Source organism: Sphingobacterium sp. xlx-96 (assembly GCF_011007365.1).
GTDB lineage: Bacteria > Bacteroidota > Bacteroidia > Sphingobacteriales > Sphingobacteriaceae > Sphingobacterium > Sphingobacterium luzhongxinii.
This window is the reverse complement of the sequence record NZ_WFKM01000010.1, coordinates 230,686-288,356: the sequence shown is the minus strand read 5'-3', so window position 1 is coordinate 288,356 and position 57,671 is coordinate 230,686. Positions and strand designations below refer to the sequence as shown.

The 57,671-nt window shown below is 38.0% G+C and carries 50 protein-coding genes and 1 pseudogene (2 of these 51 only partly in view); 39 read left to right on the top strand and 12 right to left on the bottom strand.

Going from position 1 to position 57,671, the window contains the following annotated elements; all coding sequences use genetic code 11:
* The 7 genes from G7B20_RS14010 to G7B20_RS13980 form a co-directional block, all read left to right on the top strand.
* A protein-coding gene (locus G7B20_RS14010; RefSeq protein ID WP_164112034.1) for a virulence RhuM family protein crosses the window boundary here: on the top strand, positions 1-710 show its 3' portion. Its footprint begins 295 nt before the window's first position; 710 of the gene's 1,005 nt are visible here — the last part of the coding sequence; its start codon lies beyond the left edge, outside the window; the stop codon is at positions 708-710.
* Positions 711-825: 115 nt separating this feature from the next.
* On the top strand, positions 826-1,110 hold the full coding sequence (locus G7B20_RS14005) for a hypothetical protein (protein ID WP_164112033.1): 285 nt from the start codon (positions 826-828) through the stop codon (positions 1,108-1,110).
* A gap of 367 nt (positions 1,111-1,477) precedes the next feature.
* Entirely contained in the window at positions 1,478-1,792 is a 315-nt protein-coding gene (locus tag G7B20_RS14000) for a DUF1778 domain-containing protein (protein ID WP_164112032.1), read from the top strand.
* Positions 1,761-2,270, top strand: a complete 510-nt coding sequence (locus tag G7B20_RS13995; protein WP_164112031.1) for a GNAT family N-acetyltransferase — start codon at positions 1,761-1,763, stop codon at positions 2,268-2,270. The genes G7B20_RS14000 and G7B20_RS13995 overlap by 32 nt, the downstream gene beginning before the upstream one ends.
* 491 nt (positions 2,271-2,761) lie before the next feature.
* Positions 2,762-3,142 (top strand): nuclear transport factor 2 family protein, encoded by a 381-nt coding sequence (locus G7B20_RS13990; protein WP_164112030.1) that lies wholly within the window; start codon positions 2,762-2,764, stop codon positions 3,140-3,142.
* A gap of 36 nt (positions 3,143-3,178) precedes the next feature.
* On the top strand, positions 3,179-3,640 hold the full coding sequence (locus G7B20_RS13985; RefSeq protein WP_164112029.1) for a phage tail protein: 462 nt from the start codon (positions 3,179-3,181) through the stop codon (positions 3,638-3,640).
* A 10-nt stretch (positions 3,641-3,650) separates the two neighbouring features.
* Positions 3,651-4,214 carry a YdeI/OmpD-associated family protein gene (locus tag G7B20_RS13980; RefSeq protein WP_164112028.1) on the top strand — a complete coding sequence of 188 codons (564 nt, stop codon included), beginning with the start codon at positions 3,651-3,653 and terminating at the stop codon, positions 4,212-4,214.
* A gap of 32 nt (positions 4,215-4,246) precedes the next feature.
* On the opposite strand, the gene G7B20_RS13975 is transcribed toward G7B20_RS13980, so the two are convergent.
* Entirely contained in the window at positions 4,247-5,572 is a 1,326-nt protein-coding gene (locus G7B20_RS13975; protein WP_164112027.1) for a hypothetical protein, read from the bottom strand.
* 640 nt (positions 5,573-6,212) lie between these two features.
* Between G7B20_RS13975 and G7B20_RS13970 the strand changes: the two genes are divergently transcribed.
* A complete protein-coding gene (locus G7B20_RS13970; RefSeq protein WP_164112026.1) occupies positions 6,213-6,848 on the top strand; it encodes an LA_2272 family surface repeat-containing protein in 636 nt (211 codons plus the stop codon).
* Positions 6,849-6,934: 86 nt separating this feature from the next.
* On the top strand, positions 6,935-7,486 hold the full coding sequence (locus G7B20_RS13965) for an STM3941 family protein (protein WP_164112025.1): 552 nt from the start codon (positions 6,935-6,937) through the stop codon (positions 7,484-7,486).
* A 604-nt stretch (positions 7,487-8,090) separates the two neighbouring features.
* On the opposite strand, the gene G7B20_RS13960 is transcribed toward G7B20_RS13965, so the two are convergent.
* Entirely contained in the window at positions 8,091-9,026 is a 936-nt protein-coding gene (locus G7B20_RS13960; protein WP_164112024.1) for a hypothetical protein, read from the bottom strand.
* Positions 8,998-10,053 (bottom strand): hypothetical protein, encoded by a 1,056-nt coding sequence (locus tag G7B20_RS13955; protein WP_164112023.1) that lies wholly within the window; start codon positions 10,051-10,053, stop codon positions 8,998-9,000. The genes G7B20_RS13960 and G7B20_RS13955 overlap by 29 nt, the downstream gene beginning before the upstream one ends.
* A 942-nt stretch (positions 10,054-10,995) precedes the next feature.
* Here G7B20_RS13955 and G7B20_RS13950 point away from each other — a divergent pair.
* The 4 genes from G7B20_RS13950 (at position 10,996) to G7B20_RS13935 (ending at position 13,032) form a co-directional block, all read left to right on the top strand.
* A complete protein-coding gene (locus G7B20_RS13950; protein WP_164112022.1) occupies positions 10,996-11,466 on the top strand; it encodes a hypothetical protein in 471 nt (156 codons plus the stop codon).
* A gap of 179 nt (positions 11,467-11,645) precedes the next feature.
* Complete coding sequence (locus tag G7B20_RS13945) at positions 11,646-12,446, top strand: SOS response-associated peptidase (RefSeq protein WP_164112021.1); 801 nt, start codon at positions 11,646-11,648, stop codon at positions 12,444-12,446.
* Between the two features lie 61 nt (positions 12,447-12,507).
* Complete coding sequence (locus tag G7B20_RS13940) at positions 12,508-12,717, top strand: DUF2683 family protein (RefSeq protein WP_164112020.1); 210 nt, start codon at positions 12,508-12,510, stop codon at positions 12,715-12,717.
* A 6-nt stretch (positions 12,718-12,723) separates the two neighbouring features.
* Complete coding sequence (locus tag G7B20_RS13935) at positions 12,724-13,032, top strand: type II toxin-antitoxin system RelE/ParE family toxin (protein ID WP_164112019.1); 309 nt, start codon at positions 12,724-12,726, stop codon at positions 13,030-13,032.
* 21 nt (positions 13,033-13,053) lie between these two features.
* Here G7B20_RS13935 and G7B20_RS13930 read toward each other — a convergent pair whose 3' ends face one another.
* On the bottom strand, positions 13,054-13,263 hold the full coding sequence (locus G7B20_RS13930; RefSeq protein WP_164112018.1) for a hypothetical protein: 210 nt from the start codon (positions 13,261-13,263) through the stop codon (positions 13,054-13,056).
* Between the two features lie 74 nt (positions 13,264-13,337).
* Here G7B20_RS13930 and G7B20_RS13925 point away from each other — a divergent pair, with 74 nt between their 5' ends.
* The 4 genes from G7B20_RS13925 to G7B20_RS13910 all read left to right on the top strand — a co-directional run bounded on the left by G7B20_RS13925 (position 13,338) and on the right by G7B20_RS13910 (position 17,630).
* Entirely contained in the window at positions 13,338-13,760 is a 423-nt protein-coding gene (locus G7B20_RS13925) for a LexA family protein (protein WP_164112017.1), read from the top strand.
* Positions 13,761-13,762: 2 nt separating this feature from the next.
* Positions 13,763-15,019 (top strand): Y-family DNA polymerase, encoded by a 1,257-nt coding sequence (locus G7B20_RS13920; protein ID WP_164112016.1) that lies wholly within the window; start codon positions 13,763-13,765, stop codon positions 15,017-15,019.
* Positions 15,020-15,331: 312 nt separating this feature from the next.
* Positions 15,332-17,161 (top strand): hypothetical protein, encoded by a 1,830-nt coding sequence (locus G7B20_RS13915; RefSeq protein WP_164112015.1) that lies wholly within the window; start codon positions 15,332-15,334, stop codon positions 17,159-17,161.
* Between the two features lie 283 nt (positions 17,162-17,444).
* Positions 17,445-17,630: a hypothetical protein gene (locus tag G7B20_RS13910; RefSeq protein WP_164112014.1), complete on the top strand. Its 186-nt coding sequence runs from the start codon at positions 17,445-17,447 to the stop codon at positions 17,628-17,630.
* Between the two features lie 91 nt (positions 17,631-17,721).
* Here the strand turns inward: G7B20_RS13910 and G7B20_RS13905 are convergent, their stop codons facing one another.
* From G7B20_RS13905 to G7B20_RS13895, 3 genes are all read right to left on the bottom strand, one after another.
* Positions 17,722-20,232 carry a S8 family peptidase gene (locus tag G7B20_RS13905; RefSeq protein ID WP_164112013.1) on the bottom strand — a complete coding sequence of 837 codons (2,511 nt, stop codon included), beginning with the start codon at positions 20,230-20,232 and terminating at the stop codon, positions 17,722-17,724.
* A 23-nt stretch (positions 20,233-20,255) separates the two neighbouring features.
* A complete protein-coding gene (locus tag G7B20_RS13900) occupies positions 20,256-21,236 on the bottom strand; it encodes an AAA family ATPase (protein WP_164112012.1) in 981 nt (326 codons plus the stop codon).
* Between the two features lie 277 nt (positions 21,237-21,513).
* Entirely contained in the window at positions 21,514-22,695 is a 1,182-nt protein-coding gene (locus G7B20_RS13895; RefSeq protein ID WP_164112011.1) for a PD-(D/E)XK nuclease family protein, read from the bottom strand.
* Positions 22,696-23,031: 336 nt separating this feature from the next.
* Here G7B20_RS13895 and G7B20_RS13890 point away from each other — a divergent pair, with 336 nt between their 5' ends.
* The 20 genes and pseudogenes from G7B20_RS13890 to G7B20_RS13795 all read left to right on the top strand — a co-directional run bounded on the left by G7B20_RS13890 (position 23,032) and on the right by G7B20_RS13795 (position 47,804).
* Positions 23,032-25,845 carry a DEAD/DEAH box helicase family protein gene (locus tag G7B20_RS13890; protein WP_164112010.1) on the top strand — a complete coding sequence of 938 codons (2,814 nt, stop codon included), beginning with the start codon at positions 23,032-23,034 and terminating at the stop codon, positions 25,843-25,845.
* Positions 25,845-27,377, top strand: a complete 1,533-nt coding sequence (locus G7B20_RS13885) for a restriction endonuclease subunit S (protein WP_164112009.1) — start codon at positions 25,845-25,847, stop codon at positions 27,375-27,377. Before G7B20_RS13890 ends, G7B20_RS13885 begins: the two co-directional genes overlap by 1 nt.
* Before the next feature lie 9 nt (positions 27,378-27,386).
* Positions 27,387-29,048: a DUF262 domain-containing protein gene (locus tag G7B20_RS13880; protein ID WP_164112008.1), complete on the top strand. Its 1,662-nt coding sequence runs from the start codon at positions 27,387-27,389 to the stop codon at positions 29,046-29,048.
* A 4-nt stretch (positions 29,049-29,052) separates the two neighbouring features.
* A complete protein-coding gene (locus G7B20_RS13875; protein WP_164112007.1) occupies positions 29,053-30,558 on the top strand; it encodes a class I SAM-dependent DNA methyltransferase in 1,506 nt (501 codons plus the stop codon).
* A 336-nt stretch (positions 30,559-30,894) separates the two neighbouring features.
* Positions 30,895-31,209 (top strand): hypothetical protein, encoded by a 315-nt coding sequence (locus G7B20_RS13870; RefSeq protein WP_164112006.1) that lies wholly within the window; start codon positions 30,895-30,897, stop codon positions 31,207-31,209.
* Between the two features lie 73 nt (positions 31,210-31,282).
* Entirely contained in the window at positions 31,283-32,620 is a 1,338-nt protein-coding gene (locus G7B20_RS13865) for a hypothetical protein (RefSeq protein ID WP_164112005.1), read from the top strand.
* Between the two features lie 516 nt (positions 32,621-33,136).
* On the top strand, positions 33,137-34,477 hold the full coding sequence (locus G7B20_RS13860; RefSeq protein WP_164112004.1) for a hypothetical protein: 1,341 nt from the start codon (positions 33,137-33,139) through the stop codon (positions 34,475-34,477).
* Between the two features lie 15 nt (positions 34,478-34,492).
* Complete coding sequence (locus G7B20_RS13855; protein WP_164112003.1) at positions 34,493-35,263, top strand: Cthe_2314 family HEPN domain-containing protein; 771 nt, start codon at positions 34,493-34,495, stop codon at positions 35,261-35,263.
* Between the two features lie 71 nt (positions 35,264-35,334).
* The gene (locus tag G7B20_RS13850; protein WP_164112002.1) at positions 35,335-36,213 is read left to right on the top strand and encodes a hypothetical protein; all 879 of its coding nucleotides are present in this window, start codon (positions 35,335-35,337) and stop codon (positions 36,211-36,213) included.
* A 62-nt stretch (positions 36,214-36,275) separates the two neighbouring features.
* Complete coding sequence (locus G7B20_RS13845) at positions 36,276-36,875, top strand: hypothetical protein (protein WP_164112001.1); 600 nt, start codon at positions 36,276-36,278, stop codon at positions 36,873-36,875.
* The gene (locus G7B20_RS13840) at positions 36,850-37,065 is read left to right on the top strand and encodes an RES family NAD+ phosphorylase (protein ID WP_164112000.1); all 216 of its coding nucleotides are present in this window, start codon (positions 36,850-36,852) and stop codon (positions 37,063-37,065) included. The genes G7B20_RS13845 and G7B20_RS13840 overlap by 26 nt, the downstream gene beginning before the upstream one ends.
* Positions 37,066-37,437 (top strand): hypothetical protein, encoded by a 372-nt coding sequence (locus tag G7B20_RS13835; RefSeq protein WP_164111999.1) that lies wholly within the window; start codon positions 37,066-37,068, stop codon positions 37,435-37,437.
* A 157-nt stretch (positions 37,438-37,594) separates the two neighbouring features.
* Positions 37,595-38,494 (top strand): radical SAM protein, encoded by a 900-nt coding sequence (locus G7B20_RS13830; protein ID WP_164111998.1) that lies wholly within the window; start codon positions 37,595-37,597, stop codon positions 38,492-38,494.
* Between the two features lie 5 nt (positions 38,495-38,499).
* Complete coding sequence (locus tag G7B20_RS13825; RefSeq protein WP_164111997.1) at positions 38,500-38,889, top strand: DUF6375 family protein; 390 nt, start codon at positions 38,500-38,502, stop codon at positions 38,887-38,889.
* A gap of 12 nt (positions 38,890-38,901) precedes the next feature.
* The gene (locus G7B20_RS13820; RefSeq protein WP_164111996.1) at positions 38,902-43,230 is read left to right on the top strand and encodes a hypothetical protein; all 4,329 of its coding nucleotides are present in this window, start codon (positions 38,902-38,904) and stop codon (positions 43,228-43,230) included.
* Between the two features lie 66 nt (positions 43,231-43,296).
* Positions 43,297-43,401 (top strand): annotated as a pseudogene (locus G7B20_RS19790) (sigma factor-like helix-turn-helix DNA-binding protein); the annotation flags it as partial.
* Positions 43,402-43,483: 82 nt separating this feature from the next.
* A complete protein-coding gene (locus tag G7B20_RS13810; RefSeq protein WP_205600226.1) occupies positions 43,484-45,073 on the top strand; it encodes a type I restriction enzyme endonuclease domain-containing protein in 1,590 nt (529 codons plus the stop codon).
* Between the two features lie 23 nt (positions 45,074-45,096).
* The gene (locus G7B20_RS13805) at positions 45,097-46,335 is read left to right on the top strand and encodes a putative phage abortive infection protein (protein ID WP_164111995.1); all 1,239 of its coding nucleotides are present in this window, start codon (positions 45,097-45,099) and stop codon (positions 46,333-46,335) included.
* Positions 46,335-47,537 carry an AbiH family protein gene (locus tag G7B20_RS13800; protein WP_164111994.1) on the top strand — a complete coding sequence of 401 codons (1,203 nt, stop codon included), beginning with the start codon at positions 46,335-46,337 and terminating at the stop codon, positions 47,535-47,537. Before G7B20_RS13805 ends, G7B20_RS13800 begins: the two co-directional genes overlap by 1 nt.
* 129 nt (positions 47,538-47,666) lie before the next feature.
* Positions 47,667-47,804, top strand: coding sequence for a helix-turn-helix domain-containing protein (locus G7B20_RS13795; protein ID WP_205600225.1), 138 nt, complete (start codon positions 47,667-47,669; stop codon positions 47,802-47,804).
* A 26-nt stretch (positions 47,805-47,830) separates the two neighbouring features.
* Here the strand turns inward: G7B20_RS13795 and G7B20_RS13790 are convergent, their stop codons facing one another.
* The 5 genes from G7B20_RS13790 to G7B20_RS13770 form a co-directional block, all read right to left on the bottom strand.
* Positions 47,831-48,598 (bottom strand): hypothetical protein, encoded by a 768-nt coding sequence (locus tag G7B20_RS13790; protein ID WP_164111993.1) that lies wholly within the window; start codon positions 48,596-48,598, stop codon positions 47,831-47,833.
* Between the two features lie 676 nt (positions 48,599-49,274).
* Positions 49,275-50,006: an IS21-like element helper ATPase IstB gene (gene istB / locus G7B20_RS13785; protein ID WP_164111992.1), complete on the bottom strand. Its 732-nt coding sequence runs from the start codon at positions 50,004-50,006 to the stop codon at positions 49,275-49,277.
* A gap of 29 nt (positions 50,007-50,035) precedes the next feature.
* Entirely contained in the window at positions 50,036-51,634 is a 1,599-nt protein-coding gene (gene istA / locus G7B20_RS13780) for an IS21 family transposase (RefSeq protein ID WP_205600224.1), read from the bottom strand.
* Between the two features lie 109 nt (positions 51,635-51,743).
* Positions 51,744-52,097 carry a DNA adenine methylase gene (locus G7B20_RS13775; RefSeq protein WP_164112057.1) on the bottom strand — a complete coding sequence of 118 codons (354 nt, stop codon included), beginning with the start codon at positions 52,095-52,097 and terminating at the stop codon, positions 51,744-51,746.
* A 24-nt stretch (positions 52,098-52,121) separates the two neighbouring features.
* Positions 52,122-52,625 carry a toll/interleukin-1 receptor domain-containing protein gene (locus G7B20_RS13770; protein ID WP_164111991.1) on the bottom strand — a complete coding sequence of 168 codons (504 nt, stop codon included), beginning with the start codon at positions 52,623-52,625 and terminating at the stop codon, positions 52,122-52,124.
* A 402-nt stretch (positions 52,626-53,027) separates the two neighbouring features.
* On the opposite strand from G7B20_RS13770, the gene G7B20_RS13765 reads away from it, so the two are divergent.
* Together G7B20_RS13765 and G7B20_RS13760 are read left to right on the top strand one after the other, a co-directional pair.
* Positions 53,028-54,092, top strand: coding sequence for a ComEC/Rec2 family competence protein (locus G7B20_RS13765; RefSeq protein ID WP_164111990.1), 1,065 nt, complete (start codon positions 53,028-53,030; stop codon positions 54,090-54,092).
* 2 nt (positions 54,093-54,094) lie between these two features.
* A protein-coding gene (locus G7B20_RS13760; RefSeq protein ID WP_164111989.1) for a hypothetical protein crosses the window boundary here: on the top strand, positions 54,095-57,671 show its 5' portion. 839 nt of this gene lie beyond the right edge of the window; 3,577 of the gene's 4,416 nt are visible here — the first part of the coding sequence; its start codon is at positions 54,095-54,097; the stop codon falls past the right edge of the window.

Sequence of the window (57,671 nt, the reverse complement as noted above, 5' to 3'; positions counted from 1 at the left end):
AGGGTACCAAGTTTCGCCAATGGGCAACAGCACGTCTGCGTGAGTACATTGTCAAGGGCTTTACTATGAACGATGAGCTGCTTAAGCAATCCGGAGGAGGCAACTACTTTGATGAGTTGTTGGCTCGTATCCGTGATATACGCTCCTCAGAAAAGGTCTTCTGGCGCAAAGTATTGGATATATATGCCACCAGTATTGACTACGATCCCAAGACAGAGGTATCACAACTGTTTTTCAAGACTGTGCAGAATAAGATGCACTTTGCTGCGCATGGAAATACAGCGGCAGAGGTTATTTATAAGCGTATCGATGCTGACAAGCCAAATCTGGGGTTAACGAACTTCAAAGGCGAGCAGCCAAGTAAGTTGGAGACGCAAGTAGCGAAGAACTACCTGACGGAAGAAGAACTCGACATTCTCAATCGTACCGTCACTGCTTACCTGGAATTGGCCGAGTTGCAGGCACTCAATCGCAAGCCCATGTATATGCAAGACTGGGTAACACGCCTAGATGATTTTCTGCGTATGGTAGGCAATGACGTATTGCAAGATGCGGGTACCGTCAGTCATGATCAAGCGCTAAAAAAGGCAGAGCTAGAATATGCTAAGTACAAGGAGAAAACCCAAAATGAACTGTCCAAAGTCGAGAAAGATTTTGTTGCTTTTATTGACACCACAGTCAAAAGTTTAGAGCGTAAAAAAAGGAAATAATAATGTTTAATTTGTGTTGTTCAATATAGTAGACTTTGCCTTGTTTGGCAGTTGTCGCAAATTTTGCGACAGTTGAGTTCTCTTCCAATTCCCCTTCTTTGAATACATTATTGATATGTTTACCTATAGTCTTTACATCACGGTCAAACAACAAAGCCATTTGAATATGACTACCAAATTGGGAGAGAGAAGCGATAGTAATAAGATTAGTAGAAGAGATAAGAGAAAGATTAGGGAAAGAAATAAGAGGAGCGTTAGTAGTAAGATTAGTAGAAGAATCGTAGATACCATGATGAGTAGACCCAAGTTGACCGAGCGCAATTCTAAGATAGAACGTATCACGCACAAGATCTTTGATTTTGTGAATACTTATGTGAGTGGATTTGCAGGGAGAGGGTAGAGATCATATATAATTGCATTTAAATTAATGTGTACGTATAATAATCGTACAAAAAAATTTATTGTACGATTATTATACGTACATTTGTATTACTGATTCGAATATCATACACTAATAGTTAGTAGATATCGTGAAGAATAAAAGAAGACCCAAGGTAATATAAGGCATATTTACTAGAATGTAATTGCATGAAATTTAAAGAAGTCCAGAAGTCACAAAGTATTGTAAAGAATAAACGAAAATAAAAAAAACAAAAAAATAACTTTCTTTCCTTGAGAGTAACTCAAATTAAACCTGATTATATAGCTTCTATGGCTATGTAGAATTTGAATAAACGAAATGATAAATTAATATAATAAAAGATAATATGGCAACATTAGTTAACGATAGGATAGATGTTCGAATCAGCAAAGAACATAAGGACTTAATTAAATACGCCTCTGAATTGAGTGGATTTAAAAGTGTTTCAGAGTTTATTGTCAATGTTGTGAGTCGGGAGTCCAAGAAAATAATTCAGGAGGATTCGAAAATATTAAAATCACTAGAAGACAAAAAGATTTTTGTAAATGCTATTTTAAATCCAGCTGAGCCAAATGAATATTTAAAATCAAGCCTTGAAAGTTATAGCAAATTTGTAAATAGTAAGGAGCATGATTTCAGTAAATTTAGAAAAGGATCATAATAAAAAAGACTTTGATTGCGGAGTCGTTAGTTTAGATAATTATATAAAACCAACTGCTAAGAAAGATATAAGTAGTGATTTAGCAGCTTGCTTTGTTATAATTGAAAATAACAATGTTATTGGGTATTATACGTTATCCTGTGCTGGAGTGGATATAGAAGAAGTTCCTGATGATTTAAAAGCAAGCCTCAAGTGCAATTATGCTAATTTACCTGTAATTTTAGTAGGTAGATTAGCAATCGATAAAAATTATCAAGGGAAAGGACTTGGTAAAATATTATTTAATGATTGCTTAAAAAGAGTTCTTGAAACGTCCAGTATTATTGGTGCTTTTGCTGTATGTGTTGACCCAATTGACAATAACGCCAAAGAATTTTATCAAAAATTTGGCTTTATACCTTTAAACGACTCACATAGAATGATATTGCCTATAAAAACCATTAGAAAAGGTTTTGAAACTATAAAACCCAGTCCGTAAGGCACTGGGTTTTCTTTTAAAGGCGCTCTCAAGAAAAAAAGCCGTGGCTTATTCAACGGCCAAGGCTTCGATGATCCGACAGTATTACGAAGTTTTATATTGGAGTAGCCCTAAGGGAAATAGCACTACGGTTTCCCGTACAAAGGTTATTTGATATTTGTACGGTCTTCCTAAAATTGTCTATAACAGTTGCGTCAGCGAAAGCTAATATACAAAATCTAGTGCCAATCCGCCTTTATAAAGCACCCACAAACGTAGCATCCAACTGCAAAAATGAAACCTTGACCGCATAGTTTTATATTTCAAGTTTCTATTTCGCAAAAAACCAATTATATTGACTTTTTTCCTAAATTTAACTCATAGGAATTTGTTTTGGTTCACCTCAGAGCTGAATTTAAGCTTTCAGCCCTAAAGTCCCCGCCTTCAGCAATATTCAAACTGTTAGCGGTCATTGTGACGAAATAACTGTCAAAAACTAAACTTATGACAACATGAACGAAGGAAGACAAAAAATAATTCAGAACTATATTGAAGGTTACAATGAATTCGATATCGAAAAAATGATCTGTGATTTTGACGACAATATCATTTTTAAAAATGTTCAGAATGGCAAAGTGAATATGGTATTGAATGGAATAAATGAGTTTAAGCAACAAGCCGAACAAGCGAAATCATTTTTCGATAATAGACGACAACAAATCACTTTCTTAAAACACAACAATGGCACCACGGAAATAGAAGTAGATTATTCTGCGACTTTAGCAATGGACTTTCCAAATGGATTGAAAAAAGGCGATAAATTAGAGCTAAAAGGAAAATCTGTTTTTGTGTTCTTTGGCGACAAGATTATTCAACTAACTGATGAATATTGAGTGGAACTATTCAATATTAATGTATAAAATATAACTATGAGCTATTTAGTAGATTTTAAAAATGTTAACGAGAAAGGATTAGAAACATCGCCATTTGCAGCTGCACTTGCTGGTTTGCGAGCCAATGAAGCCCGATATTTTCAAAACAAATACAAAGCAGAATTTGTAACCACTCCAGTTTCAGATAGCAAAGAAACTTTGGATTGGGTCACAAAAATTCTAAAGGAAGAACGCAATATTGTCATTGCATCAAAACCATTAGAAACCGCGTCACTACTTGTAGAAGGAATTAAATGGGTGTTTGTTTTTTATGAAAGCGGTCTTTCCATTAATGTACTATATACCTTGGACAACCCAAAGAAAAGAGCCGTAGGTTTCAAACTTTCCGAAGGTATGGAAGTGCCGGAAGAACTGAACAAATTTAAATTTGCCCGGCAGAAATCAAAATTGGCAGGAACAATAAGAGGTTCATTTTTTGTGATTAAAAAAGAATATTAAAGGCATTTCGATGGCAGAAGCAATAATCAAATCTTTTAAATCCCAAGAAGCCTGGCGACATTGGTTAGATAAAAATCAAGATAATCAGGAAGGCATCTGGCTACAAGTATTCAAAGTTAACTCCGGAATTGAATCCATAAAAATCACAGAAGCTTTGGACGAAGCACTTTGCTTTGGTTGGATTGACGGACAGCGAAAAAGCTATGATGAACAATCGTATCTGCAGAAATACACACCAAGACGAGCACAGAGCATTTGGTCAAAACGCAATATTGGTATAGTGGAAAAACTCATTGCAGACGGAAAGATGATGCCAAGAGGGTATGTAGAGATTGAAAAGGCTAAAACTGATGGTCGATGGGCAAGAGCCTACGACTCACATACTACCATGCAGGATGCCGAAGACCTGTTGCAAGAATTAGCAAAGGATAAAGAAGCAGAAACATTTTATCAATCCCTTAGCAAGACCAATAAATTTGCTATCAATTTTAGATTACAAACCGCTAAGAAGCCTGAAACAAGAGCCAAAAGACTGAGGGAAATTTTGACAAACCTTCAATTGAAAAAAAAGTGACAGAATGCTAAGCCAGAGCTTAGCTGACAGCTCTACTCTTTTACCGCAAATTGAATTAGATATTCTTTCTCTTTTAGAGGATATCCATCTTCAGACTGGAACGCCCTATCGGTAACGACAAATTCGTACGCCTTATCTTTTTGTATATTCAATTCAAGCCACAGCGTCTTTCTATCTTCGCTAAAACCAATGATCTTTTCCAGAGGAAAGTACGCTCTGCCTTTTTCGGAAAACTTTATCGAAGTGCCATTTTTCATTGGTTTAGAAAAGACAATACCTATCTTTTTTGTTGTAGAGGCTATCACCTTATCCTCCCCAATAGAAGTTACACTCTCGATAGTAGGACAGTATGATTTGAATTTAATAAGCTCCTTAGCATAGTCTAGAGGCTCATCAAATACATTGGACTTATTCAGAAAGCTGAAAACAGCTTCATCATCAGCATAGTCCAGCTCAATAATATCTTTGATAGCCTGCGATTTGTTTTGGCTATTTTCATAGTACTTCTTTGATATCACATAACCCATAAAATAGCCCAGATCTTTGATTGTTGATACATTATAGTTATAAAACCAATTGTCCAGATTCGGATTGAGCAAATCCTTTCTCAGCAGGTCAAATGAGCTCTTGTAGTTAGCATAGCCATATTTAATATAGTTAAGAGTCAACGGTTTTTTAATTACTAATTCGGCTATAAAGTCACAGGAGCCTTCTCTTATTGCCTGCTTCAGCACATAGTTACTACCCTGTTTCTTTTGCTGGGTGTGTATGTATTCATGGATAGCTACAAATTCTAATCCATTGGACTGAGCCGACTTATAGAAGTCTTTTTTATCTTGAGATTTAAATTCACTTGTATTTACCGAAGAGTCTCCCAATGCCAGCTCAAGCCCAATAACCAGATCTTTGCCAATAGGTCTGCCTCCAGCGTTCCCCAATCCAATACACAGATATAGATTCGATGGCTGTAGTTCCGGATATAGAGATTTCAATGTCTTCACATGGTCGTGAATATTTAGATTTTCCCTTTCTAAGTTTTCCGTTTTCACCCGCAGTGAGTTCCAGAATTTAGGATAGCTAAGCATAGATCTGACAAAGGTCGAGTCGATATAATTCACGATCTGACAGAGCTGTTTCAGTCCATCTGATCCTGGATTCAGGTATACCGTGTTAATAACGTCCAATTGCGCCTCGTATGAATCGGCTTTATGTACTCGGTCGTATGCCTCCCAAAAATTGGCAACATCCTTCGTATGAATGGTCTGTGCCATTGCATTGCTAGAAGCAGCTAGGAGCAAAATGAAAAGCGTATTAATCGTTACCGTAATATAATTCAGGAATTGAGCAGATCTATTCATAATGAAATACAGATTTTGTGTAAAGGTACAGCAAAGTTAAAGTTTGGAGGATATATTAATAGTTGATATATGCACGTTTTCTGATCGATATGCAATAATAACCTTGTTCTAGTAATTGCCAATGTGTTTTTAGGCTAATAGACTTAAATGTTCGGTGTAGTAGGTTATTTCATCGGTAAAAAATGAAACAGCCAATTCTGCTCGATTTCCACGCTTTTATTAAAAATCTTCGCGCCGCGGAGTTATAATTGGTTAGAGATGGCCCTTGCATCCGCGAAGGCTATCTTGTATGATATTAATTCTTGGAGCACCCACCACTGTCAGAATAATCATTATGAATCCATGCTTAATTATAAGAATTGTATAGACAAGAGCTGAAAACTCCCACCAGCAGCACGGGGAGGGTATCATAGCTGATAATATACTTTTATCTTCAAGTTGAGGTATCAGGCATTCACAGGTTTAAGTGATTGCACAAGAGCTACAACTTGCAAGCGGTAGCTCGAAAACAGGGCCCAGATTATCGAAACGGCATAACGTTATCGTTGAAATAACGAATTGATTAGATGTATAATAAGTTTTCAGTTCGACAAGACACATACAATGACTACCTTTATTGAATGGGCTATTTTGTGATATTATGAACAAGTTATTATTATCAGCTTTATTGACTTTTTTTACATGTTTCTCGTTATCATTTTCTCAAGAAAGTATAACTGTCAAAAAAAGAGCCATTGGCACTTTCCATACTTCAAATGTTGAGTACAATGGGATTTCATTTGGATTTGCGTCTACCATGGCTGATAGTCGAAACGTTAAAACGAATGGCATTAGACTTGAAGTACCGGGAATTGGAATCATTTCATTTATGGGCAATGGTTTCCCCAATGCTACCGAGCCTTTTGATCTAAGCGATTTCAAATACAGTGAAGTGATCAATGGTGTGAATATATCTACAGGTTCTTGGTGTGATTGTAATTATAACGGATGGACCATTGCCGCGGTGGGGCAGTACGGTAAACTGGGAAAGGGACTGTCATTGGCTGGAGGATGGAATATAATTGACAAGCAAACTGGAGTACAGCTTTCAATCATTGCAAATAGCTCGTATTACATGTCTGGTGTGCAGATTTCAGCTTTTAATTTTATACATAGTGGCAACGGGTTACAGATTGGACTGCTAAATAGAAGTAGAAATTTCAAGGGGATGCAATTAGGATTATGGAACGTCAATCAGAAAAGGTCGCTACCAATCATTAACTGGAACTTTGATTAATAATGTATGCATCTTTAGCAATGGATAGAAACACTGCGCTGTTCTCAACTTGAGAGTAAAAGGTTATTTTGGTTTAATAAAATGATATGAAAATAAGTTTATCGAAGAAGAAGATAGTTTTATCTCTTTTGACAACATTTATTATATGTTTCCTGGGGACGTTTATGTTGCTACATTCGGAGGAAGTATCCAGTTTTTATAAAAGTCCTCTATTAGCTATGGTCATTGGCGCATTCCTTCTTGTCTTTTCTTTTGTCTCGACGGTTGCGTTAATTCAATTTTTATTCAAAGGTGAAGGAGTTTCAATAGATAGCAACAGTTTATTTGACGATTCTAGTTTAGTTAGTGTAGGATTGATTGAATGGGACGATATTACCAGTATTAGAACAGCCAAAATTAACACTACACGTTTTTTATTAATTGATGTAAAAAATCCTGAAGAATATTTGTCCCGCTTTGGGAAGTTAAAATCTTGGTGGTTAAAGGTTAATGCTGGCCCTTTTGGTACGCCAATATCAATATCAGCTGTTTTGTTAGAGTGTAGTTTTGATGAACTGGAAAACAGGGTAAGAGAAGCTTACGAGAAGAATAAGAAAATGTCAGATATGAGAGAATGTAACTCAGGTAATACCGTATAGTTTAGACACACAAATTAGGGGAGGAGTTAAGGGATGCGAGAGGATCGTTCTCTATAATTCACAAAGTTAATTTGTATCCTATTGTATTATAGTGATATAAGTGTTATATTTATATATTCATAATTTAAGATTTCCGCGCCAGCGGATTATACTTGGTTAGAGATAGCCCTTGCAGTCAGCGAGGGCTATCTTGTATAATGTTTATTTATTTTCTGGATGTATTCATTCGCGAATCAATACTGCTCCATGTTTAACTATCAGAATTGCATACAAGCTATAAGCTCGCGCCAGCAGGGGATATAATATAATGATAGCCGTTCCGGATTTGGAGCGGTTTTTTTGTATTTAAGGTGCCTCAAATACCACCTCACCAAGATGGATCGTTTATTAGCCAAATGGATTCACAATGTTGCCTATCGAAATAAGATGCGCGAAGCAGCCTATTACAACAAAAGAAATGATATCAAAGAGTGAGATTCTGCCATACAGTCGAAACGATTATATGTCATTTTTTTATTTTGACTGATCCTCTACGTATTGCGTAGAAAATCAGTCAATCCGTTACGCATTGCGTAACGGATCTCAGCTGGACGTTTGCCTTATACTAATCCGCTTTAAGCATGTCAGCAATCATCACTTTTTCATCGATAACATTCCTATTGAAAACGTCCGTTTTAATTCCAAATTCATTTTTGTAATGGTAGAAGTAAAAATCATACGAGCCACCTACAATGAGGTCTGTGGGGTTATAGACAAAGCGATCTATTCCTCTTTCATAGGCAAAATACACTTTATGATGGTCACCAAGCGCCCTGGCCTTAATTTGTCCCCAATCTGTAAAAGTCCAGAATTGATAATAGTTCTGGTCATTTATTACCAGCTTCCTCGACAAGAACTCGCGACGATCTCTAATTCTGTCAAAATTGCTATCATCGGGAGGCATCCCTACCGGAAAGGTTCTATTCGGATACGTATTATGATATAGCTGTTTAACACTTGTTATTGTATTTATATTTTGCTCAATATTGATCGTATTATAAGGTTGATTAAAGATATCAGATCTATTTTGAATCGCATAAAACTGTAACAAACAATTGCTGGAGACATAGTATCGGCCTTCACGCTGTACCACGATCTTATAATCATTCCAATATTTAGTCTTTGTGCCATATTGTAGGTCAAATCTTTGATAAAGAGATTGTTCGCTTAATCTCCACAGTTTTCCAATTGAAATAATACTGTCTTTCACACTCTCCAGGTTAATTTCATTCCAACCATTATCATTCCCTGCACCAGGTAAAGCTGAAAAGAGCACGAGTGTCTTTTCAGGATTGGATCTGTTGATCAAATCCTCCAGTAAGATATTGAACACATCCACCTTTTTATCAATACCATACAGATCCATTGTACTTAGTTCGTAGGTCTTCGTACGATACTTATCTGTGTTAGTTTCCAGCAGAAAATATTTTTGAGAAAACACCAGCTGTGCTGAGATTAACAGCAGCACAATACTAATTGCATTTTTTTCCTTTTGTCCCATTTCTATAAGATTGATTTATTAATAGTTCTGAGTTTGTCATGTTTGTCACAATACCCGTTTTCGACAAGATTACCGCATCCGCATGAGGTATATCTGGGTTAAAGGAGACAATGGCGTCTGCCAAGTGATTTATAAACGAAGGAAATCCATTATGATGAAAGTAATACTTTGGTATTTGACCGTTATCAATCCTAGATAAATTTGGATATTTAACTGTGAATTCTGTCGAACTTAACCTCTTTTCTTCTAGATTTAGATACGAGTGCAACGCCTCATGATACATGGTTACCAATATGTATTCTTTCGAAGAGTTTAATAAAATATCGGTGTTCAATGTTATTGTTGAGTTGTACATATTGTTAGAATTCGGATTATATAAACCGTCGATATCGGAAGCCAATTGCTTTGCTCTAAAAGTAATATTAAAATCATCATTTCCGACAAATTGGTTTTTAATTAAATTAGCTATGTTGTTTTTTAGATTTGGCAGCTGATTTAATAAGTCTTGTGCACATGGATAGTTACTCAAACTATCTATAAGATCTGTACAACTCTCTATGCCCGTCGTGCCACCAATACATTTGCCACATGGGCCTATATATGCTCGTCCGTTTAATAAGCCTGCACAATCATATGTCCCTGGGTCCGGATCGCCACCACCGGCACCGCCACCACCCGAGTCGTCTTCATATTGTTCTTCTGATACAACGGGAGGACCGTCTTCATTCCAGTGACATTGATATTCATATCGATCAGAACATTCATCAGGAGCGCTGCCACCGTTTACATCTCCGACACAGGTGCGTCCCACCTTAGTCCAGTTACAGTTTATAGAGCTGGCTATTATCCCCCTTTCTCTCAAGCTAGCGCGTATTTCAATCTGACGCAGATTGATTATGCCATATCTGGCGACCTTACCATTTAAATAGGTGTTATACTTTACGTTTCCTAAAAAATAGTTTTCTACAAATAACGTTCCTGTAAATTTACCCTTCGATCCATCGGTGTCTCCAATAAAAGTATGCATTTCGTACGAATATTTATCCTTTTCATTCTTAGATCCGATCAAATAAACTTTGTGATTTAAAGTGTTTCCTCCAGTTTCCGAATTGATTCCCCTTTTGCCAATTGTAGAGTAATCGGAACAATTATGGTGTCCCGAATCAACTTTGCGTGGTGCCAATGGATAATCCGTGTAAGAGACTGTCTGTAATTATATTGCCTTTTATCAAATGACTGATAAAAATGTATACTGTCTTCTTGAAACTGGTTGCGGACTTGAGAGATTAAATCTGCTGATTCAGAAAAATTGCTTATATCATCATATCTTTTACATGAAGCGAAAACAAAGAATATGGATAACAATACGTAAAATATTTTGGATTTCATAACGTTGGTTTAAAGCGTTTTTAACCTTTTACTCTTTCAAACTCTTGATAAAAGTAATGTTCGGGCTTTACATTCTGATACAGGAAACCGTAATGTTATCTGGTTTAGACATACAAATTAGGGGAGGAGTGAAGGTATGCCGGAGGATCGGCGTCTATAATTCACAAAGTTGATTTGTATCCTGTTGTATTATAGTGGTATAAATGTTATATTTATGTATTCATAAAAAAAGCTCCGCGCCAGCGGTTTATAATTGGTTTTAAAAAAAGGCAGCCCTTGCGTCCTAGCGAGGGCTATTTTGTGTTGAGCGTATTTTATTCATATTAGCCATGTTCTCTGGCTATTGGAAATTGCATCTTTCCAAAGAGATGCAAGCGAATATGTTACACCACCAAAAGTTCTAGGTAAATCTACCTAACATAAATTCCTATCATCTTTAGATAGCTTCAAAGCAAATGCTGAACCGGCCAGTTTGATTCGTGCAATTTGGAATCCCCAGGTAGCAAACTTATTTTTAAGGAGCTTAGCTCTTTATCGGCATCATAACTGCTACACCAACTATTTTCCGTATCTTCAATCTATGTACATTCCCTTCGAGCAGGTCACCGTCAAGCTATTCCACGAGCTCGTAGCACGAGGGTACAAGCACTATGTGCTACAGCGTTTCAGTTGGCCATCCGTGGCCAAGGGGACAGGTTTCCTGCTGTCGGCTTACGAGAATTTGGAGGATGCCGATAGACATGCCGCACAGCTCGATGCCAAGGAGGGCAAGGCCTTACATTTGCCTGACGGAGCAGTCAAGATTGCCGACTTGCTCGAGGTTAATTCCGGCTATCGGTTATTTCTCAATAAGTTCAAGGACGAAAACTGGAATACACGCATGCTCAAGTGGTACGAAAAGAATATCATCAACTACCTGCGGATTAAAACCCGCTTCCGTAGCAAAGATCCCATCGATATCCTTTTCACACTCGAATCGGGGAGGGTATGGGCGACCATCAGCTCTGGCGACAAAAAACTAAAAGTCCCCGCCATCGATCTTATCCAATAAATTCTTATCTCCCAACCAAAAATCACTATATTAGTGATGAGCTAAGTACGTTCATTTGTAGCTAGGTAACTCGATAACAAGTTAACTTGATAACAAGATAACAACATCACTAGATAACAAGATAACAACATCACTAGATAACTCGTTCACTTGATCACTAGATAACTAAATAAAAAAACATGTGCTGGGACATATCACTCCATACCGACATTGAGCTCGTCAAGCGATCCTATCCACAGATCCGCGACGAGCGCAAGAAGATCGATTACGACTACAGCTATTTCGAAAATGTACAGGCCATCACCTTTCCCCGATATCCCATTATCTACAAAGATAAAGAGGGGACAGGTCTAGCCCTCGCCGAGATGGAGTGGGGCGTACTGCCTACCTATATCCAAGACCCCAAGTTGCAGACCGACCGCCGGCGCAATATGATCAATATACGCAGCGAGCGAATCCTCGACGACAAGAAGTCCTACTGGTACCGCCTGCGCAAACAGCGCTGCCTTATCCCCGTATCCGGCACCTACGAACACCGCGCTATACAAGGCTGGAAAAAGAAAGTACCCTATTACATAGGCGAGCAGGGGCGTGATCTCTTTTATATCCCTGGGCTGTACCAATGGCACGAGGTCGTAGACGAAGACGGTGTTATCGAAAAGGTAGGCAGCTTCGGTATGCTGACACGCGCTGCCAACGATGTTATGGCCCATATCCATAACGACGGGCCCAACAAGCATCGCATGCCCCTATTCCTACCCGAAGATCTAGAAGAGCACTGGCTAGAAGATATCGAAGACGACGACATGCAACCCATTTTCCATTACGAGATACCCACTGCACAGCTCCTGTACCACCCCGTTTATACATTGCGGGGCTATCCCGCGCGGCCCGACGGCAAGCACCGTTACGAAGCCTACGACTGGCCAGGACTACCCGTATTAGGCAATGATATCCCCGATGACAAGAGCCTGTTTTAAAAGAGGTACATATTACCAGAAAAAAAAAGCGTATATTAGTACTAAGTAAGTATAAAGAAAGATGACAACGTTAACCATTCATATAGAAAACAAAAAATCTGAGAAAGCAATAAAGGCAGTCTTAGACGCCCTGGGCGTGGTATATGAAGAGCAAGGTAATAGCGAAGAATATCCACAGCACGTCGTGGATGGCGTAAACATGGCCAAGGAAGAGATGCAGGCAGGCAAAGTAAAAGCGTACAATGGCCTTCAAGCTATACTCGGCAAATAGGTGCCTGTGTCGTTAACAGTCCAATATACCGATACCTTCGAATACACACTCAAAGTCCTTGTTGATTTTCTAGACGAGCATTGGGGTTCCAAAGTTTCCAATCGATTCCTTCTTGAAGCCGAAGATGTCATAAAATCCATAGCAGCATTCCCTACAATGTACAAAGTATCCTCTTTTGATGCTAGCGTTAGGGTAGCTCCAATAAAAAAGTTAAGTTCATTATTCTATGCAGTATCCGATTCAAATATTACGCTCCTTTATATAGTCGATTCAAGACAAGAGCCATTTTGGATCAATCACCACAGTCATACATAGCGGTAGGCAGTACAGGCAGTACTACATCACGATAATCAACCGATACTCCAAAAAATCACTATCCCAGTTATCGATAGCATCGCTGATGGATAGCAATTCATCCTCAGCCAGCGGCGTATCAGACACTCTATTCGGTACTTTTCGCAAAGGCACAAAAGCTTTCTTTCCAAATGAGCGAAGCAGATATCGGTATCCCTTGTCCTCCAGGTATTTCAGTGTGTTCAGGTCCATACTATTCGATTTAGTCCTGTAACAAATCAAACTTTCATTTGTTTTTATGCTAATAATATTAGTAAAATTGTACTATGAACATCTCGATATACCAAGTAGCACCCAGCAGCGATAGGTTGATCCCCTATATCGCCAGCGGCATCAGTGCAGGCTTTCCCAGCCCTGCGCTCGATTACGAAGACCTACGTATCGATCTGAACAAGGAGCTGATCAAACATCCGCTGTCCACCTTCTTTGGCCGTGTGCGGGGCAATTCCATGCGCGACGCCGGTATCGATGATGGCGACATCATGGTCATCGACAAGAGCCTAGGCCCCAGCGATGGCATGATCGCCGTCTGCTACCTCGATGGCGAGTTTACGGCCAAGCGCATCCGCATACAGCAGGGGCAGGTACAGCTCGTACCCGCCAATCCCGATTACCCCGTTATTACCGTTACCGCCGACAATGACTTTGTCGTGTGGGGCATCGTCACGTACATCATCAAGCCCGTATAGCCATGTACGCCCTCATCGACTGCAATAACTTTTACGCCTCCTGCGAGCGCGTCTTCCGGCCCGACCTGAATGGCAAGCCGATTGTCGTACTCAGCAACAATGATGGTTGTGTCATCGCCCGGAGCAATGAAGCCAAGGCCTGTGGCATCCCCATGGGCGCACCCGCCTTTCAGTACCAGGAGCTCTTCAAGCAGCACGGCATACAGGTCTTCTCGGCCAATTTCCCGCTGTATGGCGATATGAGCCAGCGCGTCATGAGCATTCTGGGGCAGTACTGCATCGAGCAGGAGATCTACAGCATAGACGAGTGCTTTATGAAGCTCGATGGCTACGATTATATCGACCTCAAAAGTCACGGCGAGCAGATGCGCGAAGAGGTGTACCGCTGCACCGGTATCCCCATCTCGGTAGGTATAGCACCCACCAAGGCACTGGCCAAGGTAGCCAACCGTATCGCCAAGAAATACCCCAAGGAGTCCAAGGGATGTCATGTTATGCGCACACAACAGCAGATCGACAAAGCACTGAGATGGCTCGATGTCGAAGATGTATGGGGCATAGGGCGCAAGCATGCCGTTAGGCTGTTCCAGCTCGGTATAGATACCGCCTACGACTTCGTACATATGGACCCCAAGTGGGTACAAAAGCATATGTCCATCGTAGGGCTGCGGTTGCAGCGCGACCTATCGGGCGTACCCACCTTAGATCTGGAGGAGACCGCTGCCAAGCAGAATATCGCCACCACCCGTAGTTTCGATAATAATCTGAGTGCGTACGAGCCCATCCGCGAGCGCGTAGTCACCTTTGCCGCCTCCTGCTCGGAGAAGCTGCGCAAGCAGCATAGCCGTTGCAGCTCCATAACCGTATTTCTCCAGACCAATAGACACCGCCAAGACCAGCAGCAGTACAATCCCAGCATCACGGTCGACCTGCCCTTTGCGAGCAATTCTGCCATCGATCTAGGGCGCTATGCCACCATTGCACTCAGGCGTATCTACCGCGAAGGCTATGGGTACAAAAAGGCAGGCGTTATTGTACAGGACTTAAGTCCCGAAGCTTCCGAACAGGCTACGTTATTTAATCATCGGGACACACGCCATGATGCGTTGATGCAAGCTTTTGACAAGATCAACCGGCAGTATGGGCAGAACAGCGTACGGCTGGGAGCACAGGGCCAGCGCATGTGGCGTATGAAGCAGGAGCGGCTGTCACCTCGGTATTCGACCGATATCAAAGATATTATCCATATACAGCTTTAGTAGACAAGCTCCACTACGGTGTTTTGTACAATATTTATCTATAAATATTGTGTTTTTATACAATATTGTTTGGTTTGTTGATATATTTCAAATATCTTGGATGAGAATTAATTATGCATATAAAAGAGAACTTTACCAAAGGGCTAAGGGTTTATTGTGGCCAAGAGACTTGATTCGATTAGCTAAAGTTTTAAACGTGAAAATGTATTGATTTTATTAAAAAAGATAAAATATATTATATTTAAATTAATCAATTAAACTAATACGTCAATCAATTAAACATATTAGTATATAACCTAAAAACATCAACTTATGAGAGTCATTTTACTATTTTTAATATTACCTTTTTATTGCTTTGGTCAGGAACGTTCAACTGGGTTGAATGTGCAACCAACATACTCTGATGTGCTCTATTTAATGGATTTAGTAGATAATGTCGGGAAAAGCAAAGGTTTAAAAAGAGACGGATATCAAAAGTCAATTATTCAAATTTTAGAAAAGTACAGAATTGATATTAATAAGGAAACAATAAATGATCCCTTTTTGGGTGAAATTATATCTGCTGCAAAAACAAAAGTTGAAGAAACTATAGTTGATGGTACATTTCAGAAAGATGATAACTCAAATAATACAAAGGCGATTGCTCAAAAAACTCAATCAATTTCACCATCAATTGGTTGGGAAGCGGCAACAATTAACGGTTTATCCAATTTTATGGCAAAAAGATTTAAGCAAGAAACGATCTACTATGGGCTTAATCAAATTTTTGACCAAATCAGTGAGCGAAAAAAAAAGATATTTGAAGCATTGCTTCCAGTAAGTTATAATGAAATTGTGCAATTAAGAAATAATGGAAGCTATTATAGTGCTGATCTTATTTTTTTAAAGAAGGTAATTGAAGGTGATCTTCAAAAACTTGATGAAAGGATTGCTACTAATGCAAGTATCATATTTCCAAAATTACCTACAGAAGGTTTAGATGCCTTAAAAATAGCCGGACAAGTCCACTCCAATTTAAAACATAATGTGTCGTTTCCCGACATATTTAGGAAGTTAAATTCCGAAAGTTATAATTTAGATGAGTTTAGTGACGCAATGGCTATAAACTATTTAATTTCTGAAGCACTTAGAGATACTTTAGGTAGCAATAATACGTGGGTAGACATCACGTTTCTTATGGGGAATCCATTAAGTAATAAAAAATCTAGATATTTTTATGGATTATTGAAGGAGCAGTTAAGGGATTTTGTGAATGGAGGTACTTTAAATATACAAGTTGCCAAAATTGAAAAGTTAGTATCAATTTATAGTGATTTTAGGGCGATAGATAAATTTTTAAAAAGCTATAATTTTCAGTTAAACAAGGAACAGAGTTTACAATTGCTAGGGTTGATTAATTCATCATTATTAAATTATTTAAAGCAGGCAAAGAGCTTAAATTTGTTTAGTATAGACTCGGGATATTTGGAGTTAATTAATACTTATTATGATGTAGTTTACCCTTTGCAAAATGGAGAATATCAAAAGGGAATAGTAATAGTTCTTCAAAAGTTTAAAGATTACTTACCTGAAGAGTCTGATAATATATATAGAAGAAATATAATCTTCGCTCTTCAGTTAGCTGAAACAAAAGATGCTACCGATATGGAAGCTTTATTAGAATCATATGCTTTACCAATAGGAGGAAGTTCTATCAAACGAAAAAGCAAGCTTAATGTCAGTCTGAATGGATATGTAGGCTTTACAGGAGGTAAGGAAACTGCCTTAGGGTCTAAAAACCAAACAAAAAATAATATCGGCTTAGCTGCCCCAATGGGTGTCTCAGTAACTTTTGGAGGAAATTGGACTGCATTTGCAAGTATTATAGATTTAGGATCTATTGTTAATGTAAGACTTCAAAATGATACGACGTCTTTTACGAATCTAAAGTTTGAACAATTCTTTACTCCTGGGATAGGCTTGTATTACAATTTATCTAAAAGTCCCTTTACTTTTGGAATGCATTACAATTATGTGCCAAATCTCAGAACGATTAAAGTAGACAATGGCCAAGCATCTATAACCGAAACTCAGGTATCTGTGAATAGATTAAACTTATCGTTATTAGTTGATATCCCATTTTTTACACTGTTTAATAAATAATTATCCTAGTTAAGTGAATTTTATCCTGTCCTGTGTTGAAATAGAGCTATTTATCGGGAAAGGTAAAATAATGTGCAACAAAAACCGAATTCCGGGTATAATATCTCTAGACAGATATTTATAATTATTATGAAGCAATTACTTTACATGCATAATGCATAGATGTAACCTTTGCTATGAATCTGAGGACGCCAAACTATAGAAACTTAATACGTTTTTTAAATGAAGATACTTACCAAGTATATCTGTAATAGGACATTCATGTGGCCTATCTGATCGGACTATGTTTAAGGAGGTTTTTGAGCATCATAATTGTAAATCTATCAAGATTTTCCATTATCAACGGCCAGACGTATCTACAGATTTCCATGAAAAGGTCGTTGATATCGGACGGCATTTTAGTAACAAAGGAATGATGCGTCAGTTAATTGTAGAATTCAACGATAAAAACGCACTTTCACAGAATTAGCAAAGACAAATTAAGTAGTTATTTGCATTAAGGGTTGAAAAGATGCCCTTAATGCAAATAACTACTTAGCAAGTAAATAGCCATTATGCATTCAGTTCACTTCAACTGGTATAGCTATCTTAACATCGATTTGCTGTTTTACAGGTGTGTAAATATCAATATCTACATCAGGTGATTCAATAGAGATGATTAGACTATATCGTATTGTGTTGTCATAGCGTTCTAACTTTTTCCTTGTCTTCCACCAACCTGAGGTAGGATATACAGCAATCCTGTTTCGAGTAGCAAGATCCGCCGCAGTACCTTCCCAGCTATCTTTATGAATAGATCCTTTATTACGTATATGTTCTCCCAGCTGCCATTCTTTTTCGCCTCCCTCTTTTTCATAGTCTTCCTCTCTCATCTGGGCGCTGATCCGTCCAGCAAAGGCAGCAGGTGACTCACCGGTTCCTATCATTTTAAACCTCAAACCGAGCGACATATAATTATTAGCTTTTGCATACCTCTTGTTTCCTGGGTTAGGTTCTATAAAATAGGATAATGTAACTGTAAGTTTGACGGGGGTATTCATTAGCTCGCCAAGGGCATCTACAGGCCAAGGCAGGTTATACAAATGAAATTCATTGGTTTTTACTTTAGAGTCCTCTAGTTTGTATGGAGTGAAAGATGCCTCACTTACAAGTGTCAGCGAGTCTGAGGCAGACTTCATTGCACGATCCAGATTAGGTACACCATAGCCAACTGTTTTTAGCAGTAAAACCTTTTCTTCAGCAGAAAGTGTTTTGATGTCTCTATGCTCAAGCATAGCAGCTGTCCAACTGGCAGAATGTACCATTAGGGCTCTTATTGTCTCCGCCCAAAGATCAGGATACACCACATAGAGTTGTGCCGCAAATCGACTAGCTAGAGCGGTAGCTGCGCTCGTATCGCCAAATGAAGTAAACCATTTATTTAGGTCAGCGCCTTTACTCGTAGACAGTAGCATCAGCGAGTCTGGGTATATCAGGTTATCATATTGTAGTCCCATATTGCCACCTTCCATTACAATGTCAGGCTTATTTGGCCAATCGTTTTCCCAAGAGTGCGCAGTACAGCTTCCTGGACTCAGCGTCCCTTTTTTTGCAAGCGAATAGGCATCAGGAAAGACTATAGTGTCTATAGTATCCATATCTGTATATGCGCCTACTGTTAATGCGTTAAAAGCCTGTGCAGGTTCATTTATACTCTCTTCCCGATTACTTAGTGGATAGTTTACCCTTGCTTCATCGTCTAGGTTTCCTGCCGACACACATATCAATGGAGCATAGTAAAGATAATCTGTCCCGTTATAACAATATTGGTCCAAAGCCGCAGACCACGAAGTAGGTGAGCCAAGATGGGCTGCTTCATGAGATGTAACTGCCATACAGACTACTCTTTTATGATCAAAATTAATAGTTATAGCTCTATCCATAGCTTCCTGTGTGACTACACCATAGTTTAATGGATCATGTGGCTTTGCAGGACTTATTAATTTAACACTTTCTAGATGATGGAATACCTCGATATTATGCGGGCTAGCCAGAGCATCTGTAAGATTTCCGTACAGAATCAACCCGGCCATAGGTGTACCATGACCATTTCTTCCTCCGGTATCTGCTGTGCCAGCTTCAGGAATAATTGTATCCAGATGATGTTCGGGAATGAGATTTTCCAATAGGGGATGGGCTCTATTTACACCCGAGTCGAGTAAACAAACTGATATTTTGCTTTCATTACTTTTATTTCGAGTACGAGCAATTAGATCATCCACCCAGTCCGCCTGTTCTATTTTGTTTAGTTCCGTGAAAAAATCACTCGTATCCTTTGGTTTTCTAAGCTCAGCCAGTTTATTACAATATAGAACTGATGAAGAGAGCATCTCGGCTGTTCCTTTTATAAGGCCCACACTATGTTCAGGGAATCTAATCCATTTATCCCCAATTTCTATACCGTAGGGTGCACATATAGCATTTAAATAATCCGATTCATTACCGATATCCTTATTGTCTATCCATATTTCCCACCACACCATTTGATCTGGCTCAGGAAAAGGATATTGGGACTCTTGCCAAAAGCTCTTTAAGGTCGCAGCTTTGATATCCCCAATATTGGAAAAAAGTGTGTTAAATTGGGGCGTACGAACAGCTTTGCCTTTGCTCTGTGGCGTATATTCATTCAGGAATTTGTCTATCTTATTCAAAAAATCCTCGATACCATCTTTGGAGACAAAGAGCCCTACTTGATACACCGTTTCCGCAGGAAGGATATCCTCTTGTAATACTTCCTGTTTACGGACATATGCAATACGATAGATTTCTTTTACACCATCAAATTTGTCAATATCAATCTCAAAGTTTATTGCCGATGTGAGCTCGATATAGACAAAATCCTGTTCAGCTTTTCCGCTTTTAAAATCATCAATAGCCTCATTAAAGCGAACTTTTACAAAGTTTCCTTGTTCTTCTCTATTAATAGTACTTCGAGCCATTACATTTGGTCCACCTTTGCTATTAGATGTATAGGGACTGGCATCGTAAAACCGACCATCTAGGAATAGATGATCCAGTGTATTTTCGGTCATAATTAAGTTTAAGAATTAGCCCTTTAATAAGGATTCTTCCTAGCCTCTACATAATTGAGCAACTTTTCTTCAGATACAGAGCCTACTCCATAAACCAAATAATCTTTGATCACATCCGTTACTACACGATGTATATCAGCAAAACTCAATCCGATAGCATGTTGCGCTATCTTTTGTATGTCAATTGTATAAGGTAGGTTAACCCCAGTTAATTCTAATTCAAATAATTGGCTTATTTCCTCTTCAGTAGGGAGAGGAAATTGGATAATATCATCAAAACGCCTGAATAGCGCTTTATCCAACATTTCCGGAAGATTCGTTGCAGCGATGATCAGGCTTCGAGAGTTATCCTTTTCAATCTCCAGCAAAAAGCTATTCAACACTCGTTTTATTTCGCCTACTTCATTGCCCGCATTTCGAGATGTACCGATACTATCAAATTCATCGAAGAGATACACCGCACGAAAATCATGCATAGCCTCAAATACCAAGCGAAGTTTAGCAATAGATTCACCCATGTACCGGCTTATCAAGCCGTCTAGGCGAATGATGAATAGCGGCAAGCCCAGTTCGCTAGCGAGTACATGTGCACTCATAGTCTTTCCGCAACCAGGGGCTCCAGTAAATAGCATCTTTTTACGAGCCTTAAGGCCATGACTCTCCAGTAGGTCGATCTTGCGTTGCTCATCCAGTACACGTTGTAACGCGTTGAGTACATCCTCCGACAAAACCATGTCTTTTAACTTTACTTCTGGACGTACAAGCTCTAATAAATCATTTAGTTCCTTTTGAGCCGTATTGACAGGTAGCTGTTTGATCAGTACAGTATCCTTGCTCTTTGTAAGCTTGGCTTTATCGATTAGCTTCTTTAATTCTTCAGCCAATTGGTTGTGTCCTTGGCGGGCTTCAGCAGCGGCTATCTGCATAGCTGTGGCATAGAATCGACTTTCATCGCCTTCTCCAAATGAACGTATCAAGCTCTTTATTTGTTCTGCTACTGCCATTGTCAAATGTTACGTGCTACTAAAAAGCACTATTTTTGTTATTTGCAAACCTACATAAATTCGCCTTTATCTTCAATATAATTGCGTCATAATATAAAAGCGAATTTTGTAGCTCTCCTCAGCCGATTAATTTTTTTATAGAGGAAATATACGAAATAGTTGAGTTCTATTAAACTCATTTAAGTTTACTTAATAAATTTAAGCAAATTGAAATCAATATACAAGAGTACAGTATACTAATTTCAATTTGCCTAATTCTCCGTCGCCTTCCGGTATATTAACACCTTTTGTCTATTACAGGTTTAAAATCTTTTTTTAGTTTATTGTAATTTTCTAAAGTAAAGCTTACTATTTCCGAAATGACTTTTTCCCTATGCTCAATGTCAATCATAAGGAAAGTATTTTCTTTGCTAAATTCATTTAATTTCACATCCACACCTTTGATGTTATCCCATTGTGAAGTACTCATATTACCTAAAGTAAGGCCTTTGGAATCACTTACGATCTGCATCGAGTTACCGTTCAGAACAAAACTAAGGATTAGCATATGCGTAGATTTTCCTTTACTATGTGCTACTTTGGTGATACTTTCCGGATCTGGTCTATATCCTACATTACAGTTTTCCAGTTGCTCCAAAGCATAGGCCAATTCGTTAAAAAAGTCATCTATCGTATGCCACTTTACATGATTGAATATCGGAGCCATATCTCTTGTGAAAAACTTGTCACTATTTTCTAGGTCCCAAGCAATATCAATCTTATCCGAAATTATAGCTTTATTCTTTAAAACCTGAGGAACCTCACTCGTCAGTTTTATCACCAGTTGTCGATATTGTCGGATGTCAGCACTTAATTTAGGAGAGGTACTACCAATCATTGCAGCACACTGCTCCAACCAATTACTGATATCATCTATATAAGAGATCTTTTTTGGTTTCATTGGGAGCATTCCGGTACTCTTATCTGTAGGAGAATGACCAGCTAGCGTCAAGTACGCTACTTGAATAACATTTAGTTTGAGGCCAGTCTCTTTATCATTCTTGTTAATGCCTGTAGCTACCGTATTATAATATCTTTCCAGTTGCCCTTTATAACCCTTTTTTAAAATTGACTGCTTTACAAGATCTTCTTCATCCTCGTTATGATTACTGTCACCGGCATAAATCTTGTTTTCGACGATGATAGCATCACTATCATTATGGATTAATATATCGATATACTCAAACTCTTTTCTTACCTCATAGTTGGTATAGTCAAATTCTATATTCAAGACCTGCTCCAAAAATAGTTTGAAAAACATGTCACCTACATTGTGAGACTCCTTCGGGTCTAGCAAAAACGCAAGAAATCTAGAATGTAGACGTGTTTCATCATCTTCTCTATGTAGAACAGAAAAAATATTGTACTCCTTTGTTTGCTTTATCAGTTGTTGTTCAAAATAGGATTTAAGATCATTCATCGGCTATAAATTATAATGTTTATTTGATTGGGAGCAAAGATAGTATAGTTATTCGTACTAGCGCCAATCATCAGTATTGTATTTTTATACAATATTATTTGATTCATTATTAGATTTCAAGTATCTTGGAGGAGACTTGAATGGGCATAGTACAAACCAGACAGGCCAAATAATTTACAGTAAATAATTATGGAAATATCAGTAGAATATATTCAGAAAGTAGCTCTTTGGACTGGCGATATCCTCTGCTTCAAAACCACGAGGAATGCCGCTTTTCCTGTTTGTTAAAAGCATTTAATAATTACTATATTTACTCGAAAAATTACCTAAGTATAAATGCTTAACCAAAACCCAGAACAAATAGCTCGAGATCGTATCGATGAAATGTTACGTCAAGCGGGATGGGCAGTACAGTCAAAAGATAAAATCAACTTCAATGCTGCAAAAGGCGTTGCGGTTCGTGAATATACCACCTCTGTAGGTCCTGCAGATTATGTACTTTTTGTCAATCAAAAACCTGTAGGAATTATAGAAGCCAAAAAAGAATATGACGGACATCGTTTAACCGTAGCTGAAGAGCAATCCAAAGGATATGCAGAAGCACAATTAAAATTCTTTAAATCTGCCGAAGCCATTCCTTTTGTGTATGAAAGTACGGGAACCATCACCCGCTTTACCGATTATCGTGACCCAAGCGCACGTTCTCGTGAGGTGTTTCATTTTCATAAACCCGAAACCTTATTCGAGTGGGTAAAGAAAGATAAATCCTTACGTGGTCGTCTACATGATATTCCAGTATTAGATAAAACGGGTTTACGCCCTGCTCAGATTATGGCAATTAATAATCTAGAGAAATCCTTCAAGCGAGCAAAACCTAAAGCCTTAATTCAAATGGCTACGGGAGCTGGTAAAACATTTACAGCTGCGACGTTTATTTATCGTTTGCTGAAATTTGCTAAAGCAAAGCGTATTCTCTTTTTAGTGGATACCAAAAATTTGGGCGAACAAGCCGAGCAAGAATTCATGGCATTTCAGCCGAATGACGATAACCGCAAGTTTACTGAACTCTATAATGTTCAACGGTTAAGCTCCAGTTATATAACTTCAGATAGTCAAGTATGTATTTCTACCATTCAGCGTATGTATTCTATTCTACGCGGGGAGGAAATGGATGAAAATGCCGATATAGAAAATCCCAACGAACAATCCTCTTGGTTACAACAAAAGTTGGCCAAGAAAGAAGCTATTCCTGTGGAATACAACGATCAAGTTCCGATAGAACAATTCGATTTTATTATAATAGACGAATGTCACCGTTCCATTTACAATCTTTGGAAACAGGTATTGGATTATTTTGATGCTTTCTTGATAGGTCTAACAGCTACCCCAGACAAACGTACTTTCGGTTTCTTCAATGAAAATGTGGTGAGTCAATACACCTACGAAGAATCGGTATTGGATGGCGTGAATGTACCGTATGAGGTATATAGCATCGAAACAGAAATTTCTCAACAAGGTGGATTGATTGAATCGGGTTGGTTTGTAGATCGTCGGGATAAACTCTCTCGTGCCAAACGTTGGCAACAAGAAGACGAGGATACCGAATACAAACGCAACGACTTAGATAAGGCCGTGGTGAATGTATCGCAAATTCGTACTATCATCAAAGAATACAAACGTGTTTTGGAGCAGGTGATTTATCCAGACCGTTGGAATGCCGACCGTACAGATTACGAAGTGCCTAAAACCTTGATATTTGCCAAAACAGATTCTCACGCAGACGATATCATCCATATTGTCCGTGAAGAGTTTTGCGAAGGCAACGAGTTCTGTAAAAAAGTAACCTACAAAATTGATGAAGACCCCAAATCGGTGCTGAATCGTTTTCGAAACGATTACAATCCACGTATAGCCGTTACCGTAGATATGATTGCTACAGGGACCGATGTAAAGCCATTAGAGGTTTTATTGTTTATGCGCGATGTAAAAAGTATCAATTACTTCGAGCAGATGAAAGGGCGTGGTACACGTACCATCAATGCCGATAAATTGCAATTGGTGAGTAAACAAGCGCGTGTCAAAAATCATTTTGTGATTATTGATGCCGTAGGAGCAACGAAATCTAAGAAAACCGATAGCCGCCCGCTAGAGCGTAAACCTACGGTTGCTTTGAAAGAATTATTAGGTGCTGTAACGATGGGGGTAGCCGAGGAAGATGTGTTTCTTTCCCTAGCCAACCGTTTAATTCGTTTGGATAAACAAATCAGCGAAAAAGAAGAAGCCAGGTTAATGGAGTTATCTGGAGGAAAAAGCTTAAAACAAATCACCAAAGAATTGATTACGGCTTTTGATCCCGATGCGATAGAAGCCGCTGCGCAACACATCATACTTCAAACACCTATTGAAGAGAGGTCACCTTTGTTGGTAGATAAAGCTCATGAACAAGCACAAGAAAACTTAATTCGTCAGGCTTCTTTGAGCTTCAATGGTGAATTGAATGAATACATCGACAATGTACGCAAGCAACACGAACAAATCATCGATCATATCAATATCGACACGGTATTAAATTCTGAATGGGATACAACAACCATTGATAAAGCAAATGCTTTAGTACAAGATTTTGAAGAATACTTGCGTGCCAACAAAAGCGAAATCAAGGCCTTATCGATTTTCTTTGATCAACCGTATCGTAGAAAGGAAATCACCTTTAAAATGATTAAGGATTTGATGGAGAAGATACGTTTAGAAAAGCCGATATTTGCACCTTTGCATATCTGGGAAGCCTATAAAAATATAGGAAAAACCCATAGCGATGCGCCCAAAGATGAGCTGACTGCTTTAGTATCACTGATCCGTGCTGTATGTGGTATAGATAGCGTACTAAAGGCCTTCGACAAGACGGTGGACGATAACTTTAAGCAATGGATATTCGCTCAAAATGCAGGACAGCACAACCGTTTTACAGCCGAGCAAATGGATTGGCTCCGTATGATTAAAGAGCATATCGTGAATTCGTACCATCTGGAAATAGACGATTTGGATTACAACCCCTTTGATGTACACGGTGGACGTGGCAAAATGTACCAACTCTTTGGCGACGACATGCAAAACATTATTAACGAATTAAATGAAGCTTTAGCAGCATAATGAGAGAAGATTGGGTAGAATGTACTTTTGAGGATATTACTTCAAATCTAAAGAGAGGACCTTTTGGTGGTGATTTGAAAAAAGAAATGTTTGTTGAATCAGGCTACAAAGTATATGAACAACAACATGCAATAAATAATGATTTTTCTATTGGGAGATATTACATTAATGAAGAACATTTTAATAATTTAAAGGCATGCGAAGCTTTATCAGGAGATTACATAGTTAGTTGTTCTGGAACTTTAGGTAAAATAGCTCGTATTCCTCAAAATTCTCCAAGAGGTATAATTAATCAAGCATTACTTAGAATTAGAATTGAAGAAAAATTGATTAATCATAATTATTTTATTAATTTTTTTAAATCAAGTCATTTCCAACAGAAAATCTTGAGTGATACAAGAGGTTCGGGTATGCAAAATATGGCAGGAATAAAGGAAATAAAGCCTATTAAATTATTCCTCCCACCACTTCCCGAACAACGTGCCATTGTCAAAAAGATAGAAGCCTTGTTTTCTAGTTTGGACGCGGGTATTGCCGACCTTAAAAAAGCACTCAACCAACTCAAAATCTACCGCCAAGCCGTTTTGAAAAAAGCCTTTGAGGGGGAGTTGACGAAAGTTTGGAGAGAAAATAAAACAGATTTACCAACTGGGGAGGAGTTGTTAGCTCAAATAGAAGAACAACGACAAGCATTCTATGAAAAACGAATAAAAGATTGGAAAGAAGCTGTTGCTATTTGGGAAAAGAAAGGAAAGAAACCTACAAAACCTAAACCTCTTGCTAATTTTCAAATGGACACTCCTCATATTGTTAATAATAGACTTAATATTAAAATAGGAAATGTTTATTCGGTTTTTATAGGTTCAACTCCAAGCAGAGGTATTAAGGAATATTGGGAAAATGGTGATGTTAAATGGATATCAAGTGGTGAAGTAGCGTTTAATAAAATTTATGATACTAAAGAAAAGATAACACAAAAGGGATTACTTAATACTTCTACATCTTTACATCCTGAAGGTACAATTGTTTTAGCAATGATTGGCGAAGGTAAAACTAGAGGTCAGGCAGCAATACTAAAATCAGCAGCTTGTCATAATCAAAACACAGCAGCAATTAGAATGCTTGATAATCATACTGTACCTGAATATTTATATTACTTTTTTGTTTACAACTATGAGAATAGTAGAAGAATAGGCTCTGGTAATAATCAAAAAGCATTAAACCAGGAAGTTATAAATAATTTAGTTATACCTTTTTGTTCATGCGAAGAACAAGCCCAAATCGTCAAAGAGATCGAATCTCGTTTATCGGTTTGTGATGCCGTAGAGCAGCAAATAAAAGATAGCTTAACCCAAGCAGAAGCTTTACGCCAAAGTATTTTAAAGAAAGCATTTGAAGGAAAGTTGTTATCAGAAGCAGAAATTCGAGCTTCTCAACAAGAAGCCGATTACGAGCCAGCTTCGGTACTGTTGGAGAAAATTAAAGCAGAGAAAGAAGCCAATAAACCAAGTAAGAAAACGAAAAAGAAGTAGTAACCATTTATGGAAAGTAAAGATATATTTAAACCCGATAATAAAAGCATACAACAGATATTTAGAGATACAGATGCTTTTTATAATATGCCTATTTATCAACGTCCTTATTCTTGGGATAAAGAACGTGTAGAGCAATTATGGTATGATATAGTAGAAGCGTATAATAATCACACTAATGATACTTCTCAAGATAGCAACTACTTTTTAGGATCGGTAGTGGTAGTAAAAAAAGATAATGGTTACGAAGTAGTAGATGGTCAACAGCGTTTAACCACATTAACTATTTTATTTTGTACACTACGTGATTTAGGTTTAGAGTTATTACCTAAATATAAAGCATTAATTAATGCTTGTATCAAAGATGACATCGAGGATAAAGACCGTTTAATATTAACTACACATCTTAACAACCAAGCAAATTTTGAAGAAACGGTTATAAATGGCATTAACTTTTCTGCATTAAAAAAGGATATTACTAACAATAGATTTCTTCAAAATACATTTTACTTTAAAGAGTTAATTCAAAATTCTCAAAATCCATCAGACGAATATTATATTGAAAACTTCAATTCTTTTATTGAATACTTTTTCAATAATGTTACGCTCATACGTATTGTTTGTTTTGACGAAGGTTTTGCTATTAAATTGTTTTCAGTTTTAAATGATAGAGGGTTAGATTTAACTCCTGCTGATATCATTAAGGCACATTTGCTGCAAAATTTAGATGAAACCAAGCGAGTTAGTTTTGTAGAAGTATGGAAACGTATTGAGACTACTGCGGAGCTTTCGGGCGAGTCTGTACAAAGTATATTTAGTCTTTATTTATATTATCTAAAAGCAGAAAACCCACGCAGAGCATTACAAGATGAGTTAAAAGAACAATTCAAAGGGAAAAATACTCAACAAATAATTTTAGATATAGAAAAGTATGCTAAAGTTTTATTGGAGATTAATAACGATACAAAAGACAAAAACATTTCGCTTTTACGCTATCTAAATCACAGTATATATTGGAAAACGATATTGGCAACAGCATTGCATACAAATTATTTGTATACCGATGAGTTGAAATCGGTAATTAGAAAATATTACTATCAAAGTTGGATAGCCGGAGGTACATTAAATAGAATTAAGCAAACATCTTTCAATATTATCAAAGCAATTAAAAGAAATGAACCTGTTGATGTAATTATTGATTTGATAAAAGAAAATATAAGTAAGTATGAATCCTACGAAGTATTCCTTGATAATGAAAGCTTATATTTTAATAATTGGCACAAGCCACTTTTGTTAGCAGTAGAATATTTTGAACAGGACGATAGAGAGTTTATTCCAATTACTAGAGAATTACATACAGAACATATTCTACCAAAAGAGTGGAATCGTGAAGACTTAAAGTGGAAAGATACTTTTACAGAAGATAAAGCAATTCGTCTATTAAACTCATTAGGCAATCTAACAATATTATCAGGTACTAAAAACATTCAAGCTAGTAACCGTAATTTTTCTGATAAACAAGAAATTTACAATGGTAAAGGTATAGATGGAAAAACTTCGTTTGAAATTACGAAAAGAGTGCTTGAAGAAAACACAATTTGGGACGAAAACACCATAAATAGCAGAGCTGAATGGCTAAAAGCTAGAATTAAAACTATTTTCACAATTTAATACAATGACAGAGTCAGCGATTATATCAAAAATATGGAACCTTGCCAACGTCATGCGTGATGATGGTGTAGGATATGGAGATTATTTGGAACAAATTACCTATTTGTTGTTCCTAAAGATGGTGGATGAATTAAATAAGCCTCCATACAGTAAAAACATACAATTACCTCGCATCAAAGACATCGAAGGAAATGAAATTCCTAATGGTGATTTATGCGATTGGGAGAGTTTACGTGCTAAAAATGGAGCAGAATTAGAAAGTTTCTATTCGCAATTATTACGTACACTTTCTTCAGAGAGAGGGATGTTAGGGCAAATCTATGCAAAGAGCCAAAACAAAATCCAAGATCCTGCCAAGTTATTGCGTGTCCTTAATTTAATTGATCAAGAAGATTGGTCATCAATGGGATCAGATATAAAAGGTAAAATCTATGAAGGTTTATTAGAGAAAAACGCTGAAGATACCAAGTCTGGAGCAGGGCAATACTTTACACCACGTGCTTTAATTAATATTATGGTACAATGTGTACGCCCCAAACCCATGAAAACCATTATTGATCCAGCGTGTGGTTCTGGTGGTTTCTTCTTGGCCGCTTATGATTATCTAAGTAAACAAGCATTAGACCGTGATGAAAAGAAATTCTTAAAAGAGAAAACTTTTCATGGTAACGAAATTGTAGCCAGCACACGTCGAATGTGTCTAATGAATTTGTACCTACACGGTATCGGTGAGATTGATGGTGAGCCATTAGTTAAATCATCTGATGCTTTGATATCATCTGAATCAAATACGTATGATTATGTCCTAGCTAATCCGCCCTTTGGTAAAAAAAGTTCATATACCGTTACCAACGAAGATGGTGAAGTAGAGCGTGATGATATGAGCTACAATCGTCAAGACTTCTGGGAAACGACTTCCAATAAACAGTTGAATTTCTTACAGCACATCAAAACCTTATTAAAAATTAATGGAGAAGCAGCAGTAGTTTTACCCGATAATGTTTTGTTTGAAGGTGGAGCAGGTGAAGAAATACGCAAACGTTTATTAGAAACAACGGAGCTTCATACTATTTTACGCTTACCTACAGGAATTTTCTATGCTAATGGGGTAAAAGCAAATGTATTATTTTTTACGAATAAAGCAGCATCGAAAGAATCGCAAACAAAAGAGGTTTGGATTTACGATTATCGTACCAACGTACACCATACCTTAAAGAAAAAGCCATTAAGCGAAGTCGATTTACAAGATTTTGTGAAATGCTACAATTCAGAAAATATTTACAACCGTACACAAACTTGGTCAGAAGAAAATCCTGATGGTCGTTGGCGAAAATACTCGTACAACGATATCATTGCCAGAGATAAAACTTCATTAGATGTTTTCTGGATAAAAGATCAATCATTAACTGATTTAGACAATCTCCCGGAACCTGATATTTTGGCTCAAGAAATTGTAGATAATATAGAGTCTGCTTTAGGTAGCTTCAGAGAGATTATGAAAGAATTATAATAATTATTTAATGTTAATTAAATAAACAATAAGGGAGGCTAAGAAGCCTCCCTTATTGTTATTTTGTTTTTCTGAAAGTCCAAGGTTCTTGAATGTTCGGGATTGACAAGAAATTGTTGTTTTTAGTTTTAGTCTGCTATTAAAATGAAGATTAGATTGCGTTAACCATACCAGATAAACCTATTAGTGGTAAACAATCGCCTCATCTCATCCATTAGTTTTTTAGCCAATGGACACTACGGTTTCCCGTACAAAAGTTATCTATCAGTCTTGTATTTTTATACAATATTATTTGATTCATTATTAGATTTCAAGTATCTTGTAGGAGACTTAAATATGGATATGGAAGCAGTACAAGCCGAACCGTTTATTATTAACCAGGATTCTTTGGAGCAGCAGTTCAAAGAGCACCTTGCAGACATTGACAATCACCGTATCTTATTCTCTGGGCTATCTGAGCAGTGCAAGACTACATTCCTTGATAAGGTATTCAAAGATGAAGTAGAGCAATATCACACCATAAAACTTTACCCCGTCAATTATTCTGTATCTTCCAATGAGGATGTATTTCAATTGATCAAGTTTGATATATTGACGCAGCTTATTGGTAAGCACAAAATTTCAAAGAATATTATAATGATCAATGGATAGAATTTGACACAAAGTTACAAAAGAGATTTTTATTAATTCATTGTAGGTGTTGTTTTTTGAATTGGATTGAAAAATGGAGAATAATATATTGAATGTTATTTCTGAGATATCATCTCAGCTAGCAACAGAAAAATCTTACAATATTCAAAGCACTTGTGTCAGATATAGCATTTGTAATGGAGAGGATTTTTCGGGAGGAAGCAGTAGCAAAGAGAAATATCTTTTCTCTGTGCTTAGAGGAAAAGATGATAAATTTATACTGGACCTAGCAGAGAAAGTTATTGTTGATTATGACTCTGATGGAGTTGCTTTGAGCCTGAATAATTATTTCGAGGGTAAGTATTTTAAGATATCTATCCTGACACGTCAAAAGCTACTAAGTGAACTGTTCAAGATAGATAATCTTAATGGCCGTTTGACTGTAGTTGAGTTTATGAAGCATTGTAATCTACGGTATAGTGCTCCTGTAAACTTTGATGATATTATGAACGCTGCGTTTTTAGGAGACGTATCTTTTAATAAAAAGACTAAAGACCCTGAATTACCTGATCTTCTAAAAGAATTAAAGTTACATGAAAAAAGAGATCAAGCTTTTTTTGCATTTCTAGAGGGAATTGTACATCCTTATGCAAGAGAAAATACTGATTCAAACTACCTCATAAAGTTGATTAATGAACATCTTCAAGAGGACGGGTATGTTTTTTTACCAACTGATCGAATCTCAAATGAAATAGTATATAAGGTTTTTAAGAAAGGTGGAGTTGATAATGTCGTAAAGAATCTAATTTTTGCATCTAATGGATTTAAGCCAGATATCGTACTCGATGATGCTTTAAGTAACGTAATTAAAATAGTTAAGAACGAAGAGTCATGTTTAATTTATGAACGCGAAATTAGGTCACAGGGATTAACTTTTGTAGAGATGGTTGATTGGTATGCCGCTAAATTAGAAACAGAACCAAGTTTAGAAACCGCTAAATCTTTAAAATCAAGATTATCATCTTCATTAGCGTCACCTCCGGAAAAAGTACTTTTTGAGACATACTTTAAGGAGTTATCACCAATTTATAATAAAAAACTACCGGCTTTAATCCCACAAATTTATCTGCATTATGACCCTTATTCAGTAAAGAGGTTTGGTTTTCAATATTTATTAAGACAGCGAATGGATTTTCTTCTTTTGCTTCCAAATAATTGTAGGATTGTCATTGAAGTAGACGGGAAACAGCATTATTCCGATGGTGATATTGCTTCTCCATTAAGATATGCAGAAATGGTTTCACTGGATAGAGACCTCAAGCTCATGGGGTATGAAGTATATCGATTTGGAGGATACGAACTTGTTGAAAGTAATAGAGAGATGATAAAGAATTTCTTTATATCATTATTTGAAAAGCATGGTATTTCTTAATATTTAATAGAAATGAAAATAAATTTAAATAACATTGGTCCAGCTGACTTAATAGCAGCATATGCGGCATTAATGTCAACTATTCTGGCAATTCGCGAGATTGCTAGGACAAGAATGAGATTTAGCATATCATATTATCAAACAGGCGAAGCAGATGTCGATAATGTAATTGTTTTGTACAACGATTCATCAAAGAGTGTTACGATCGAGGGCTACGAGATATTAACCAGTAGTCGTAAAACAATTTTCAGACTCAATCGTAGATCAATTCATTTAGGTAATGAGGGCGACCTAGTACTATTTACTATATTACCATTTGAAACAAGAAAGATACCTATTACTGATCAGTACAAGTTTGTTTTAAGGAGAAAAGAAAGACTTTACATTAAATTGTGGTGCATGGGAAGAAAAAGGCCCATAACTAAACTTGTATATTCTTAAAAGCAATGGGATCAGCGATCTTGCCTTATATTGTTTTTTCTTTTTGTTAAATTCAATGTTAAGCTAAAATATAAAGTGAAAGAAACCAATTTAAGCAGCTTAGAAGCAAAGCAGTACCCTGAAAGACTAAAACACCCTATCATAATCGAGGATGGCACTTATCTAATCTATGAGGGTCAGATACGACTGCATTGCGAGCATAACGAAGTTTTATTGCATGGAAAGGTGGAGTATAAGTTAGTACGATACCCACGCGTATTTGTAAGCGGTAGATTAATTTCGGCATCGGATCCATTCCGTATAAATAATTTTGTTTATAAAATTATTATACAAGATAGAGATTGTGGTAGTTTGACTATTAATAACTCAACTATAAGCTCTGATCCAGAAAAATCAATTGTCCAAGGTGTATCACGAGATTTTTTTTGGCAAATAGAAGATGTCGAACCTGATTACTTATTGTTTGCAATTCCAAACTTACGAGAATTATCTGGAGGGAAATTGCTCAAAGATATAAATGGAACTACTACAAGGAGATCTATGGACAGATTTTTGATTTCCAAAGCAAATCCATTTCTCGTGATGGACAAAGTAGAAGATTTTAAGCAACGGCATAGTCAATTGAAAATTGACGGACAATATGATGTCCTGTATACTGGGAGGTTTGATTTTAATCAGAGGTTGTCTTACACAGAGTTTAAGTACATTATACCTGTCTTTTTGAGTTTTATTAATGGGAGGAAGGCTAGTACGATAATGAATGCAGGTATGGTAGATGGGCGACCCGTGTTCATAGATTTCTCAGAAGAGACAGTTGAACCGTATCTATATGTCAGCTCATGGAGTTTAATCCACTTTCCTGTCTTTGAAGACTTATGGTGTAAATTTAATGAACTTTGGAAAGACGAACTGGATCGCGACTTTTTAATAACTGTGATACATTGGTATGTAGAGGCAAATTCTAATTCAGGGAAATTAGAAGGTGCTATAATTCTTATGCAAACTGCTTTAGAATTAATATTCAATTGGCTCATCGTAGAACGTCTTAATCTAGTTGATAAGAAATCGGCAAGGGGGTTGAGTGCTGAAAGAAAGATAACATATATCCTAGAACAAATAAATGTTTCCATAAATATTCCTGAATCCTATAATGAGTTAATCTTGTACCTAGAGTCTGACAATGGGCCAAAGGCTATAACCGAAATCCGAAATGCACTTGTGCATGGCGATGTAAACAAGAGAAAGAAAATGCTTAAAGTATCTAGTAAGATTACGTTCCAAATACTTCATTTGGGAATCTGGTATATTGAGTTATCAATTCTTTTCATACTAGATTATAAAGAATCATATAATAATCGTACAAGCGTAAATAAATGGACTGACTCTGGTGAAAGAGTTCCTTGGGTAGAGCAATAAATAATAATATAGAATATGATATTAAGAATGAGCAGTTACTCCTATCCTACGAAAGAGGAGTGGAGTAAGTTTGCAGATGAAGCGTCTATTGATAATAATTTTGGCTTTCCATGGGTGTCGGAATTAAGGTTGCTCATGAATAGAGAAAAGACTATTGCTGAAGTTAATCAAATACAAAATCTGCATGAGTGGGATTGTCTCCTCAATAAGAAAACTTGGAACCTCAGACAGTCGTTTATCAATGCCATGGTGAATTTCCATAGAGGGATCGCTTTAACTCCTAAAGATTACAAAAGTGAGAGTAAGATGATTAATCTTCTGCAATACGAACTTTATAGCGAGATGACATTTTATTATTTAATATCTACCCGTGATTTAGTGCTACAGATTATAAATCTGGCCTGGAAATTATCTCTAGCGGAAAGCAATAAAACAAAACTGCACAAAAGAGATCTTGTGGTCACTTTGGAGAATGTAAAAACAGGATTGCAAAGAGGCGATTTTTTGAATGTTCACAAGATTGTTGTCGATATGGAATCGGGAATGAAAGAAGCGAATACTATACGCAACTCCATGACGCATTCCTTTTCAATGTTAGATGCAGATGGAAGAAGCAGCGTTTCTGAGGATGGAAGGACATATGGTGCAGGTAAAGGACATAAGACCAGTTTTGAAGAACAGGTTAGAATAATGCGTAACTCTTTAAATACTATGTGTGCTTTTATGCGGTCATTAAAATCGGAACTTATACATAAAGGCTTTGTCCTAGATTCAATGGAGAACTAAGAAATAAGCATAATTTATATATACAAAGTGTAATATAGATCAACCATACCCTAATTCAAATATTAACATCTATGAAAAAGCAGAAAGGACCTGTAACTGGAAATTGTAAACTGTTTGGAACATTCGGTGAGTTAAAACATAGTCATATTGTTCCTAAGTTTGTTTTGGATTATTTTAAAGCTACCGGATCGAGATATCTACGTGCTTTCAATGAGCCAAACCAAAGACGACAAGACGGTGCAAAAAAATATTATTTATCTCAAGAAGCTGAACAATTGTTTAGCATTAAAGAGAAATGGTTTGCTGAGAATATTTTCAAACCTTTTATGGTTGAGAAGCGAGATACACTACAGTATGATCAAACCTTGTACTATTTTTCAATTTCGGTACTCTGGCGTGTTTTGTTAGAACAACTAGATGTACCTGAAATAAAAAATAACCGACTTTTAAAGATTCTAGAAGAGGTCGAACTAGATTGGAGAAATTATTTAATAGATCATACATATGCGCCTAAGTTTTCTGATTTGAATCTATTTCTGAGTGATAGAATACGTCATCATGACACAGGTGTAGAAGGTTTAGAGTATTATTTTACCAGGACAATCGATGCAACAGTATTTTCAGACGATAATGGTGATTATGTAATTGTCTATTGTAAGTTTCTACGTTTTGTTTTTTGGTCAATAATTAAGAGCCCCAAACCGAATATCAATTCTGATTTTATTATCAGGCCTATTGAATCTTCAATATCTTTTCCACAAGGTATCACTGATACCTATTTTATACAGACTCTTGTGGAAAGAGCTAGGGCAATATCTAAACTACCGAAGGCTAATGACTCACAACAGGATAAAATTATGAAAGAGATTATTAATAACCCTGATTCCTTATTTCAATCTGATGCTGGTCAAGCTATTTTTAATGATCTAAAGTTGAATGGAAAAGAATAGATATTTATTAAATATCTAACAATAATTTAAAACTATTGATTTTAATACAATACAAGAATATTATGTTATCAATTTGTGAGAAATGCTTAGTTGAAGATAAGCTTATAGAATATGTGAGAAATAATGGGATGATTTTAAATCATTGTGAAACATGTGGTGCTGTCAATGTGTATGCAATTGATCTTTACAATGATGTTGTTTTTATGCAGGCTGTTCGGTCTCTTACTAGATTGAATTATAATGAATGGGATTATAATACACACTGGGGAGGAGTAAATCCCTCACAATTAATTTGGAATGATAGACCGTTCTTTTCGAACAATTTTTATAAAAATGATGATACAGCTGACGAAATCATAGAATTTATATTTTACGAAGCGTACTATGAGCCTGAAAAAGGAGTTTCTTTGTTTTATGGTTATGGTCCTGATGGACTTCCTGCTGGTTTTTACTGGTCTATTAAAAATAGCCATAACGGTCGTTTATCAAAATTAAAAGCAAGTATTTCCACCAAAAACTACCTCACCGCATTATCAATTATTCAAGAGGTCGTGGAAAATGCAATTGCTAACCTTACAGTAGAAGTTACAGACTTATTTTTACATAGAGCTCGAATAGGATTCGCTGAGCAGGGCTATGATGGGCTTATTGGAAGTCGGTGAGCGAATAAAGTATACGCCTTACACTTCTTCGGAGATATCTTCTCCACCAAGTTATTTAGCTCGAAAGGGACGTATGAATCGCGAAGGGTTTTCATTTCTCTACCTAGCAGAGGATATAGAAACTGCTATTAATGAAATTAGACCGAATCCAGGTGATATAATTTCAGTTGGAGGATTTAGACAAAACTAAATGTTGAAAATTTTAGATTTCACAAGTGTAGACATATCTAAATACTGGTTCAACGACAAGCTTTTAGATGATTATTTTGAGATTTATAGTTTAGGAGAATTTGTTTCAGAACCTTGTGGTTCCGATGGAGATCATATATATATATTTACTCAACTTATGGCAGAAGAATTGCTACGAAATGGGTATGGTGGAATAAAATATAAAAGTTCTTTCACTGGAAAGTCTAATTACACGATCTTTTCTCCAGGCGATTTTGTTTTTGAAGAGGGCTCTTCGGTTGTTGTGGAGATCAATAAAGTTGTTGTTAGATATGAAGAAAGAGAGATTCTGAATTCTGAAAATAAGAGGTTGTTGAGTTCTTCGAAAGTGTAAAATAAACAAAATTGTTCATGAACTCAATTGCCAAAACTTGGCCTATAAAGCCATCGGTTCCTCCATTTGTTCAAAGTCCATCTTTGTTAGCAATCCAATTTTATTTTATCCTACTTTTTTTATAAATTACAAGCTCTAATTTATAATTAATACTTAAATGAAAATCCGATATGATGAAAATGGCGTTCACTTGTTCAATAGGAAATCCGGTGCGAATATCCTGATCGACGAGCTGAATGTTCCTAGCGACAGCTGGTCGAGAGCACCTAGGCATGTTTCATTTGCGCTTACCAATGTCTGTGATTTGAAATGTGCCTATTGCTATGCGCCCAAGGACAGGTCGGAACTCAGGATGGAAGACCTCAAAAACTGGATTACAGAGATTGATCGTGGCGGATCACTTGGCGTTGGATTCGGAGGTGGTGAACCCACACTGTATCCAAAATTTGCAGAGCTTTGTCAATTTACAAATGCCAATACCGATCTTGCTGTTTCTTTTACCACCCATGGTCACCGGATTACTGCTACTATGGCAGAACAGCTGAAAGGAAATGTACACTTCATCCGCGTAAGTGTAGATGGGCTAGGTGAAACCTACGAAAGGCTCCGCGGACGATCATTTGCAGGTCTTCTTTCACAGATGGAGCTGATCGGATCGATTGCACCATTTGGAGTGAACTATGTCCTAAACTGTGATACTTTACCGGAACTTTCGGAAGCGATCAGCTACTGGGAACAGTTTGGCGCTACAGAATTTTTGATTTTGCCGGAAATAGATTTTACTGGTTCTATTTCAACAAACTTACTCGGAAATCTGAGGACATTTCTTTCTACATACTCGGGCAAGCTGCCATTGAGGATCAACGAGAATTGTTCAGAGGATATGCCGGTCGCTCAACCATTCCATGACAGCGATCCATTGCAGGCTTATGCATTTGTCGATGCAAGGGGAAGGCTAAGGGGAACCAGTTACCGTCACGATGGAATAGACATTTGCGGAAAGAGCCTAATAGAGAACCTGGAAAAAATGAGAAACTATTTGGCACAACTAATTTAAATGACATGAAAATTTGGAATTCATATGGCTCGGAACATTCGGCCAATCTGGTAATGATCGGCAGTTTCAGGACCAAAGCGGAGGCTGAAGATGCGAATAATGCGATAGAACAGATCAAGGAATATCTGAGCGATTCACAGGAAAGCTATGAGGACGGAACTCGGTTTTCAAAACCACTACGCGAGCTATTAATGACCCTTAAGGTCTACACGCTGGCACCAAGGGAGATTGATCAGTTCAACTATGATGCAAGGGCTGAGCTCAAAGATGACCGGATTGTAATTACCACGGAAGAGTCGGATTTCTCTGCTTTTCTTAAAATATTGATAGAATTCAATGCAAAGGTAGAAGTGTATTCAGCGCATACTTACACAGGAACTGGAGAAGGACGTTAAAGAGGATGAACTATGGTTAATTGGTCTGTTTTTGAAACGCTACCAGGTGATGCAACTTATAATTTTGAGATGCTCTGCCGTTCTCTTGTATGGTTGAATTATGGGCGTTTTGGAAGTTTCAGGGCGCTATTGAACCAGCCCGGAATTGAATTTGAACTTAAGCTGCATACCGACTGCAAGCTTGGGGGTGCAGGTTGCCATTATGGTTGGCAGTGTAAATGGTACGATCTTCTGAGCGGTAAGAGCATCGGCAAGACGCGTCGCTCGCAGATCAAGGATGCATTGGAGAAAACTCTAAATGCTACACCAGATCTGACCGATTGGGTGCTCTGGACCAGACGTCCTTTGACCAAGTCAGACCAGATCTGGTTTTACGGGCTTAGCGAAAAAGTAAGGCTTCACTTATGGACCAGTCATGAAGCCGAGACGCTGCTGAACCTGGAAGGGGAACAGCTCAAACGGACCTATTTTGGAGACCTTATCCTCACGCCACAACAACTGCATTTGCAGCATGAGCAGTCTGTCGCACCGATCAAAAAGCGTTGGTTTCCACAAGTACATCAGGAGGTAGATGCCGAGCGCTATCTTCAGCGCATGTTAGGAAGCCCTACGGCGTGGGAAGAGTTACGGAGACTGGCGGAAGCTTTGCGGGAAAATTATGATGAGATCCAGCTGCGCCTTGACACTGTACCAGAGAAACTGAAGGAGTTGACCTTTGAGTTTCAATCTTGTGTACTCTCGTTTGCCGATCAGCTTGACACTGTATATAACCAGCTTAGTGATGGCAATTTTTTGCACCTTCATCAAGGCATATCATCAGGATTGGAAGAGCAGATTAAACAGGTTGACAGTTTCCCCAGAAAGGCACGTGGAGCCAGAATTCAGATCGGACTCATTGCAACAGATGCACTGGCGGACCTTCACGAATCCATCCAGGCTCTGGAAAAGGTGATGGATTTTTTAAATACGAGACTTGTCGGTGTAGTAGCAGATGCAGGGGGGGGGAAAACGCAGCTATCTGCGGAGTTGACTGCGTCTACTGACAATAGACCGGCAGGCATTCTGTTGTTGGGGCGGTATCTGGTTCACGGAAGTTCGCTCGATAACCTGGCAGCAAAGGTTGTAATCAACGGTACGCCTGTTCCAAGTATGCAAGCGCTATTAGCAGCGGTAAACGCAGCAGCCGAGCGAGCCAAGTGTATCTTGCCTATCGTAATCGATGGACTGAACGAGGCTGAGGATCCAAGGGAATGGAAATTATTATTGAGTTCCCTAGAACCGGTATTAAAGATTTATCCGAGCGTACTGCTGATCTGTACACTTAGGTCCGGTGAACAAAAAAGAAGCGGAAGAAAGGATGACCACAGGTACTATTATGATATGGATGACCCCAAGCCGAAACCTTTTGTCGATTTGTCCCTTCCCGATGGAACTTTCACTGTGGAAATACCAGACTTCGGTGACGATGTGAGTGATGCCATGGCGAGGTATTTTGAATATTTCAAGATCGATGCACAATCTGGACTTGTCTATGAAAACCTGTTGAGCCATCCACTAACTCTAAGGATATTCTGTGAGGTCACCAATCCCACTAGGGAAAAGAAGGTCGGGATGGAGGCAGTACCACGTTCATTAGCTGCCCTTTTCGAACGATACATCGAGCAGGCCGCAGGCCGCATCGAAGAGCTGGCCCCAAGACACTGCCGGTACCTTCAGGCGGACATCATCAATCAACTCGATGCGTTCGGAAGACTGATGTGGATCTCAAAGGCTAGGGCTGTCAGCGAAAAGCAGTTCAGAATCGAAATTGGAGATGAGCGGAACATATGGACCAATAGTGCGGTCCACTTTATGGAGCAGGAGGGATTGTTACTGCGTATGACCGGCAAAGTTCCTGGTCAGTTAGAGATTATTCCTACCTATGATCTACTCGGCGGGTTCCTCATAGCTAAATACATCATATCAATCAATGGCAGAGATACGATTGGAGATTGGCTGAATGGTGCAGTTGTACAAACGGCTCTTGGCCTGGACTATTCCACACAACATCCGCTCAGGGAAGACATCATCAGGTTCCTTGTTGCATTAGCTCCACAGTATCATCGCATACAACTCTGGCAGGTCGCGGCTCCTTCACTTCGTGCGGAAGCTTTGGAACAGACCGTGTTACTGGAGCCAAAGCATCTTGACAAAGCCACCCTTGAAGCGATCTCCGAAGCGATCAAGGCATCTCCAACCCACCGGAATAATTATCTTGGAAACCTGATGGGGGTTTACGATGCTGAAAAGCATCCGCTAAATGCTATGTTTGTTGATGCTGTACTCTTAGAATTACCTTGCGCCAAGCGCGACCTTATTTGGTCAGAGTGGTTGCGCAGAAACGAGAAAGGTTTTCAGGAGGACCTGAATGAAGCCATTGATAAATGGTCGAAGGACCTAGGAAAAAGAGATAATGCCGATCAGCTACGTGCAAACTGGATGATGTGGATGTTGACAAGCACAAGTCATAAGCTGAGGCATCTCGCTACCCTTGCGCTGTACTGGTATGGAAGGGGTGCAGTGGAACGCCTTTTTGAAATGACCATTCGGTCGCTGGCTATCGATGATCCTTATGTACCCGAACGTATGCTGGCTGCGAGCTACGGGGCTTCAATGGCTCTTTTCGTAAATCCCGACGAAGAAGGTACTTTTCAGGAGGTACTGTCGGTATTTGCTAGGCAATTGCACGGGAATTTTTTTGCCGAAGAGGCATCGGATGTGACCTCGCACGTGATGATTCTGGATTATGCGCGCGGGATAATTGAACTTTCCGGGCGATCTGCGACACCTGTCTTCAGTGAGCAGGAACTATCGGAAATCCACCGTATACATCCCCTAACTGTCAAACCAAAAGTAAAAAGGATTACGAGCAAGCAGAGCTCGGCAGGAGATTGGCCGCTTGGAATGGATTTTGAGAACTATGTTCTGGGAAACCTTGCAGAAGGCAGGCATACCTATGATTTTAAGCACAAGGGCTATCAGAAAATCAGGTCTCAGGTCTGGTGGAGGATCTGTGATCTGGGCTGGTCGATTAAGGATTTTGGAAAGACGGACCAGATAATCGAAAACAGTCGTAATGGTTATGACCGGCATGACGGCAACAAGATGGAGAAGGTAGACCGCTATGGCAAAAAGTACTCCTGGATTGCATATTTTGAACAAATGGGCTTGAGAGAAAGGCCAAAGGGCGAAGAACTGACGGAATTTTATCAGGACCGAAGGGAATTTGATGCCGATATTGATCCGAGTTTTCCTGATATTTTGCCTTCGGCGAGGATTGTTGACCTAGACATTCTTGGAACCGACGATATCCCGCTTCAAGATTGGGTCAGAAATGGAAAAATTCCTGATCTTAGTGTTTTCTTGAGACAGGACGAACTCGAAGCCGGTCAGGGCCCCTGGGTACTATTGGACGGTTATATCGGACAGCAGGATGAGCACCGCGGGAGGGGCATGTTCGGTTTTATCAGGGCATTTTTTGTGTCGAGGGAACAGGAATCCGAACTTATAAAAGCGCTGCAGAAGCAGCGTCTGGGTGGACGATGGTTGCCTGAAAAGGCCGAGTGCAGATGGATTTTTGCTGGCGAGGTCCCTTGGAGCAGTAATTTTGATGTCAAAGGTAGACAGACACTCAGCTTCGTGGTTTCTGAAAAAACGGTCGAAGTTGAAGAGCTACAAGAGAAATTCTATTTAGATGGTAGTGTATACGAACTTTCATTTTTTGACAGTTTGAAATTAACTGGCATCAACTTTCCGAAAAGCCATGGAAAAGGCAGGGAACTCAGCGATGAGGAATTTGAACGTGTGGAAGTGCGAAAGGAGCCAGTGATGGTCAAAAAAGTTATACAGGAGTTCCTGAAGATCTCCGTGCTGGAGCCGGTTTGCGATCTGAGTACTCCCGGAAAGACCCTGCATGACAACTTCACAGGGGGCATCACGTTAGTTAAGGAGCTATCGGATCTATTAGCGCTGAAGACCATACCCCAAAGCAGAGACCTCATGAATGCGTCTGGCGAAAGGGTTACTTTTCAGAATTCCTACCAGAAAAAATCCTACAAGAACAGCGAACGACTTTTCTTTCTGAAAAAAGATCTGCTGGATTCACTACTCGAGAAATTGGGGATGTCTCTGGTATGGGCAGTTTGGGGGGAAAGGGAACTTTCACTAGGACAGATCGAACATTGGGACAGGAAGAATCCGGATGGTGATTTGTCCTATGCCGATTTCCAGCAGGTCCATGTGTATTCAGCTGGGGAAATGAATAATCGAAATATTTCAGAAGATACTAAAAAAACAACCTAGACTATGGCAAAATTCGAATTATAGATTTTTTTAAATGATTTTTAAAAGACCAAGCTTGAACAGTTCAGCCAGCAGGAGATTGCCGAACGCCTGAATATTTCGGTAAGCACCGTTGAAAAGCACATCACAAAAGCATTGAGCGTTGTGAAAACCGAATTTGCTGCTCGCTAGTGCCAGATTGCTGCAGGAGTGATGGTACTGAAGTTCAAAAAAAACTCCAGCAACAAAAATACCAGCAAAACAAATTATCGCAATGAAGATCAAATCACTCAAGGAACTGAGTAAAGAACAAGAAAAAATATATAATGGTTTATGCCAGATTGGTGAACTGATCGGTGGGAAAAATCGATTACAGAATATTGTATCTGATATCTTAGCCCATTTTACGCAACGTCAGGAAGTTTCTCAAGGTAAGGGGATGATCGTCTCCATGAGTCGACGAATTGCAGCAGAATTGTATAATGCCATTATAGATCTCAAGCCCGAATGGCATTCGGATGATCTGAAGAAAGGGAAGATCAAAGTGATTATGACTTCTGCATCCTCGGACGGACCTGCGATGACCAAGTTTCATACGACCAAAGACCAACGTCGGATGTTGGCCGAACGTATGAAAGATCCGAATGATGAATTGGAGTTGGTTATTGTGCGTGATATGTGGTTGACAGGATTTGACGCACCAAGTATGCATACCTTGTATATCGATAAGCCGATGAAAGGACACAATCTGATGCAAGCTATTGCTCGCGTAAACCGTGTCTATAAGGATAAGCCAGGAGGCCTTATTGTCGACTATTTAGGTATTGCCGCAGACTTAAAGAAAGCACTGTCCTTTTATTCCGATGCCGGCGGTAAAGGAGATCCTGCTGTAGCTCAAGAGCAAGCGGTGTCATTGATGCTCGAGAAAATCGAAGTACTATCTGCCATGTACCACGGCTTCCCTTATGAAGACTATTTCGACGCAGACACCTCTACCAAACTATCTTTGATCCTAGGTGCCGAGGATCATATATTAGGTTTGGATGATGGTAAGAAACGCTACATCGATGAGGTAACTGCTTTATCACAGGCATTCGCTATCGCAATACCGCATGACCAAGCTATGGATGTCAAAGAGGAGGTGGCCTTTTTCCAAGCGGTCAAAGCACGATTGGCCAAGTTTGATTCTACAGGAACAGGCAGGACAGATGAGGAGTTGGAGACGACCATTCGACAGGTAATCGATCAGGCACTTATTTCGGATCAGGTCATTGACGTTTTTGATGCTGCTGGAATTAAGAAGCCAGATATTTCGATCTTGTCTGACGAGTTCTTAATGGAACTCAAAGATATGCAACACAAAAATGTCGCATTAGAGGTTTTGAAGAAACTACTGAACGACGAGATCAAAGCCCGAACGAAAACCAACCTAGTCCAAAGTAAAAAATTACTAGAGATGCTGGAGCTATCCATCAATCGCTATCATAATAAAATCCTGACTGCTGCGGAGGTAATCGATGAGTTGATCAAACTAAGTAAGGACATCGTAGAGATGGACAATGAGCCCAAGAAAATGGGATTGAGCGATTACGAGTATGCGTTTTATACCGCAGTGGCTAGTAATGATAGTGCTAAGGAGCTGATAGAGCAGGACAAGTTGAGGGAGCTAGCAGTAGCACTGACTGAAACTATAAAAAATAACACATCGATAGACTGGACGATCAAGGAGAGTGTACGTGCTAAACTAAAAGTAGCTGTAAAGCGTCTTTTGAGGAAATATGGTTATCCGCCTGATATGCAGCTATTGGCTACGGAAACGGTGCTGAAGCAAGCAGAGCTTTTGGCTAAGGAGTTGACAAAATAGGTTTTATTTACTAATATATTTATATGAATTATGACCTTGTACTAGGTGGGTTATTAGGAATTGCTACTACTTATATTTCGTTTTTTTGTTATAAAACACCTACAAAAAACCGCGAAAGTGATTTATTGATTAGAACATTAGTAATAATTTGTATTCTTACAGTATTATTTTCTTTTATAGCACCATTTGTATTTACTCAGGAAGATAAATTAGGCCTATTTAATTTTTCAGATAAAACTGGCTTTGTTGGTGATACAATAGGGGGTATAATGAACCCATTTATCGCATTAGCAGCGGTAGTTATGACTGGTCTAGCATTTTATGCGCAATATCAAGCTAATAAACAAGTTCAGGACCAATTTAAGTTACAACAGTTTGAATCACATCTTTTTAAGATGGTTGACAATTATAATAATACTATTAACCATTTTAAAATGAAGAGCCGTGAATCAAAAGAGGAATTTGTAGGAAAAGACTATTTCTTTAGTTTACATCAAGAGTTTAAATCTGCATATGATGATATTGGTTGTTTTATGAAGGCTTATTTGAAGAAAACTGGCGATAAATTTCGATATCAGGAACTTGTTGATGTAAAATATTTAGATTCTATAAAAAATTACACAAAGGATGTAGACAAACTAATTCATTTAGAAATAGCTTATGTTGTGGTGTTTTTTGGCGTTTCACAAAGTGGGCGTGATTCAATTCAAATATTATTAAAGGATAAATACAATCAGGAATTTATAAACGAATTAACAAACTGCTTAAGCTATAAATTGCAAGGATTTTCAAAAAATGATGATGGTAAATCCTTTTGGGCTGATAAAAAATTTCAATTAGAGCTAACTGATTGTTCGAACCCAAATAAATCAGATGAAATTAAGTATCATAATGGTCATCAGAGTAAACTCGGGCATTACTATCGTCAAAATTATATGCTTATAAAGTTTATAGATGATTTCAATGATAGAAATATTGACTATGATAAGAAATGGGAATATTCTAAATTGTTAAGGTCATTGTATAGTAATCATGAGCAAATCATGATGTATTTAAATAGCATATCAATATTCGGAAGAGATTGGGAATTATCACAAAAGGATAAGAATAAACAATGGATAACTAAATATGATTTGATTAAAAATATACCAAGAAGTTATAGGGAAAAATACTGTATTAATGATTTTTATCCCAATGTGGACTATGAATATGAGAAGGAAACTTCAGAAAGGATTAATTTAAATCAAAATGTCTATCGCTAATGAACAGATTAATCCTAATCGGCAATGGATTCGATTTAGCACATGGCTTGAGGACTACCTACAAAGATTTTATATTTTGGTATTTAGACCAATGTTTTAACGGGGCTGGTTTATATGATAATGGTCATTTTTTTGAAGATGATTTTATTCGGATAAGGGTTCTTGAACATTATAGGTTGATGGATTTGGGGAGAAAATGTGGTGAAATGGGATTAAGTAGATATTTGTATGAAAAAGGAATTTTAAAATCTTACTTAGATTTTAATCATACTCAAGAGTATGGTTCTCCGACTAATATTGAAAAATTTCGTGAAATATCTGAAATATCACCTCATCAAGTGGAATTTAAATCTATTTTTTTAAAACAGCTAGTTGTAAATTGTATTGATTGTGGGTGGGTGGATATTGAACAGGAGTACTTTGATACACTGAAAAAATATAACCATGCTGACAACTCACGTGATGTAGACTATGTACGCTTATTGAATAAAGCTTTTGATTTTTTAAAACAGAAATTAGCAGAATACTTAACACTTGAAGAGCAAAGACATGTACCAGTTCCAAATGAGGATGTATTGGACATATTCAGATCTCCTTTCCTTATTTCCGACTTTGATACTGTAATAGATGCCGATTTATTAATCAATGAGCAACTTATGGATATATCACAAAATGGAGAGTACGATTATACAACACACATTCTCAATTTCAATTACACCAATACATTGGATTTGTACCTTAATGTGATGGACGAACGGAGTTTTTCCGAAATTGAACTAAACCATATCCACGGACAACTAAATAATCCTGACAATCCTATTATTTTTGGTTTTGGGGATGAGCATGACAAAGAATACATGCAGTTTGAAGAACAACGCATGAATGAACTATTCGATCATATCAAATCCTATCAATATTTGAGGACGCCAAACTATAGAAACTTAATACGGTTTCTAAATGAGGATACCTATCAAGTATATGTGATAGGGCATTCTTGTGGCTTATCTGATCGGACAATGTTTAAGGAGGTATTTGACCATCATAATTGTAAGTCTATCAAGATTTTCCATTATCAGCGGCCAGATGGATCGACAGATTTTCATGAAAAAATAGTCAATATTGGTCGACATTTTAGTAACAAAGGAATGATGCGTAAGTTAATAGTAGAGTTTAACGATAAAAATGCGCTTCCGCAGAGCTAAGCAATATTGAGTAAGTCCCGAATCACCTGTTAAGTTTATTGCGCTGGAGCATGCTGACCCCTTGCGAGTAGTTTTTGTTACTTAGTGATCAAACAATTTGGATCACTGATGGCTGGAAAACCAAAACGAATGAGTCAGATAAAACAATTAATCAGATTGTACCAGAGCGGTAACGGTATAAAAACAATCGCCCGCATTCTGGGAATGAGTAAGAATACGGGGAGGTCCTACCTTAAAAAGATGGCCGAGGGCGTTTTAATACGCTAATTAACAAGATCCATTTGAATAGACTTTTAAGGTGTATAATAGTTCATCGATATTGGGGCTATGATCATTTTATTGTCGTCATTTAGTTGTCCCATCATTTTACTAAAAGTTGCCGTTAGCTTAACGTAGTTTTCAATATTGTACTCTCCAGTGGGCTGTGTTCCGTTTGCTAAATCTTCACCCTGCATAGGGAATCCAAGAGAGATTAACGCATAGGATGCAGCTATATTTCCAAGTTCGACATTAGCCGCTATAGTACTAAGTTTATCTAGGTTAACTTTAGATTTGATAGATTTAATATGAATTAAACACCTAAGTCCTATACCATACTTTTCATTCTTGCCGTCACAAGGAAATGATCCATAACGAGCGAACTCGTGTACTATTAAAAGCTCCTTCTTTCCAATTTCCCCGCCAAATCCAAACGCTTTGGCACCTGCGCTATTGTTTTTATTAAATTTGAAATATTTCAGCATAGTACCGTCACGTAGTTGATTGATTTGTTTAGGGCTGGGGCATTTCTCTTCTTTTAAAGGAGTGTTTTCAATAAGTTCATTAACGTCACCCTTTAGGATTTTGGTTTTTGTCATAGAGAGTTTATCAACCATACTACTAGGTAGAGTGTCGCCCACAGACTCAATAAAGAGGCTTTTAAAATCCGATGATCCAACTTGTGATAGGTCAGTATCCATCTCATTAGGAGCGGATGTAGTGCTATCTATAATATCACTTTCATTAGATGAACTAGTTTCTGAACTACTTTCATTTTGATTGTTATGGCACCCTAAAATCATACAGGATACTAAAAATAATAAATTTAGTCTTTTCATATTGATTAGTTCTTTGATTACTATTTAATAATACAATATTTTATGGTAATTGTTTTTAGTTTAATTTATTGTATTTTTAGCGCAATTGTTAGTTATGGTTTTTTAAATCATAATTTATAAATTTAATAGTCCTTTCCTAGGGTTAAAGCGTACGCTGGAAAATATAATGTCAATAAACCTAAAAACCTAAAGGATCTTTATCCTCAGAACTTCAAAAATCAGCCGAACTGTAGTTCATAGGGCGGATACAAAGATATACATCCCTTACTCATTGTTAAAAAACTAAAATGAAAAACTATTTAAATCTATAAGGTCACTAAAATTTCGGAGTATTTTCCTCTGTTAAGAGGATCACTAGCAATTACACTGTTTCTAGATAAGGAATCAATTTTTCCAAATTCGAGATACAGATCTCGCACGGATTGGTGATCGGCATTAGAAAGAATTATATGTGCACCTCTATCACTAGCTCGTTTAATAGCTTTACTTAGACGAACTTGGTCGGCCCAGGTAAACATTTGTTCATTGTACTTTGAATATTCCGACAAAAGTACACCACGGATTCCGGACGAAAGTACACCAGATTTAGTGACCAATAACCCGAGCTATTTTACAACTGGATTGTATTAACTTTTCAAACTTAATTATTTTTTTTCTTTCTCAAAGACTTACCCTGTAGCGGGAGTCTGTGTGCGGAAGCTGTCAATCTGTCCATTATCGCGTCCGCAAGTGTTGGCTCATCAATAAAGTTGTACCATGCTTCAATCGGTAACTGAGAAGTTATCACAACGGAACTGTTTCCATATCTGTCTTCCAGTATATCAAGCAGTGCGAGCCTAGTGTCGGCGTCTATAGATTTTAACCCGAAGTCATCCAGTATCAACAGTTTTTGGTTTGCAATACCCTTTATCCATTTCAGGTAGGTTCCATCAAGCCTGGTCTGTACAACAGTATCCATAAAGCGGTTCATACTGAAATATAAAGTTCTAAAGCCCAGCAGACAGGCAGATCGTCCCAGCGCGCATGCCAGGAAGCTCTTGCCCGATCCTGTTGCTCCTGTGATAAGAACATTTTCTCCTCGATGTATAAAAGAGCCGTCTGAAAGTCGAAGTACCTGTTCTCGTGTGATCCCCCTTTCTGCATTGCAGATGATCTCTTCCGGAAGAGCGTTATACCTGAGCCGGCTGGCTTTGAGATATTTCTGGGTTCTGGTATGGTCTCGGTATTCGAGTTCTGCCTGTACCAGAGATCCCAATAGTTCATGGACATCCTGGGTTTCGTGTACCGGTAAGGCGGCGACTGCTTCATAGCGGCGGGCCATGCCAGTCAGGCGCATTGATCTGAGCTGTTCGATAGTTTGATCTGTGTTCATTTCTGTTTTTGGTTTATGTGTCTGTTTTTTTATTTGTATTCATCGGCACCCCGGATGTTCCGGTGCAGCGGAATGGTATAACCGACAGTGGGCCGGTCATCTTTTTCCAGCATATCCATTTTGTTGTCCAGGATATTTTTTATGGCCATATAATTAAAGCGGTGACCTTTCAGTCCCCTTTGACAGGCGGCTTCTATCCGGTCAGGGTAAAGCGAGGCCAAGCGGAGTAACCCCAGACAGGCCTGATAGGACTGGTCTATGATCAGCTTGCTGTCCATCACCTTTTGAAAGTATTCTCGGGTGGCAACGCCGTATTTATCAGCCCTTGAAAGATAGTCATCAGGGTTCCAGGCCAGGCGGTCACGCAAATGGCGGTGATGTGGTGGTTCATGATTTCTGTCGGTCGTATAACCGTGTTTTTTATAGCTGCGCCTGTGAAGGGCTACACGGGTGCTTCCGATGTAGATTTCAACGGTATCAGTACAATAAATGATATTTACCGTGCTTCCGATATGTTTGGAAGGTACACTGTAGAAGTGCCAATCCTCTCCAAGTACCACATGATAATCACGCTGCACCTTTGCACGTGTATAGTGTTTCATTATGAAAGAACTTTCCGGCAACGGATTTAAGATCGGTTTTTCACTACTCTCAAAAAGCTCTGTTCTGCTGAAAGTCTTGCGCTGGAAGTTTTTCTGATGGTGTGCCCCAAGCTGTAGTCGTATAGCCAGGTTAAGTTCGTTCAGACTGGTAAACACCTCATTTCTAAGTGGTGCGTATATCCGTTGATAGGTTATTTTTACAGCACCTTCCACTGATGCTTTATCCCGTGGCTTTGCAGGACGTGTGGCAAGAAGGGCTATGTTGTTGTGATTGGACCATTGCTCCAGCATATCGGTGAACTTTGGTTCGTAACGGTTGCTGCGTACGACCCATTGTTTCATATTATCCGATTTTGCCGATAAGGGTACACCTCCAAAATAGTCAAGGGCATTGTTAAGCGCCCGCAATACCTGTGGTAGAGATGCATTAATGAGTGCTTCCACATAACTATAGCCACTGAAAGGCAATACGGCGACCAGAACGGGACAAGCTATCAGTTCACCACTGTCTGTATCCACATAATGCAGCATATCACCAGCAAAGTCTACTTGCAGCAGCCTGCCCGGATCATGTTCAAAACGCATGGTGGCTCCCTGTTTGCGGATATGTTCCTGAAGAAGCTCGCAGAATCTCGAATAACCAAAGCCACCGGGATATTCATTGATATATTCCTGCCATAAAAGCTGACGCGTAACACCTACCCGCCGGAGTTCAGAAAGCAGATAGGAAAACTGTGATTCGAGATGTATCCGACGGGGATCTTTTTCTATTGATTCCGTTTTGCCCGCATTAAGGTAAGCCGCCAGCTCGGCATCAGCAAACAGGAGAAGTTCCGCAATACTTAGTCCGCTATCTGCAAAGCGTTGTAAATAACTCGCAATGGTACGTCTATTGATACCGGTCTCCCTTTCGATGGAACGCTGGGAAAAGCCGCGTTCCAAAAACAGCAATATCTGTCTTATCTTCTGCATATTTAGAGGTCTGTTTGCCATATCGTTAGGTCTAATACAGGCCCAACTTAGCAATCTTTTTTTCTTAAATATCCAGTGGAGTAGTTTGCTACGGAATTATTGGTGCACTTTGTGTCGGAATGGCAGTCTTTCTAAAACAGTTTAAAAGACCGTCAACTTATAATTAGGCTGCTGAAAATTTACACCAAAGTGGTGTGTTTTGCAGCGGAATCACTGGTGTACTTTGCAGCGGAATGGTGGTGTAGTATGGTGCGGAATATGCATACTTAACAAAGCCATTATTGTTGTGCTTTACCGTGTAAGGAGGATCTATGTAAACAAGATCTCCATCTACCGCGCGGTCAATTATACTCTCAAAATCAGAGTTAACAATTTCTGCGTTTTCCAAAGCTTTAGCAGTTCTTTCAAAATTATCAGTATCTAGGATAACTTTGTCTTTAGAGCCAATTGGTACATTGAACTGCCCTTTTAAATTAACTCGGTACAAACCATTAAAGCAGGTACGGTTTAAATAAATCTTGCAGCTAAATCAGCTTCATTTTCAAACTCTTTTAAGAAAGCTTGGTGTAACTAACACTAAACCAATTTTTGATTTTGCTAAACCTTTGTCAATTTCACGAAGAAAAGAGGCTCCTAATGGAATATCTTTTTCGCTGAACCAAACGCTAACTCCATTAGCAACAAGTAAATCGTGTAATTGTAAAGCAGATGCTTTTCTGTCATCCCATGCGTGACAAAGAAATATATCTCTTAAATCTGGTCTTTCAGCGCGTTGTTCAACAACTTTTCTTACTGGTGTTAATGCATTTATTTCTGCGGGTGTATAATAAATTGAAGAGCCTGATTTTGAACATTTTGCTTTTTGAGTTCTTCCTTTTGCGGAACTGTAGTTTCCATATGAACCAGTATTTCTATTTGAAGAATACGAATCATATGATGGATAGGAATAACTCGACCTATAACTATTTCTACTACTACATGCAGGACAGTTGGCTGCGCCACTTGCTGTTCGGTGCCCATTTCTTGGGGCTGTACATTGTGCCATTAAATTTATAAATTAAGGTTAGTATTTTTAATTAAACGTTCTTTATGTAAATAATCACCGCTAACTAATTTTTTAACGCAACTAATCGCTCCAAACATCATCACCTCCGTATTGCGTAAGAAAAGCTTTATCAAGATAATAACTTTCTGTTGAATAACAATAATTATCTTGATTGCCAGAATAAGTTTTCTATGAGAAGGTAGGTTATGGAAAATCGTAATGCCATCCAATTTGGAAGTTTTCATTAAGGCATACAATATTATTTGATTCATTATTAGATTTCAAGTATCTTGGAGGAGACTTAAATATGGATGCAGTAAAGACCGAACCCGTTATTAATAGCCAGGATTTTTTTGGCAGAAGTCTAAATATCATTTACCAGCTACTAAAAAATAATTGAATGTGAGTACTAAAATTAAAATACTGCCTGTCAAATGTGGTGATGCTTTTGTATTAACCCATAAAGATTTAAAGGGAAAGTTTCGAAATATTATTATTGATGGTGGATTTATGAAATCATATCCGAAAGTCAAAAAGCAGGTTGAAATTATAAAAAAAAATAAACAACAGATTGACCTATGGATCCTGACTCATCTGGATGCAGATCATATCAATGGCGCCGTACAATATCTGAGGGAGGAACAGACCGGCGATAATGGAAGGCTGATAGGACGTTTCTGGTTCAATTTTTTCGATACCTTTAAACTGAATGATGATTCTCCATTTTTAAGCTTCGGTAAAGGCTTCGACCTAAGGAAATACCTGCAAAAATTTAAAATCAAGGGAAGACAAGACATTATCAATATACTTAAGCCGATAAAGTTTGGAGATGCTGAACTGACAATCCTATCTCCTGATCAAACAACCTTTGATGAACTGAAGCAGAAGTGGAAAATTGAATTTAAGAGGTATATCGGAGGTGATCCACCTGAGTATGTTTCTGATCCATCCGTTAAAGATGCACAAACAATAGAAAAATTAGCCGCAATCAAAGATGCTAGAGAGGATAGAGGTGAACATGGTTTGATCAACAGAAGCAGTATCGCCTTTCTTTATGAAGAAGATGATAAGCGTTTACTTATGCTGGGAGATTCTTATCCGAGTGTTGTGCTAGAGGCAATTAGGGGGGGATATTCAAAGGAAAAGCCTCTAAAAGTAAAATATATGAAGCTATCACATCATGGAAGTAGAAAGAATTACCATACGGATTTACTTAATGTTGTACAGTGCAGGAGATTCATTATTTCTTCTAACGGAGATAACCAATATAGTATTCCTGATAAAGAGGTATTGGCTAAAATTCTGATGCACCCGAATCGTGATAAGAAGAAGAAGATCATTTTTTATTTCAGTCACGACGATTTGCGCTTTAGAAATCTATTTGCGGTAGATAAATATGCGGAGACCCGGTTCAATTTTGAATGTAAATTCCCTAAAAGTAATAAAGTTCTTAAAATCAAGTTGTAATAATGGAGTCTAACGAAATTTTAAATTTGGTAACTGTTCGGATTAAGGTTAAAGATAAAGGAACCGGTTCAGGTATTTTATATAAGCCCAGCGATTCTGATTTCCTATATATCTTTACTGCCAAACATTGCATTTATGGGCAAGATTTTGATAGTGCCGCGAAGCCCAAACATATTAAAATTGATAAGATTAAAGCCGCAAAGAAAGGAGAATATTATAAATTACAGAAAGCCGACCGAATAATTGGCGATGATAACGACGATATTGTTGCGTTGGTTATTGATTGGAAAAGATTCCCCGGTTACAATGAGATTCCGGAAATTAAGCTTGCAGGATTGCACAAAGATGGTACAGATGTATGGTTCAAAGGTTATCCTACATTAACTGGAGGAGAAAAACAAAAGTCGGTTAAGGGAACTTTAAATACGATGGATATGGAAGGGGCTAAATTTGAAGTTGCAACAGGAGAAGCTTTTCTTAAATACTATAAAAAGAACAGAGTACAAGGACTTTGCAAAGGGTTTTCAGGTAGTGGGATATGTGTTGTGGTTGATGAAGTTCTTTATTTTCAGGGGGTTATTAGTCGATTTGATAAAGCCATCGGCTTTGAATGTATCTCATTATCTACATTTATTGAGTCAAAAATATCAGAACTCAGGCTTGTCGACATTGATATTGAAAACCATCTATCTGACACTCATTTTAGAAAAAGACTAGACCAATCACTGAAAGAACTGAAACCCCGTTACCACGAGATTAATTTTCCCTTACCGATAGAAGATAATATTCGTCAGATTGACGCTGGAAAAGAATATAAAGAAATGGTTATTGCAAAGATTAACCAGTTAATGAAAAGAATAAATAATTCCTTCACTAATCTTATTGGTAGAAAAAATGATTTTATTATAAACTATGGTAATGTCAGATTGGACACGCAATCAAGTGCTGATCAGACTTTTGATCAGGCTGGTCAAAATCTATTAGAAACTGTATCCATTTTCAACGGTTTGTTGAATTATATTCATAATGATTTTGAAAATATTGAACATTGGAACGGAGCAAGAAATAAGTGTAATTATTTATTGAATTTATGCGATGATTTTATCGTTGCATTACGTGCACGGAGTGATCTTGACGCGAAGGAGACGGATAAAAAAGTTCAAGTGAAGGCGATACATGACTATCAAAAGAATTTGGTACAGATCATTAGCCAATTGAATTTACTCCGTAAATATTTAAGCGAGCAACTTTTTATAGGTAAGAAATATATACTGATAAAAGGCGAGGCAGGTAGCGGTAAGTCTCAAATGCTCGGATTTATGGCTAAGCAACGTATGGATGACCTGGCACCGACAATTCTCATTTTAGGGCAAAGCCTAAATGGTGAGCAGAACATCTGGGGACAGATCTGCCGATATTTTTGTCAGCACTCTATTGATGAGCAGTATTTTATGGAGATTTTGGACAGAAAAGGTCAAATGGCCGGTAGGCCTGTTTTGATTTTTATTGATGCGATCAATGAAGGCAAAGGGATCAAGCTTTGGAGTCGTGAATTTAATGAATTTATAGCGATCTTGGATTCCTACAAATATATAAAAGTCGTTCTGAGCTACAGAAATTCGTATGAAAAAGCCCTATTCAAGAATATAAAGGTTGATGAGGAGTCTGTCATAGAGCATCAAGGATTTAAAGGTATGGAGCGGGAGGCTGTGAAGTTTTTCTTTGAAAATGAAAAAATGACAGCTCCTATCGTGCCTTACTATAGCATGCAATTCAGTAATCCCTTATTTCTAAGGCTTTTTACCTTACTTTATAAAAGTAGTCGCGGAAAGATTGACGTAAACAGTTGGGTAGGGACCATCACGGTTTATAATCACTTTTTCGAACACATCAACGAAATATTGGGTCATACTGACAGATTTAATTATGAGTCTTACAAATTAGATATTGTCAATCTAGCCATCAAAAAATTTGTTAAGAAACAATGGAAGAAGCAAGCAATCTACTTAAGGTACCGAACGGCATTTAAGCTGGTAGAAAAAGCTGTAAGTTACTATACAAATGGCAAAGGTTTCTTTGCCGAGTTAATCAGCCATGGTTTATTTTATGAGAACCGATATGTTACTGGACATGGCGAAGATGAACTGGGTGTCGATTTCGCATACCAGAAATTGGGCGAGTATATAAAGGTTCAGTTTTTGTTGAGTTCTCTTACTTGGCAGACAGCTCCATCAGCAATCACACCAACTGGGAAATTATTTTTCCTTCATAAGGATTCTTACTCCGATCAGGATTTTACCGGCCTCATTGAGGCAACTGCTATTATGGTCCCATTTTATTTTGGTAAAGAAATCTTCGAACTTTCAGGGGATCTTATTGAGAGGGACAATATTGTTCGTGCATTTATTTCATCTCTGAAGGACCGATCATCGTCTACAATTACCGACGAGACTCGTGATTATCTGAATATAATTTTAAAAGATAACCCAAAGGTGCTTAGGGAATTTTGGTCAGAAATTTTACAGCTTAGTTTCCAACCAGCCAACGCACTAAATACCGACTTTATACATAACTTCCTAATAGAGATGTCTTTGTCGAAGCGCGATGCCATCTGGACAGTTTTTATAAATAATAATTATGAAGAAAGTGGCTCAGCTGTATTGTTGATTATTAAATGGGCACTGGACTACAAGAAAAATGGTATTACTGACCCAAAAGCCATTCAGGCAATTGGAAAGACTTTATTCTGGTTCCTGGGAAGCACTAACCGGAAATTACGAGATTATGCAACCAAGGTGGCAGTTTTCCTTTTTACAGAAAATATTGCTTTACTAAAATCTGTCATGGTCGATTTTGAGAAAGTGAACGATCCTTATATAACTCAGCGAATCTATGCCATTGCCTTCGGTGCTGTCGTTAGAAATAGCGATAGAGAAATCCTTACAGTGCTCGCAAATTATATTCATAAGAAAGTATTTCTTGAGCAAGGGATCAAACCGGATATTTTGATTCGTGATTATGCACGTTTAGCCGTAGAATATTGCCGATATCTGGGACTTGACATAACGCTACCAGAACTGGTAGGGCCTCCTTATAAGAGTGAAAAGCTACCGGATGCGCCAGCAGATGAACAGATAACTAGGTATACCCAAGTCTTAAAGACTAGCGGAGAAGGGTATACAGGTATTGAATATATTTTAGATTCCATGGTGACAGAACATAGTACCCGTGGTTTGATGTATGGAGATTTTGGAAGATATACTTTCGGTTATGCTGTAAGCCATTGGAAAGAGTATCCTGATAATTTATTAAGTAATCTCGCTATTAAAATGATCGTTGAAGATTTGGGGTATGATCAAACTCTCAGCGATATTGACAGTAATCCATATTATTTGGGAAGGAGTACTCCATTAATTGAAAGAATTGGTAAAAAATATCAATGGATCGTATTTTATCAAATTTTAGCAAGGTTGGCAGATAATTATGATTATTATCAAAGATCCTATGATGAGAAAAAATCTAAGTTCTCAGGCCCATGGGAACCATTTGTAAGAGATTTCGATCCCACAACAGGTCTTG

Coding starts and splice junctions, on each gene's coding strand:
- G7B20_RS13950 (WP_164112022.1), top strand. CDS start 10,996: ATGTACATTCCCTTCGAGCAGGTCACCGTCAAGCTATTCCACGAGCTC.
- G7B20_RS13850 (WP_164112002.1), top strand. CDS start 35,335: ATGAAAAAGCAGAAAGGACCTGTAACTGGAAATTGTAAACTGTTTGGA.
- G7B20_RS13895 (WP_164112011.1), bottom strand. CDS start 22,695: ATGAATGATCTTAAATCCTATTTTGAACAACAACTGATAAAGCAAACA.
- G7B20_RS13795 (WP_205600225.1), top strand. CDS start 47,667: ATGAGTCAGATAAAACAATTAATCAGATTGTACCAGAGCGGTAACGGT.
- G7B20_RS13865 (WP_164112005.1), top strand. CDS start 31,283: ATGGAGAATAATATATTGAATGTTATTTCTGAGATATCATCTCAGCTA.
- G7B20_RS13985 (WP_164112029.1), top strand. CDS start 3,179: ATGAGCTATTTAGTAGATTTTAAAAATGTTAACGAGAAAGGATTAGAA.
- G7B20_RS13890 (WP_164112010.1), top strand. CDS start 23,032: ATGCTTAACCAAAACCCAGAACAAATAGCTCGAGATCGTATCGATGAA.
- G7B20_RS13800 (WP_164111994.1), top strand. CDS start 46,335: ATGAACAGATTAATCCTAATCGGCAATGGATTCGATTTAGCACATGGC.
- G7B20_RS13915 (WP_164112015.1), top strand. CDS start 15,332: ATGAGAGTCATTTTACTATTTTTAATATTACCTTTTTATTGCTTTGGT.
- G7B20_RS13845 (WP_164112001.1), top strand. CDS start 36,276: ATGTTATCAATTTGTGAGAAATGCTTAGTTGAAGATAAGCTTATAGAA.
- G7B20_RS13955 (WP_164112023.1), bottom strand. CDS start 10,053: ATGCATACTTTTATTGGAGACACCGATGGATCGAAGGGTAAATTTACA.
- G7B20_RS13965 (WP_164112025.1), top strand. CDS start 6,935: ATGAAAATAAGTTTATCGAAGAAGAAGATAGTTTTATCTCTTTTGACA.
- G7B20_RS13975 (WP_164112027.1), bottom strand. CDS start 5,572: ATGAATAGATCTGCTCAATTCCTGAATTATATTACGGTAACGATTAAT.
- G7B20_RS13810 (WP_205600226.1), top strand. CDS start 43,484: ATGAAGATCAAATCACTCAAGGAACTGAGTAAAGAACAAGAAAAAATA.
- G7B20_RS13990 (WP_164112030.1), top strand. CDS start 2,762: ATGAACGAAGGAAGACAAAAAATAATTCAGAACTATATTGAAGGTTAC.
- G7B20_RS13855 (WP_164112003.1), top strand. CDS start 34,493: ATGATATTAAGAATGAGCAGTTACTCCTATCCTACGAAAGAGGAGTGG.
- G7B20_RS13910 (WP_164112014.1), top strand. CDS start 17,445: ATGTTTAAGGAGGTTTTTGAGCATCATAATTGTAAATCTATCAAGATT.
- G7B20_RS14000 (WP_164112032.1), top strand. CDS start 1,478: ATGGCAACATTAGTTAACGATAGGATAGATGTTCGAATCAGCAAAGAA.
- G7B20_RS13945 (WP_164112021.1), top strand. CDS start 11,646: ATGTGCTGGGACATATCACTCCATACCGACATTGAGCTCGTCAAGCGA.
- G7B20_RS13930 (WP_164112018.1), bottom strand. CDS start 13,263: ATGGACCTGAACACACTGAAATACCTGGAGGACAAGGGATACCGATAT.
- G7B20_RS13835 (WP_164111999.1), top strand. CDS start 37,066: ATGTTGAAAATTTTAGATTTCACAAGTGTAGACATATCTAAATACTGG.
- G7B20_RS13900 (WP_164112012.1), bottom strand. CDS start 21,236: ATGGCAGTAGCAGAACAAATAAAGAGCTTGATACGTTCATTTGGAGAA.
- G7B20_RS13980 (WP_164112028.1), top strand. CDS start 3,651: ATGGCAGAAGCAATAATCAAATCTTTTAAATCCCAAGAAGCCTGGCGA.
- G7B20_RS13940 (WP_164112020.1), top strand. CDS start 12,508: ATGACAACGTTAACCATTCATATAGAAAACAAAAAATCTGAGAAAGCA.
- G7B20_RS13960 (WP_164112024.1), bottom strand. CDS start 9,026: ATGGGACAAAAGGAAAAAAATGCAATTAGTATTGTGCTGCTGTTAATC.
- G7B20_RS13830 (WP_164111998.1), top strand. CDS start 37,595: ATGAAAATCCGATATGATGAAAATGGCGTTCACTTGTTCAATAGGAAA.
- G7B20_RS13820 (WP_164111996.1), top strand. CDS start 38,902: ATGGTTAATTGGTCTGTTTTTGAAACGCTACCAGGTGATGCAACTTAT.
- G7B20_RS14005 (WP_164112033.1), top strand. CDS start 826: ATGTTTACCTATAGTCTTTACATCACGGTCAAACAACAAAGCCATTTG.
- G7B20_RS13880 (WP_164112008.1), top strand. CDS start 27,387: ATGGAAAGTAAAGATATATTTAAACCCGATAATAAAAGCATACAACAG.
- G7B20_RS13995 (WP_164112031.1), top strand. CDS start 1,761: ATGATTTCAGTAAATTTAGAAAAGGATCATAATAAAAAAGACTTTGAT.
- G7B20_RS13870 (WP_164112006.1), top strand. CDS start 30,895: ATGGATATGGAAGCAGTACAAGCCGAACCGTTTATTATTAACCAGGAT.
- G7B20_RS13925 (WP_164112017.1), top strand. CDS start 13,338: ATGAACATCTCGATATACCAAGTAGCACCCAGCAGCGATAGGTTGATC.
- G7B20_RS13805 (WP_164111995.1), top strand. CDS start 45,097: ATGAATTATGACCTTGTACTAGGTGGGTTATTAGGAATTGCTACTACT.
- G7B20_RS13770 (WP_164111991.1), bottom strand. CDS start 52,625: ATGGCACAATGTACAGCCCCAAGAAATGGGCACCGAACAGCAAGTGGC.
- G7B20_RS13790 (WP_164111993.1), bottom strand. CDS start 48,598: ATGATTTTAGGGTGCCATAACAATCAAAATGAAAGTAGTTCAGAAACT.
- G7B20_RS13840 (WP_164112000.1), top strand. CDS start 36,850: ATGATGGGCTTATTGGAAGTCGGTGAGCGAATAAAGTATACGCCTTAC.
- G7B20_RS13885 (WP_164112009.1), top strand. CDS start 25,845: ATGAGAGAAGATTGGGTAGAATGTACTTTTGAGGATATTACTTCAAAT.
- istB (WP_164111992.1), bottom strand. CDS start 50,006: ATGAACACAGATCAAACTATCGAACAGCTCAGATCAATGCGCCTGACT.
- G7B20_RS13875 (WP_164112007.1), top strand. CDS start 29,053: ATGACAGAGTCAGCGATTATATCAAAAATATGGAACCTTGCCAACGTC.
- G7B20_RS13970 (WP_164112026.1), top strand. CDS start 6,213: ATGAACAAGTTATTATTATCAGCTTTATTGACTTTTTTTACATGTTTC.
- G7B20_RS13825 (WP_164111997.1), top strand. CDS start 38,500: ATGAAAATTTGGAATTCATATGGCTCGGAACATTCGGCCAATCTGGTA.
- G7B20_RS13920 (WP_164112016.1), top strand. CDS start 13,763: ATGTACGCCCTCATCGACTGCAATAACTTTTACGCCTCCTGCGAGCGC.
- G7B20_RS13905 (WP_164112013.1), bottom strand. CDS start 20,232: ATGACCGAAAATACACTGGATCATCTATTCCTAGATGGTCGGTTTTAC.